The organism is Enterococcus sp. DIV1315a, assembly GCF_051712325.1.
GTDB lineage: Bacteria > Bacillota > Bacilli > Lactobacillales > Enterococcaceae > Enterococcus > Enterococcus faecalis.
Window position 1 is genome coordinate 1,163,529 of the sequence record NZ_JBIOOS010000001.1, and the last position, 57,671, is coordinate 1,221,199.

The window sequence follows — 57,671 nt, forward strand, 5'->3', positions numbered from 1 at the left end:
ACAACCGAATATTGGTGAACCAACTTTACGATGCTGGTTAATGGCAAATGACTACAGTATTGTTGATGAAACAATCGTGGAAGAAAACCGTAAATTGTATGAAATTATCGTAGCTGAAAAAACAGAGCAATCCGTTTCTTATACGGACCAAGAATTACTATTTGGGCCAGTTTTAATTAAAAAACAAGGACCGGTTTTTACTAAAAAATGGCAACGAGAATTAAAACAGCGCAAAACTGTTCTTGCACAACTAGCAAAAGCAAGTGGAGAACATATTGAAAAACAAGCGAAACTACAGCAAGACCAACAATTAATTGAGGAGGTGCTGGCCAATGGCTGTGAACGGTAAGACATTGATTCGACGCTTCAATGACTATTGTCCCGAGTGGTTAGCTGAAACGGGAGATCCTGTGGGCTTGCACATTGGTACGTTAGATAAACCAATTGAAAATGTGATGGTTACCTTAGATGTTCGTCCTGAGGTCGTTGCAGAAGCAATTGAGAAGCAGGTTGATTTAATTATTGCGAAACACCCACCTATTTTCCGCCCAGTTAAGCGATTAACCACAGATAATTTTCAAGAAAAAATGTACGCTGATTTATTAAAACACGATATTGCTGTTTACGCAGCGCATACTAATATGGATATTATTGACAATGGCTTAAACGATTGGTTTTGTGAATTATTGGGAATTAAACAAACCACCTTTTTAACTAAAACACATACTGTTCCTTATAAAAAATTAGCCGTTTTTGTGCCAATTGATGAAGCTCCGCAAATGAGAGAAGCTTTAGGTCTAGCTGGCGCTGGAGCTCAAGGTGATTATTCTAAAACAAGTTACTCTTTAATTGGAACAGGACGTTTTACACCAACACAAGGAGCAAATCCCACGATTGGCGAAATTGGTCAAGAAAGTGTCGTCCAAGAAGCAAAAATCGAAGTGATTTTCCCTGAAACTAAGCAGGAACAAGTTCTTGCAGCTATGTTACAAGCGCATCCTTATGAAGAACCTGCGTATGATGTTTATACCATTGAAAATCAATCAAAAGAATTTGGTTTAGGTCGGGTTGGAGTATTAGACAAGCCTGTGAGACTCTCTGATTTTGTACAGCAAGTCAAGGAAGCTTTCCAATTGGACGGCTTGCGGGTCATTGCAAAAGATGATACTAAAATGATTCAACGGGTAGCCATTTGTGGTGGAAGTGGTGAAAAGTTCTATCATGATGCATTACGTAAACAAGCCGATGTCTATATTACTGGTGATGTGTATTATCATACGGCACATGACATGATTGCTGAAGATTTACCAGTCATCGATCCTGGTCATTACATTGAAGCGCTTTGTAAGCCAAAACTTGTGGAATTAATGAATCAATGGAAACAAGAAAATGAGTGGGCTGTATCCATTTTTGAATCAGAAGCGAATACCAACCCATTTCGTTTTAAATAAAAAAATGAAGATTAAAGGAGTGTTCTTTTATGTATGAAAATTTATTACCTCGTTTTTTACGCTATGTGAAAACAGAAACACGCTCAGATGCAACAAGCACAACGACACCATCAACACAAACACAAGTAGCCTTTGCACAAACCTTAAAAAAAGAATTAGAAGAATTAGGGATGAGCGATGTTATTTATAACGAAACAAATGGTTTTGTGATTGCTACGTTACCTAGTAACGTGGAGAAAGACGTTCGTTCAATCGGCTTTATTGCCCATATGGATACGGCTGATTTTAATGCAGTGAATGTTTCTCCGCAAATTGTTGAGAACTATGACGGAGAATCAACGATTCCTTTAGATAAAGAAGGCAAATTCACTTTAAATACGAAAGACTTTCCTAACTTAAAAAATTATCGTGGTGAAACACTTATCACAACCGATGGTACCACTTTATTAGGAGCTGATGATAAATCAGGTATTGCGGAAATAATGACAGCCATGGAATATTTAATTAATCACCCAGAAATTAAACATGGTACCATTCGTGTGGCTTTCGGTCCTGACGAAGAAATTGGTGTAGGTGCCGACAAATTTGATGTCGCTCAATTTAACGTGGATTTTGCTTATACAATGGATGGCGGACCAGTAGGTGAATTACAATTTGAAACGTTTAATGCGGCGCAAGCAGAAATTACAATTCAAGGGAAAAACGTTCATCCAGGAACAGCAAAAAATACAATGATTAATGCGTTACAATTAGGAATTGATTTCCATAATGCCTTACCTGCTGACGAAGTTCCAGAAAAAACAGAAGGTGAAGAAGGCTTTTATCATTTAGCAGCGTTTGCTGGAACGCCAGAAGAAGCTACAATGACGTATATTATTCGCGATCACAATCGCGAGATTTTTGAAGCACGTAAAGCTAAAATTAAAGAAATTCAGCAAACATTGAATGCACCATTTGATGAAGAACGAATCAAAGTTGATTTATTTGATCAATACTATAATATGCGAGAAGTGATTGAAAAAGATATGTCCATTGTCGAAATTGCTAAACAAGCAATGGAAGAATTGTCAATTCAACCAATTATTGAACCTGTTCGCGGTGGAACGGATGGCTCAAAAATTTCTTATTTAGGGATTCCAACACCAAATATCTTTGCTGGTGGCGAAAATATGCATGGCCGTTTTGAATTTGTTTCATTACAAGCCATGGAAAAAGCGACCAATGTGATTATTAAAATTGCTGAATTAAATGCAAAATAAATGAGGTACTCAATAGGAAAGTAAGAAAACGGGCAACCGAGAGCTTACTTTCCTGTTGTAGTTTCATGAGTCATTGAAAATTTTTTTGCAATTAGAATCAGAACAAGGTATCCTAGTACAGTAACTAGTTAGGAGGCCAGAAAGAATGCTTCAGTGGATAGTAATCATTTATTTCCTCGTCATTAATTTAGTATTGTTTAGTATGATGGGTTATGATAAAAAACAAGCAAAACGTGGGAACTGGCGTATTCCGGAACGCCGCTTATTGATGATAGGACTTGTCGGTGGCGGTCTAGGTGGGCTAATGGGACAAAAGAAATTTCATCATAAAACCCAAAAACCAGTTTTTGCATTGTGTTATTCAATTGGCGTAATCGCGATGATTAGTTGCATCTATCTAACATTTAAGTAAGAACAAAAAAGGAGAAGCGATGAAAGGAAAAGTAAAAATTGGCTTAAATATGTTGTTAATGATTATCGTTTTAGGCGTAATCTTTTATGTCATGGATAATTCATTAAGTGATATTTTTGCTCAACTGATGGAAACGAGTTGGCTGGTGCTGATTGCTGTTATTTTTTTTGGTGTAGTTTATCAATTTGCAGAAGGGCGCTCAATCAAGGAAATAGCTCGTTATTTTAACAAAGACTTTACAACAGTGGATGGTTTTTTTACTTCTTGTTATGTAGCATTTTATCGGATTATTTCATTTGGCACGGGAACCTTGCTTTCAGAAATTTATTTTTATAAGAAAAAGGGAATTCCTGTTTCTAAAAGTGTGGGGATAACGGCATTACATATGATTATGTACAAAGCAGCCGTGATTTTTTTAGCAATTATTGGTTTGATTATTCAATTTTCCCTGTTTTATGAAAATGCGCCTAAGATGATTCCATTCATTTTAGCAGGTGTTATTTTAACATTAGTAATAATTGCAGCATTACTTATTTTATCTAGTAGCTTAAAGTTGCAAGTTTTATTGGTTAAGTTTGCCAATCGTTGGTTTAAACGACCAAAACTAAGAGATTGGGTGGATAATTGTAATTTACAAATCTATTCCTTGCGGGCAGCTGTCCAAACAATTACACAAGATCGCTCAGCGTTGCTTCGAATCTTTTCATGGAATGTATTTAAATTATTATTTTGGTACATTATTCCTTACATTGTTTTAGTAGAAAATCACCCGAATATTGATTTATTATTAGTGATGTCCTTTACCAGTTTTGCTGTTATTCTTTCAGGAGTTATTCCGACACCTGCTGGCATTGGTCCATTTGAATTTGTTTACTTATTGTTGTTTAAACCATTGGTCGGCAATGTTGATGCTGTAGCATCTGTTTTACTGTATCGATTTGGTAGCTTTGTGTTACCCTTTTTGATTGGCTTGGTTTATGTCGCCATTGAGAAACGAAAATCATTACGCATTGAGATTGAAGAAATAAAACGTCAAACAGATGAATAAGGTAGAACGAGAAAAAGAGCGACTCTTTTTCTCGTTCTTTTTTTTAAAAGGAATTGACTTGTACGAGGGATGTCTTATAATAGACTTAATACATGACTAAAAAATATTTTTTTGAACTAATAAAAATTATGGTAAAGGGGTGGCGAAAATTATTGCTGATTGTACAGCAGTGCTGTTATGCGGCGGGAAAAGTTCACGGATGGGATTTGATAAAGCATTATTGAAAATTCAAGGCCAATACGTGATCTTGCAAACAGCTGAAAAGTTAATGGAACTGTTCGAAGAGGTTATTTTAGTAACGAATGATAGTCAAAAATTTCCTAAGGCGTTTAGAAAATGCACAATCATTCAAGATATGTATCTTGGAAAGGGGCCATTAGGTGGGATTGTGACAGCAATGAACTATACTCAGAAAGCTGAAGTGTTTGTAATTGCCTGTGATATACCAACTTTTTCTCCTAAACTTGTGTATCAGTTAGCCTCTAAGCGTGGACAAAATCAAGTAACAATCTTTGATTTTGAAGGTCGTCAAGAACCATTATTTGGCTTTTATCGATGTTCTTGTTTACCAACATTTCAAAAACAGCTTGCGCAAAATAACTATCAGATTCGGCAAGAATTTGAGCATCTATCTGTAAAAACGGTGCAACTATCAAAAGAGAATCAACTTAAAAATGTCAATCGAAAAGAAGAATTGTCTCAGTGGTATCGATAAAAAGGAGGAATCGTAATGGATTTTTTCAGTAGTGAAGAAATAGTTGCAAGCTTAGGCGATAAGGCAAAAATGAAAGGGAAATTATCGTTTGTTCGACTCTGTATTTTAGGTATCATGGCTGGTTTTTGTATTGCACTAGGTTACTTGGCGTTTATTCGTATCACTGGAACTGCCCCCACAGAATGGGGAAGTTTTAACAACTTTCTGGGTGGAGCTTTATTTCCAGTTGGATTGATAGCGCTTACTTTTGTTGGTGGTGAGTTAGCAACAGGCAATATGATGGTAATGACATTAGGCGTATTACAGAAAAAGATTCGAGTGGGCGCTCTTTGTTATAACTGGCTAGTTGTTTTATTGACCAATTGTCTAGGCGGATTTCTTGTGGCGTATTTATTTGGCCATATTGTTGGGTTAACTGAAGGTGCGTTTCTGGATAAAACAGTCGCAGTTGCTCAGGCGAAAATTGCTGATCCACCGCTAGTTGCTTTTGTTTCAGGGATTGGCTGTAATATTTTTGTTTGTTTAGCGGTTTATCTCGGAGCGTTGGCAAAATCATATTTAGGTAAAATGTTTGGCTTATGGTTTCCTGTCATGGTTTTCGTTGTTTGTGGGTTTCAACACGTGGTCGCCAATGCATTTATTATTCCAGCGGCAATTTTTTCACAAAGCACCACAATCAGTTGGTGGGATTATTTGCAAAATACACTATGGGTATTTTTAGGCAATGCGGTAGGGGGCAGTCTTTTTATGGCCGTACCATTGATCTTTATGACAAAACCAGCAACTGTCAAACCAAGAGTTGAGAAAACGATTCAGACGGAGGAGCTCTATGGCAATTGAGGTACCAAACATGATTCAAATTGGATCTACTGGTCGGAATAGTGGCAAAACGACATTAGCCGAAGCCCTTATTAAACAGTACCAAGAAGTCTATCCAATTTATGGCTTGAAGATTATTACGATTAGTGGTCAACGAGGGGTGTGTCAACGAGGCACAAAAGGATGCGGAATTTGTACCAGTATTACAGCTGGTTATGAATTAGTAGAAGAGAAAGAGACGATTGGCAATAAAGATACCATGAAATTATTAGCTGCAGGTTGTCAAAAAGTTTTTCTATTGAAAGTTTTTCAAGAAAATTTGGCGGAAGCCATTCAGCAATTTCTGAAAGCTGTGCCGGCCCAAGCATTAATCATTTGTGAATCAAATTCATTACGTAATGTTGTGCAGCCAGGACTATTTCTTATGATGAATAACCAGAATCGCCAAAAAGAATCAGCAAAAAAAGTTATAGATAAAGCCGATTTTTGTTTACTATCTGCTGAAATACCAAAAGAATTGCGTATCTATTATCAAGGAGAACAACTTCAAGTTTCACTAAAAAGGGGGAATAAAAAGGAATGTGTGCATTAAGCTTAATTGAAAAAGAAGCGATTATTCTAGAAAACGATGCTGATCCACAACGAATTTTAAATATTTTAATTGAATTACAATTTGCTTCAGAAGAAGGGTATATCGATCAGGAGACAGCTCAATTAGTTGCAGAGCATCTACATTTAACGGAAGCGCGAGTCTATGAAATCGTCAGTTTTTATGCCATTTTAAAGACGGAACCGCAAGCGAAGTATGTCTTGAAGATTTGTAACAGCACACCGTGTCATTATACTGGTGGGGCGATGGTTGCCGAAGTTTTAGAAACTATTTTAGAAGTGCCAGAGAATCAGCCGACCCCAGATGGCTTATTTATGTATCACAGTATTCCTTGTATCGGGGCTTGTGATTTGGGTCCAGTAATTAAAATTAAGGACACCGTTTTTAGTCAACTAACAGAAGAGAAAATTTATCAATTAATTCAACATTTACAAAATGATTGCTATGAAGGATTGTAGGAGGTGAGTCAATGCTTAAGAGAAACCAACCAATGTTATTAGAGAGAATGGGAAAAATGCAATCTGCGACCGATGTTGCTGAATATTGTAAATACGATGGATTTGATGGTTTAAAAAGAGCAATTTCACTATCGGATGAAGAAATTTTAAACGAACTGGATGTTGCTCACTTAAGAGGTCGCGGTGGAGCAGCCTATCCTTTAGGAAAAAAATGGCGCCATCTTTATCATGCAAAAGGAACCACAAAGTACATTGTTTGTAATGCTGATGAAGGCGAACCAGGGACCTTTAAGGATAAAGTACTTTTATCTGAAGATCCATTGAGTGTGATTGAAGGAATGATCATTGCTGGCTATTTATTTTCAGCAAAAGCAGGTTATATTTATATGCGAGGAGAATATCGCAGAATCCAAAAAACATTTCAAGAAGCACTCGATAATGCACGACAAGCTGGCTTTTTAGGGGAAAACATTTTAGGAATTGAAGGATTCAATTATGATATTACGATTATTTCTGGTGCTGGCGCCTATATTTGTGGGGAAAATTCAGCACTTTTAAATTCAATTGAAGGAAAAACGGGGCGGCCGCGTGTCAAACCACCACACTTAGCAGATGTTGGTTTATATTTGCAACCAACATTAGTGAATAATGTTGAATCATTTGCAAGTGTTCCCGTAATTTTACGAGAAGGTGGACAAGCCTTTTTAGAGATGGGTACTGCCGATGGTGGCGGAACAAAGCTAATTTGTTTGTCTGGACATATTAAAAATCGGGGCTTATACGAGGTCAACCTTGGAACACCATTAGAAGAAATAATTTATGGCGAGCAATACGGCGGAGGCTCTGCAACTGGTCGATCATTAAAATTTATTCACTTCGGTGGACAATCCGGTCCAATTGGTGCTGTCGCAACGTTAAGGGATTGTTTGTATTCCTACGAAGATTTATGGGCCCATGACTTATCTGTCGGCTCTGGTGCAATTGTAGTAATGGATGATTCAGTTAATGTTGTGGACTATTTAGTACACGTGGCGGCCTTTTTTGCTCATGAGTCCTGTGGTAAATGCACCCCTTGTCGATTGGGAACAACTAGGATTTTGGAATTATTGAGTAAATTCAATCGGAACGAGGCAACAGCTAGTGATTTGCCGCGATTGGAAAAGATGCTCACGCATGTCACGCGATTATCAGCTTGTGGTTTGGGACAATCCGTCGCAAATCCAATGAAGAGTGCATTGGCTTTGTTTCCAGAAGAATTTGAAACGACTGCTGAAACAGAAATCTATGCCACCAGCAAAGGAGGTTGGTAAAAATGAAAACAAAGTTGCATACGCAAACAGTTACGTTGTCTATTGATAACCAAGAAGTAACTGTGCCTAAAGGGACTACCATTCTCGAAGCAGCGAAAGGGCTAGGTGTTGAAATCCCAACGCTCTGTCATTTAAAGGAATTAGCGCCTGATGGTTCTTGTCGGATGTGCGTGGTTGAGGTGGAAGGTGGCCGACGTGGTGGCTTAACAACTGCTTGTACGGCACATTGTCAAGAGGACATGGTTGTGTCAACACATTCTGAAAAAGTTGCTGATTCCAGACGTTTTATTCTTGATTTATTATTGAGTAATCATAAATTAGAATGTTTTTCTTGTGGAAAAAACGGGGATTGTCAATTACAACAGTATGCGCTAGATTATGGGATTGATGCCACTAGCTTTACCGAGGGAAAAAGAATGCCTTGCCATCAAGAAGATACCAGTAATCCATTTTTCTCTTATGATCCAGAAAAGTGTATCATGTGTCGTCGTTGTGCTCGTGTCTGTCAATTGCGGCAGGGAAGAGATGTACTTAGTATTGCTAATCGTGGCTTTGAAACAAAAATGATGCCGAGTTATGGGCAGGCGTTTGATCAATCTATCTGTGAATCATGTGGCAATTGTGTCTCTTCCTGTCCTACAGGTGCGTTAACAGCAAAAGATACAAAAGAGTACCGCAAATGGGAAACCCAGAAAATTCCTACAACTTGTCCGCATTGTGGGACAGGCTGTCAGATGAATTTACTCGTTAAAAACAATCGTTTGGTGGGTGTTGAACCCCTAGATGGACCAGCTAATAAAAATTTACTTTGTGTGAAAGGAAAATTTGCTTCATATAAATTTGTTGGGTCAGGAGATCGCTTAACGGAGCCATTAATTAAACGGAATGGCATTTTTGAACCTGCTTCTTGGGAAGAAGCCTTAACGCTTGTTTCGTCAAAATTTAACGAAATTAAAGCAGAAAACGGCGCGGATGCTCTTGCTGGTTTTTCGTGCTCTAGAGCAACAAATGAAGATAATTATGTTTTTCAAAAAATGGTGCGTGCTGCTTTTGGTACCAATAATGTTGATAACTGTGCCCGTGTTTGTCATTCGGCTTCGGTCCATGGTTTAGCCCAAACCTTAGGCTCTGGTGCGATGACCAATCCTATTGCTGATATCACTGAAGATGTCGATATGATTTTATTAGTAGGGTCCAATCCAGAAGAAGCTCATCCAGTTATTGGTGCGCAAATTCGCCAAGCCATCCAAAGAGGAACACAAGTTGTTGTTGTTGACCCGCGGAAAATTAACTTAGTGAAGGATAGTGCACTGCATTTACAAGTTCAGGCGGGAACGAATGTCGCATTTGCTAATGGCATGATGCATGTGATTTTGAAAGAAGGTTTAGCAGATCGCCACTTTATTGAAGAACGGACAGAAGGATTTTCAGATTTAGAAAAAATGGTGGCTGATTATACGCCGGAAAAAGTCGCAGAAATTTGTCATATTCATCCAGAAGATCTAATTCAAGCAGCACGCATGTATGCAAAAGCAGAGAAAGCACCAATCATTTATTGTTTAGGCGTAACGGAACACTCGACAGGAACTGAGGGTGTTATGAGTATGTCTAATTTGGCAATGTTGGTTGGTAAAGTTGGAAAACCAGGCTGTGGTGTCAATCCTTTGCGAGGTCAAAATAATGTTCAAGGTGCTTGCGATATGGGCTGTATGCCTTATGATTTCCCAGGCTATCAAAAAGTCAATAATCCAGAAGTAATCGACAAATTTGAAAAAGCTTGGCATGTGCCGTTAAATCGAAACACAGGTTTAACTTCTACTAAAGTCTTGCCAGCAGCAGCGGCAGGAAACGTCAAAGGCCTTTATATTTTTGGAGAAGATCCAATTGTTACGGATCCAGACACAGGACATGTTCGTCAAGCTTTAGAAAGTTTAGACTTTTTAGTTGTTCAAGAATTATTTATGACAGAAACGGCTGCTTATGCAGATGTCGTTTTACCAGGTATCAGTTATGCAGAAAAAGACGGGACATTTACAAATACAGAACGGCGCGTGCAAAGAGTTCGTAAAGCTGTTGAACCAAGAGGACAAGCGCGAGAAGACTATGAAATTTTTTGTGAAGTCATGACACGAATGGGCTATCCTTGTGCGTATGAATCTGCAAAAGAAATTATGAAAGAAATTTCAGCTGTGACGCCTTCGTTTGGTGGAATTAATTATGAACGATTAGAGAAGGAGAGCTTACAATGGCCTTGTCGGAGCTTGACAGATCCAGGTACGCCGATTATGCATGTGGGCAGTTTTGCTCGTGGGAAAGGTTTATTTAAAGCAATTCCGTATAAGCAAGCACAAGAATTACCAGATGAAGAGTACCCGTATTTAATGTCGACAGGCCGAATGCTTTACCATTACAATACCCGAGCAATGACAGGACGAACGGAAGGGATTAACCAAATAGCGAATCACTCTTATATTGAGATAAATGCAGTCGATGCACAAGCTCTGGGAATCCAAGAAGGTGACAAAGTTGAAGTTCATTCTCGACGTGGCAAAATTGAAACCTATGCGGCTGTCGGAAATCGAGTATTTCCGCAAGAAGTCTTTATGACATTCCATTTTCCAGATGGGAATGTTAACGAAATCACCAATGCTGTATTTGATGATATCGCCACAATTCCTGAATATAAAGTTTGTGCCGTTGCGATTAAACCAGTGAATAAATAAAAAAGGATGGTTAAAACATGATCGAGTTGGAAGAAGCACGAGAGAAAATGACCCAACATATGAAGAGTCAATGTGAAACAGAAGAAGTGGCGCTGCTTGATTCCTTGGGACGGATTAGCGGAGAAACCATTTTTGCAGAGACAGCGATTCCTCATTTTCCTCGTGCCGGGATGGATGGGTATGCCGTTCGTGCAGTAGAAACACGAGGTGCGACTGCTGAAAGCCCAAGTTGTTTAAAAGTCGTCGGTTCTTTAGTGGCAGGGGATTCCATGTTTTATTGTAATCAGACGAATAACTGTGCGATTAAAATAACAACAGGTGCTTTTATTCCAACCGATTTTGATGCAGTAGTGCCACAAGAATGGACGGATTTTGGGCAAGACCATGTTAAAATTTTTCGCTCTGTCACTGCGGGCCAAAACTATGCGGAAATTGGAGAAGATATTGCTTTTCAGCAAAAAATTTTAGCAAAACATCAACAGATTAATAGTCGTATGATTGGTTTGTTGGCAATGCAAGGGATTGATAAAGTTGTTGTTTTGAAGCGCATGAAAGTGGGGATTTTAGCGACGGGTAGTGAGTTAGTTTCTTTGGAAGAACCGCTGTCAGTTGGGAAAATTTATAATAGTAATCTCTACATGTTAGCAGCTTTTGTCAAAGCGAGTGGCAATGAAGTAATGCACCTAGATCATTGTTCAGATGATCCTGAAGAATTAGCGAATAGGCTGATTGAGATTTCACCAAAACTTGATTTATTAATTACTTGTGGTGGTGTTTCGGTAGGTGAAAAGGACAATTTACCTTTAGCGATTAAACGTATCGGAGGAACAGAGTTGTTTCATTTTGTAAATATGAAACCTGGAACCCCAGTTATGGGAAGTAAATTTCAAGAAACACTCATTTTAAGTGTTTCAGGCAATCCGTTTGCGGCAATGGTTAATTTACATCTTTTTTACTGGACATTATTAGCTACTTTTTTTAATTGTGTCGAGTTAAATCTCAAGGAACGAACAGTAATTTTAGCGCATGAATTAGCACCAAGTAGACTACGTCGATTTTACCGAGCGAAAGAAATAGATGGCACAGTAAATTTAGTGACAAAAAGTCATCTTTCATCCAATTTATCAAATACTTTAGAAACAAATTGTCTGCTAGAACAACCAGCTGGTGTACTACTCAAAAAAGGCGCGCTTGTAAAAGTCTATTATTGGCAAACTTGATGACAACCTGACCTAAGATTAGTATGAAAGTAAGCCATCAGTCGAGTCGACTGGTGGCTTATTGCTTATCAAGTTTTAAGACTAAGACAAAAGTCTGGTCAGGCTAAGCAAAGCACGTAATTTTTGTCGCTTAACTTTTTTAACTTCGACTTCTCGCTAAAAAAAATTATGGATGCCAGATTGTTTTTTTGATACAAGAGTGATACACTTAAAAAAGAAGTATTGTGTAAACGTTAACAAATGTCAAATGTGAGGTGGAGAAATGGTTCAAAGTAAGGAATTTACGCACTTGAATACACAAGGAGAAGTGCATATGGTTGATATTTCGGAAAAAAATGATACTCAAAGAACAGCCCTCGCTTATGGAGAAATTCACATGTTGGAAGCGACAGCAGAAGCGATTCAGACCCAAATGATTAAAAAAGGTGAAGTATTACAGGTAGCAAGAGTCGCTGGGATTACCGCCGCAAAACGAACGTTTGAATGGATTCCTTTGTGTCATTTGGTTGCTTTGACAAAGTGTGAAATTCAGTTTGATTGGCGCAATCAAACTTGTTTAGAAGTACGTTGCTTTACAAAAACAGTGGGTTCAACTGGCGTTGAAATGGAAGCGCTAACAGGTGTACAGGCAGCACTCTTAACAATTTATGACATGTGTAAAGCAATTGATCGAGGAATGACAATGACAAACATTGGTTTATTAGAGAAAAATGGTGGACGTAGTGGTCATTTCATTCGTTCTTCAATTAAATCAAAGGAAAGTGATGAGTGAACAGCATGAAAGATGCATTTAACCGTGAAATTGATTATGTTCGTTTGTCTTTAACAGATCGTTGTGACTTACGTTGCACGTATTGCATGCCAGCAACAGGTCTTTGCTTTTTAAAAAAAGAGCAGCTTCTAACAGATGATGAGATTATTTTTTTATTGAGGATACTAGCGAAAGAAGGCATCAAAAAAGTTAAATTAACAGGTGGTGAACCGCTTGTTAGACCGAATTTACTCTCTTTAATTAAAAGGATAAAGCAAATCTCAGGCATCGAAAAAGTAACCCTAACGACTAATGGCATGAAGTTAGCTCGTGAGGCTCAAGGGTTAAAAGAGGCGGGCTTGGACGGCATTAATATTAGCTTAGACACTTTGGATCCAGAAGAATTTCGAGAAATAACAAGAGTTGGTCAGTTAAGGGATGTTCTGGCGGGCTTAGAACAAGCGATTGATGTGGGATTACCTAATATCAAAATTAATACTGTAGCTAGGAAAGAGCTAAGTGAAGCAACAATTGTAGAACTGGCTGAAATCGCTAAGAAAGAGACTGTGCATCTTCGTTTCATTGAAATGATGCCAATTGGATTAGGGAAGGAGCATCCAGGTAAGCAACAAGAAGAAGTAGAAGACATTTTAACCCAACATTATGGAACGTTACAACCATACCAAAAACCATTGGGCAATGGCCCTGCTAGTTATTACGCCTTAAAAGATTTTAAAGGAAAAATAGGTTTTATTAGTGCATTAGGGCATTGTTTTTGCGAGACGTGCAATCGGATTCGAATTACTGCAGACGGTCATTTAAAAACGTGCCTGCATTCTGCAGACGGCTACTCGTTAAAGGAAGCTTTAGCTATGGAACAAACAGCAGAATTGTTAGGGATTATCAAGAGTGGCATTGCCTGTAAGCCTGAAAAACATCTTTTCTTGGAACAACAAGGAGAACAACGATTTATGTCACAAATAGGAGGGTAAGTATGAAAACAGGAGAAATTATTGCAATAAATATTAGCCCGCGAAGAGGCACACAGAAAAAGGAAATTCCTGAAGTCAACTTAATTAAAGGTTTCGGATTAGAAAATGATGCGCACGGCGGTAATTGGCATCGACAAGTCAGTTTGTTATCTTTTGAAGAAATAACGGCTTTCAATGAAAAAGGAGCTCGGGTTGGCAATGGTGCTTTTGGGGAAAATATAATCGTATCAGGGATTGATTTACGTCAATTACCTGTTGGAACGAAAATGAAAATAGGCGATTCCGAATTGGTGGTTACTCAAATTGGGAAAGAGTGCCATAAACACTGTCAGATATACGCGCGAGTGGGCGATTGCATCATGCCTAGAGAAGGAATCTTTGCAGTCGTTGTGACAGAAGGTCATATTAAAAAAGGAGACCAGTTAGACGTTGTTTAAAGTGGGCATTGTAACATTAAGTGATCGTTGCTTTCAAGGGCTTGCTGTCGACCAATCGGGTCCCTTGATTCGTGAACAGTTACCTGCGCTCTACCAGGTAACCAAACAAACCATTTTACCAGATGAAGAAAATCAATTAGTAGAGCTATTGCAAGAGTGGTCTAAGACCTGTGATTTGATTTTAACGACAGGCGGCACAGGATTGAGTGAACGGGATCGGACCCCAGAAGCAACCTTACGTGTAGCAGAACGAATCATTCCTGGGATCAGTGAGGGCTTGCGTCAACTTAGCTTGGAAAAAACACCATTTGCTATGTTAAGTCGAGGCGTTTCTGTTCAAAGAGGACGCACGCTCATTGTTAATTTGCCTGGTAGCCCGAAAAGTGTAACAGAACATTTGCATTTTTTGTTGCCTGTTTTGCCCCACGCTTTGGATTTAATCACAAATAAAAAAATCATACATGATGAGGAATAAACCATGAAAACAATTCGAACAGAAGAGGCAGTTGGCCTTCCATTGAGTCATGATATTACGCGAATTGACTATGGGAAGACCAAGAAAGTGTGTTTTAAAAAAGGACATATAGTTGTTCAAGAAGATATTCCAATTCTTTTATCATTAGGGAAAAAACATCTGTTTATTTCCTTGGATCCAGCAGAAATACATGAAGAAGAGGCAGCGACATTTTTGTATAACCTGTTAACAGATGACTCATGTCAGCCGAGTGAAGTCCATGAAGGAAAAATTGTTGCTAAAGCTAGCACGAGAGGTCTTTTAAAAGTCAATCGAGAAAAATTAATTGCTTTAAATGAAATTGAAGGTCTCGCCTTGTCAACTAAAGTTACCAATATAGAAGTTCAGAAAGATGAAAAAGTTGCAGCCTTTCGAGTGATTTCACTAACAATTTCTAAAAGCCAATTAGAAAAGGCACGCCAGTTCAGCACGTCTGAGCCACTAATCTCTGTGAAACCTTTCAAAAAAATACGGGTCGGGATTGTAACTACTGGCAGTGAAGTTTACACAGGATTGGTTGAGGATGCTTTTTACCCTGTTTTAAAAGCCAAGTTCTCCGCGTATCCTTTAGTTACGATTGTCAAGCAAGAAATTGTCGATGATCAGCCGCAAAAAATTACTGTTGCGATCAAAAAGATGTTAGCACAAGGGCTTGATCTGATTGTTTGTACAGGTGGTATGAGTGTAGATCCTGATGATTTGACACCGTTAGCAATTAAGCAGACAGGTGCTGAAATCGTAACCCATGGGACACCAGTCTTACCAGGCTCAATGTTTTTGCTAGCTTATAAAGGAGAGCAAACGATCATTGGCTTACCAGGTGGTGTTTTATTTTCAGAAAAAACGGTTTTTGATTTGTTGTTACCAAGATTAATGTCCAAAGAAGTGATTAAAAAATCTGAAATTATTGACTTGAGTTATGGTGGGTATTTATAAAAGAAAAGAGGCGTTCAAATGTCTAAACAAAAAAAGGCTGTGTTCCTGCTTAGTTTATTCAGTTTAGTTGCCCTAATTGCTGCATGTACAAATCAGCCGCAAAAAGAAACAGTTTCAACAAAAAAAGAAGAAATAACCCTTGCGGCAGCAGCTAGCTTAGAATCAGTCATGGAGAAGAAAATTATTCCAGCCTTTGAAAAAGAGCATCCAGATATTCAGGTAACTGGAACCTATGATAGTTCTGGAAAATTACAGATGCAAATTGAAAAAGGCCTAAAAGCCGATGTATTTTTCTCAGCTTCGACAAAACAAATGAATGCATTGGTTGCAGAAAAACTAATTAATAAGAAAAGTGTCGTTCCTTTATTGGAAAACCAGCTCGTTCTTATTGTGCCTAACCAAGATCAAGCAAAGTGGCACGATTTTTCTGATTTAAAAAAGGCCCAAATGATAGCAATTGGTGATCCTGCGAGTGTTCCAGCTGGTCAATATGCCGAAGAAGGCTTAAAAGCTTTAGGCGCTTGGTCTTATGTAGAAAAACACGCAAGCTTTGGCACGAATGTAACAGAAGTCCTTGAATGGGTGGCTAATGCAAGTGCAGAAGCTGGCTTGGTTTATGCGACAGATGCAGCAACCAATTCAAAAGTAGCGATTGTTGCGGCCATGCCTGAAGCTGCTTTGAAAAAGCCAATCATCTATCCAGTTGGTAAAGTTGCCGCCTCTAAGAAACAAAAATCAGCGGATGCTTTTTTTAATTTTTTACAGAGTCAACAATGCAGAAAATATTTTGAAAATATTGGCTTTAAGTTAACAAAGTAGGTGGGAAAATGGATGTTCGACCAATTCTTTTATCTTTTCAGACAGCAATAATCGCCATTTTATTTACTTTTATTTTAGGAACAGGCGTTGCATATATTGTTTTTCGTTTGAAAAATCGTAAATTAAAAATTCTTTTGAATAGTTTATTTACGTTGCCATTAGTTTTACCGCCGACTGTTTTTGGTTTTTTTCTCTTAACTATTTTTGGTGTTCAGCAACCAGTGGGCCAGTTTTTACTTGATTTTTTTGCCATTCAAGTTGTTTTTTCGTGGCCAGCTACGGTTATTGCTGCCGTTGCTGTTTCATTTCCTTTAATGTATCGTTCAGCCTTAACGGCGTTTGAACAAATGGATAGTGAATTGTTGGCGGTGGCCCAGACACTCGGGTTTTCGGAAAGTCGATATTTTAGAAAAATTGCGTTACCTTTGTCGATGAACGGTCTCTTGGCCGGTGGCGTGTTAGCCTTTGCCCGTGGGTTAGGTGAATTTGGAGCGACGACAATGTTAGCAGGGAATATTGCTGGCAAAACAAGAACGCTTCCTTTAGCTATCTACTCTGCTGTAGCAAGTGGGGATTGGCGCTTAGCCAATCAATATGTTGTAATTATGTTATTACTTTGCCTGATTATTTTATTTTTTACGGAATTTTTTAGTCAGCGCGCTTGGAGAAGATCGGAATGAGATTAATTGTTGATATTCAAAAAGAATTGAAAAGTCATACTTTGCAAATTCAGTTTGAAACAAAGACTCAAACAACAGGAATTTTAGGAGCTTCTGGTTGTGGCAAGAGTATGTTATTAAAATGTATTGCAGGTGTTGAGACTGCGGATAAAGGTCAGATTGTTTTAAATGATCAAGTCTTATTCGATGCTGAACAAAAGATCAATTTGTCGCCGCAACAACGAAAAATTGGTCTTTTGTTTCAACAGTATGCGTTGTTTCCTCATTTATCGGTAGTAGAAAATCTGACGTGCGTGACAAAAGATTTACAATTGGTCACTCAATTGCTTGCGTCTTTTCACTTAACTAAAGTCCAACAACAATATCCTAGTCAACTTTCTGGAGGACAAAGACAGCGAGTGGCTTTTGCGCGAATGCTAGCGGCTCAGCCGGCTTACCTATTATTAGATGAGCCATTTTCCGCATTAGATGCACCCTTAAAGGAAGAGCTGCAAATTGAACTTCAACAGCGATTAAGTAATTTAAATCAACATGCCTTAATTGTGAGTCATAGTTTAGATGAACTGTATAAGTTATGTCAGAGTTTAGTGATAATCACAAAAAACCAAACACTTTTTGGTGCAACAAATCAATTATTTAACCAACCTCAAACGATTGAAGCAGCTAAACTCACTGGTTGTAAAAATATTTGGCCTGTCAAACGCATAGATGCGCACAGAGTCCAAGTGATTGGTTGGCAACAAACACTAACGGTTACACAAGAAGTTCCTATTTCTTGTCATTCTATTGGTATTCGGGCCCATGATTTCACAACAGAACCGCAGGCAACCAATCAGATCGAAGTGCATCACTTACAAACATTGTCAGCACCTTTTGAACAAAGTGCTTGGTTTCAACACCAACAAACCAAAATTTGGTGGAAAGGGAGCAATAGACTCAATCCGAAAGTTATTACTCAGTTATCCATACCACCTACAGCAATTATGCCATTATGTCTATAAAATAGAAAAAGATTACGTGAAGCGGTTGACATATGATTGCATCTTCATTTATAATAGATTCATGAAAGGTTATTCATGTAAACGGAATAATCGCTATTATATAGGGAGTGAAGGTGTTTAAATGCAAAAGAGTTATAAACTAGAAGGACTTGATTGTGCAAGTTGTGCAGACAAAATTGAAAAATCTGTCCAAAAAATTCACGGAGTAGAAAAAGCGCGTGTGGACTTCATGGCTGAAAAGATGACACTGGAAGTTGAATCAGGACATGATTTAGAAGTCGAAAATGAAGCGCGTGCAGTGATTGGTAAGTTAGAGCCAGATGTCAAAGTTATTTCTTTAAAAGATGTCAAAGAAGAAGAGGGACGTAATCCAAATAAGAATCGCTTAATTCGTATCATTATTGCATTTGTTTTATTTTTAGCACTTATTATCATTAAGCCAAGTAATAATTGGGTTGCTTTGACGTCTTATTTAGTCGTTTATGTCTTAATTGGTGGCGACATTGTCAAACGAGCGGTAACGAATATTTTTCGCGGGGAAGTGTTTGATGAAAATTTCTTAATGTCTGTGGCAACGATTGGGGCATTCTTTATTGGGGAATATCCCGAAGCTGTGGCAGTAATGTTATTCTACCAAGTCGGCGAATGGTTCCAAAGTGCTGCGGTTGATCAATCCAGAAAATCAATTGCCAAATTAATGGATATTCGTCCAGATTCAGCAAATCTTTTAGTAAATGGACAAATAAAAGCGGTCGCTCCAGATACAATTGAAATTGGGCAACAAATATTAGTGAAACCAGGTGAAAAAGTTCCATTAGATGGTCAAATTATTGATGGATCAAGCATGGTAGATACCTCTGCGTTAACTGGTGAATCCGTTCCAAGAACGGTCAAAGTCGGCGATGAAATCTTAGGTGGTTTTATCAATAAAAATGGGGCCTTGACCATTAATGTTACGAAAAAATTTGGGGATTCAACAGTTAGCAAAATTTTAGATTTAGTTGAAAATGCTAGCAGTAAAAAAGCCCCTGCAGAAAACTTTATTTCTAAATTTGCTCGTTACTATACACCAGTTGTCGTTGTTTTAGCTGTCTTATTGGCAGTGATTCCACCATTTATTTTCCCTGATACTTCTATTAATGAATGGGTTTATCGGGCATTAACGTTCTTGGTTATTTCTTGTCCATGTGCCTTAGTCATTTCTGTTCCTTTAAGTTTCTTCGGTGGAATTGGCGGAGCCAGCAAACTAGGTGTTTTAATTAAAGGAAGCAACTATTTAGAAATTTTAGCGAATACGGAAACGATTGTTTTTGATAAAACTGGTACGCTAACAAAAGGAAATTTTGTGGTTCAAAACATAACTAGTGTTGTTTTACCTGAAGAAGAGTTGTTGCGTTTAACAGCAACAGCAGAACAATTATCCACTCATCCTATTGCTATTTCTATTAAAGAAAGCTATGGCAAAGAAACTGTTCCAGCAACAGCAATTGAAGAGGTTGCCGGACACGGTATCAAAGCCACAATTGAAGGCAAAACAGTTTTAGTCGGTAATGCGAAGTTAATGAAACAATTTGGTATCGAAGCACCAGAAGTGAAGGAAGCGGGAACTTTAATTTTTGTCGCTATTGATAATCAATTTGCAGGCTACTTAGTGATTGCGGATCAATTGAAACCAGATGCCATTTCAGCAATAAAAGAATTAAAAGCTGAAGGGGTCAAACAAACTGTTATGCTGACTGGAGACAATCAACAAGTTGCAGAAGCTATTGCAAAAGAAGTTGGTGTTGACAAAGTTTATGCAGAACTTTTACCAGATGGCAAAGTGGATCGTTTAGAAGAGTTGTTAAAAGCATCTTCACCTAAAAACAAAGTTGCCTTTGTTGGTGACGGTATGAATGATGCACCTGTTTTAGCCCGGGCTGATGTTGGGATTGCCATGGGTGGTTTAGGAAGTGACGCGGCAATTGAAGCAGCTGATGTGGTGATTATGAATGATGAACCAAGTCGTATCGCCTCTGCGATTAAATTATCAAGAAAAACATTGAGAATTGTTAAACAAAACATTATCTTTGCGATTGCTGTTAAAATCATTGTCTTGGTACTAGGTGCATTAGGCTTGGCTTCAATGCAAGCAGCAGTGTTTGCTGATGTTGGTGTAACTATTATCGCTGTTTTAAATGCTATGCGTTGTTTACGTGTAGAAAAGATGAAAGATAATAACTAAGCCTTAAAAAGTACAGCTGAGACGAACGTTTTTAGCTGATTATCAGGTTTTGAGCGTGGGACAAAAATCACTTTGACTTTTTGTTCCACGCTTTTTCTCCTACACAATTTCTATTCGTTCTTAAATTGCCAGAGTTCTTGTAAAGAAATCTTTAAATTTTTCGCTTTGTGGCATATAATAAGAGAGAATTTGTACGAAAATTGCGCTTCGCTTTTTTTTCATGGTACAATAAGCAAGAATGGATTGATTTACAGGAGGGAACCTCAACATGGCATCAAATGAAAAAACACGATATAAAGCAATCATTGCAGACCATACGTATACAATTATTGGCCAAGAGTCAAAACAACATATGGATTTAGTCACAAAAATTGTCAACGAACAACTGGCGGAAATTAAACATCTTTCTCCGCAAACTGATACGGAACAAGCTTCTGTTTTATTAGCAATTAATGCAATTTCAGATCAACTAAAAAAACAAGAATATGCTTTAAAATTGGAAAAACAAGTAGCAGACTTAAAACAGAAAACCATTCGTTTGGCTGAATTAGAGAATCGTGTGCGCCGAATGGAAATTATCGAAGAAGAAGCACGAGATGTTTTGAAAAAGAATGGACAAGAAGATGTAGAAATTCATAATCATGTGGAAGCCCAACAAATTTTGAATGAAAATCGAAAACAGCAGATTCAAAATAAAGGTGTTTCGGAGTAGTTCCTGAAAGGATGACAAGATGTTAACAATACTTATTTTATTACTTTTAGCCTTTGGATTTTATACAGGAGCTAAACGAGGCTTGATTTTACAAGTGCTCTATTCGGTGGGTTACTTAATTTCATATTTTGTTGCTCGAACCTATTACAAAGAGGTCGCTTCTCATTTAGAATTGTATATTCCATATCCATCGGTTACGCCAACGTCAAAGCTTGTCTTTTTTAATCAAGAGATTTCTTTAGACTTGGACAAAGCCTTTTATTCAGCGGTTGCGTTTCTATTATTGCTGTTTGCAGGCTGGTTAGTCGTTCGTTTTTTAGCTATCTTTTTACATGGATTAACATTTATTCCAGTTTTGAAACAGGTAAATGGACTATTAGGTGGCGTATTAAGTGTTCTTGTATTATACGTGGGTCTTTTTCTAGTGTTAGCTACGGCGTCAATGATTCCGTCAGATATTGTCCAAAATCAGTTTCGGTCAAGTGGCTTGGCACGAGGCATTGTAAAAAATACCCCAATTCTAACAAAACAAGCATATGAATTATGGGTTGAACCAATTACGAAATAAAGCTGAATGGGACTGAGATAGAGATAAGAAGTAAGTGAGCAAAGCGAAACTTCTTATGTTATGTCTCAGTCTTTTCAACAAATGAAAAAGTTAGAAAAGTAGGTGGAAAAATGAATCAGCGTATTCTATCAACATTAGGGTTTGATAAAGTAAAACAACAGTTGTTGCAATTTATTGTGACAGCTCAGGGGACAAACGAAGTTTCGGAATTATTACCGATTGCTGATGAAAATAAAATTCAAGCATGGTTAAATGAAACACAGGATGGTTTAAAAGTTCAACGATTACGTGGTGGAATCCCCATTCCTAAATTAGAAAATATCCAACCACACATGAAACGGATTGAAATTGGTGCGGATTTAAATGGTGTAGAATTAGCACAAGTAGGCCGTGTCTTGTCGACTACTTCAGAACTGACTCGTTTTTTTGATGAGTTAAGTGAAAATGAAGTGGATTTTGAACGTTTATATATGTGGCGAGAGCAACTAGAAGTTTTGCCTGAATTAAATCGCCAACTCAAACAAGCCATTGATGATGATGGCTACGTCACAGATGAAGCTTCGCCAGCCTTAAAGGCAATTCGGCAAAATATTCGTCGTAGTGAGCAGACCATTCGAGAAGAACTAGATAGTATTATTCGTGGGAAAAACGCACGTTACCTAAGTGATGCCCTTGTTACTATGCGAAATGAACGCTACGTGATTCCAGTCAAACAAGAATATAAAAATATTTTTGGTGGCGTGGTTCACGACCAAAGTGCTTCAGGTCAAACCTTATTTATTGAACCTAAACAAATTTTAGAAATGAATAATCGTTTGCGACAACAACAAATTGCCGAAAGAAATGAGATTACTCGCATCTTGGCAGAACTGTCGGCTGAGTTGGTTCCTTATCGCCGTGAAATTACGCATAATGCTTATGTCATCGGTAAACTTGATTTTATTAATGCTAAGGCGCGACTAGGAAAAGAACTAAAAGCAGTTGTTCCAGAAATTAGTCAAGCAAATCATGTAGTTTTTAAACAAGCCCGGCACCCACTATTGGATCCAGAAAAAGCTGTAGCCAATGACATTGTGATTGGAGAAGAATATCAAGCAATTGTGATTACGGGGCCTAATACCGGCGGGAAAACCATTACTCTGAAAACGTTAGGTCTTTTACAATTAATGGGCCAAGCTGGATTACCTATTCCAGTGGAAGAAGAGAGTAAAATGGGTATTTTTACAGAAGTATTTGCGGATATCGGGGATGAACAATCGATTGAACAAAGTCTAAGTACTTTCTCTTCACATATGACGAATATCGTGTCTGTCTTAAAAAAAGTCGATCATCAAAGTTTAGTACTATTTGATGAATTAGGTGCTGGGACAGATCCGCAAGAAGGAGCCGCTTTAGCGATTGCCATTTTAGATTCATTGGGTGCTAAAGGAGCCTATGTGATGGCAACAACCCATTATCCTGAATTAAAAGTGTATGGCTATAATCGAGCTGGAACAATCAATGCCAGTATGGAATTTGATGTAGATACTTTGAGTCCAACCTATCGTTTATTAATTGGCGTGCCTGGCCGAAGTAATGCTTTTGAAATTTCGAAACGTCTTGGATTAGACAACAGTATTATTGAAGCTGCAAAACAAATAATGGACGGTGAAAGTCAAGATTTAAACGAAATGATTGAAGACCTGGAAAACCGTCGCAAAATGGCCGAAACTGAATATTTAGAAGCTCGCCACTATGTCGATGAATCGGCCGCTTTGCATAAAGAACTGAAAGAAGCCTATCAAGTATTTTTTGAAGAACGAGAAAAAGAATTACAAAAAGCGCGGAAAGAAGCGAATAAAATTATTGCAGAAGCGGAAGAAAATGCGGAAACCATTATTTCTGATATTCGCAAAATGCAATTGGAAAGTGGCCAACAAGGTGGTGTCAAAGAACATCAGTTAATTGATGCGAAAACACAACTTTCTCAATTACACCATGAAGAAACCAAGCTTGCTAAAAACAAAGTGTTGAAGAAGGCCAAAGAACAGAAAAAATTAAAAGCTGGCGATGAAGTAATTGTCAATACTTACGGCCAACGAGGGACATTATTAAAAGACAACGGCAAAGGACAATGGCAAGTCCAATTGGGCATTTTAAAAATGAACGTCTCTGAAGAGGATATGACGCCTGTCGCTCCACAAAAAGAAGCAAAACCAAGAGTTACAACGGTTCGTTCTGCAGAAAGCAGTCATGTTGGCACACAACTAGACTTACGTGGCAAACGCTACGAAGAAGCATTGGCAGAAGTTGACCAATACATTGATGCTGCGATTCTAGCGGGCTATCCACAAGTAACCATTGTTCACGGCAAAGGAACAGGTGCATTAAGAACCGGAATAACGGAATTTTTAAAAAATCACCGCAGTGTGAAAAGCTATGAATTTGCGCCACAAAACCAAGGTGGTAATGGTGCGACTGTCGTAAAATTCCAATAAATAAGGACTTACAATAAGTAAGCAGAACACTCGCTATCTTAGAGATGACGTGTTATACTAAGCATGTAATAAGAGTAAAGAGTAGGAGGTTTGTGAAATGACACAAGCAATTACCGATAAAGATTTTGCAACAGAAACAGATGAAGGATTAGTCTTAATCGACTTTTGGGCAACTTGGTGTGGCCCTTGTCGTATGCAAGCACCCATCTTAGAACAATTATCTGAAGAATATGATGAAGACGAAGTGAAAATCGTCAAAATGGATGTGGATGAAAATCCTGCAACACCAGCAAGTTTTGGAATCATGAGCATCCCAACATTGCTATTGAAAAAAGATGGCGAAGTTGTTGAAAAAGCAGTCGGTGTTCATACAAAAGACCAATTGCAAGCAATGATTGCCAAACACTTATAAACGTTGATTAGTCATTACGAATAGTCTGATTCAGTCTGAAGAGAAATCATTAGCGATTGTCTTTTCAGGCTGTTTCTTTCGTACATAAAGTAGCGGCTTTTTTTGTTTAATTACAAAAAGAGGTGTATAATAGACGAAGCATTTTGTTAGAAAGGAAGTATCGTATGAACGAACGAATAAAAAATAAATTAGCACTGCTTCCTGATCAACCTGGTTGTTATTTAATGAAAGATAAAAACGGCACGATTATCTATGTTGGGAAAGCCAAAATTTTGAAAAACCGTGTCCGATCTTATTTTCGTGGTAGCCATGATACTAAGACAGAACGATTAGTCAGTGAAATCGATGATTTTGAATATATTGTGACAGAATCGAATATTGAAGCACTTTTATTAGAAATTAATTTAATCCATAAAAATAATCCCAAATATAACATCATGTTAAAAGACGATAAAACCTATCCTTTTATCAAAATCACAAACGAAAAATATCCTCGTTTAATGATTACTCGAAAGGTTTTAAAAGACAAAGCGTTATATTTTGGCCCATATCCAGATGTAAATGCAGCGAATGAAACAAAGAAACTGTTAGATCGGCTTTTTCCTTTGCGAAAATGTAATCCGTCGCAAAAAACACCTTGTTTGTATTATCATTTAGGACAATGTCTGTGTCCCTATGCTTTTGATGTGGATCCGCAAGTCTACAAAGATATGGTGGAAGAGATTAAAGGGTTTCTCTCTGGTGGACATACAGAAATTCAGGACCGCTTACAAGAAAAAATGGCTTATGCAGCTGCACATATGGAATTTGAAAAAGCTGCAGAATTTCGCGATCAAATTAAAGCGATTGAAACAGTTATGACCCGCCAAAAAATGACGAATGTAGATTTAATTGATCGTGATGTGTTTGGTTATGCTGTTGATAAAGGCTGGATGTGTGTCCAAGTATTCTTTGTCAGACAAGGAAAATTAATCGAACGTGATGTATCGATTTTTCCATTTTATGATGATGCCAGTGAAGCATTTTTAACTTTTATTGGACAATTTTATCAAGAGAATGAGCATTTTGTGCCAAAAGAAGTCTTGATTCCTGATGACATTGATAAAGAAAGCGTTGAAGCTTTATTAGCTACGAAAATCTTGCAGCCGCAACGGGGAGAAAAGAAAAAACTGGTTAAATTAGCCAGTAAAAATGCTGCAGTTGCTTTAAATGAAAAATTTGATTTGATTGTACGGAAACAAGAACGAACAATTGGCGCAGTTGAAAAATTAGGCAATGCGATGAACATACCTGCGCCCATTCGAATTGAAGCATTTGATAATTCAAATATTATGGGAACAAACCCTGTTTCTGCGATGGTTGTGTTTATTGACGGACGGCCAGCTAAAAATGAGTATCGAAAATATAAAATAAAAACTGTGCAAGGTCCTGATGATTACGCTTCTATGAGAGAAGTCATTTATCGCAGATATTCACGAGTTTTAAAAGAAGGCTTGCCTTTTCCTGATTTAATTTTAATCGATGGTGGTAAAGGCCAAGTCGATGTTGCTAAAGATGTGTTAGCCAATCAACTAGGAGTCGATATTCCTGTAGCTGGATTAGCCAAGAACGACAAGCACAAAACGAGTGAACTTTTATTTGGTCCAAACTTAGAAGTTGTACCATTGGAAAGAAACTCACAAGAATTTTTCTTGTTGCAACGAATCCAAGATGAAGTCCATCGTTTCGCCATCACATTCCATCGTCAATTACGTAGTAAAAATAGTTTTGCTTCCAAATTAGATAACATTGAAGGCTTGGGACCGAAACGCAAAAAAAATCTTTTAAAAGAATTTAAATCGCTTAAAAATATTACGGCAGCCAGTGTTGAAGAATTAAGAAAAGCTGGGTTACCTGAAACTGTCGCAAAGAATGTGTATCGTCATTTACACCAAGAAACAACCTCTGAGATAGAAAAATAAATGAAAATGAACCAGACCAATTAGGTGCTTTTCCTAATTTGTCTGGTTTTTTTATTCAATTTTTTCATGAAAAGTTGAACTCTCAAGAAAATATGATAACGATTTCTTTCGTGATATACTAAAACTAACTTAAAAGAGAGGACGTCTGATCATGAAAATACTAACACCCGTTTATCAAATAAAATTTAAAAAAGTACCAAATCAATTACTGATTGATGAGCGTTTGATGAATGAATTGGGTACGTGGTTGAATCGTACAGGTCGAATTTGGGCCTGTCAATCATCAAAATCGGCAAAGGAATTTAAAAATACATTTTATGAAAGCACAGGCTTGACCGCAAATGAAGTGCATATTTCTGCCGAGACGGATGGCCTTTTTCGCTTAGCAGAAAATAAAGCGTCTGATTAAAGTGCAACATCTTTCCATAACAATTGTCATTGACAAGCCAACACAGGAAAGATACGATATGAGTAACTAAACAGCGGTTTAGAAAAAGTGAAGGGGGCGTTTATGTGTTAGAGGTAAAAGAGTTAGTCAAAACCTTTGGGGATTTTAAAGCAGTTGATCATGTATCCTTTACGATACCGGACGGGAAAATTTTAGGATTAATTGGCCAAAATGGTGCCGGGAAAACAACTACGTTTCGCTTGATTTTAAATTTTTTAACACAAGATAGCGGGTCGGTTTTATGGAATGGTCAACCATTAAATGAAAAAGAGTACAATATTATTGGTTATTTACCAGAAGAACGGGGTTTATATCCTAAAATTACGATTGAAGACCAACTAATTTATTTCGCTTCGTTGCGGGGAAAAACTAAAAAAGAAATTGAACCTAAAATTGACTTTTGGATGGAAAAATTTCAAGTTAAAGGCAAAAAAACGGATAAAGTTAAATCTTTATCAAAAGGCAATCAACAAAAAGTTCAATTGATTGCGACACTTATTCATGAACCGAAGTTAATTATTTTAGACGAACCATTCAGTGGCTTGGATCCAGTTAATGCAGAATTATTAAAAGACGGCATTATTGAATTGAAAAATCAAGGTTCTTGTGTCATTTTTTCCAGTCATAATATGGACAATGTGGAAAAAATCTGTGACCATTTAGTCATGTTAAAAAATGGACGCATGGTTTTAGATGGTCAGGTTCATGAAATTCGACAACAATTTGGTCGAACAAAATTATTTTTAGAATCACCGTTATCTGTTGAGGAAGTTGCTGCTACAGCAGGTGTGAAAGAAGCGCACTTGCGACAAGATGGCGTCTTAGAAGCGACATTAGAAAACGCTGAAGTGGGCAAAGTGTTGTTTGATAAAGCGACAGCCAACGGCTACATTCCAATGTTTAATCAACAACCACCAACATTGGAAGAAATTTTCAAAATGAAAGTAGGTGGGCAAGATGAGTAAATTTTGGATTATTGCGACTGATGTCTATAAGAAAAATGTGAAGTCGCTGTCTTTCTTAATCATGATTTTAGCGCCATTTCTTCTTGTAGGAATTGTTTACTTAGCGGGCTCTCTAGCTAGCGGTTTTTCAGGAGATACTACCATTGGTCTGGTTTCGGAAAATCAAGCGCTCGTTAAAGAGTTGACAAAGAATAAAACAGAGGACTTTTCTTTCAAAGCTGTTTCTTCTGAGAAAAAGGCCCAAGAACAATTAAAAGACGAAAAAATTGATGCCTATTTACTTTTGGACACTACAGATAATCAGATTTCTGGTCAGCTTTACTCTGAACGCTCTTTAGGAAATGCAACCGAAATGCTAATTCCTCAAATGTTAAACCAATTACAAACAATGGCGAATGCCAATCGTTTAAACCTAACAGCTGAGCAAGTTGCCATGTTGAATCAACAAGCAACATTTAAAAAAGCCAAAATTAGTTTTGATGAAAATGGCAAAATAAAAACAGGAGAAGATAACACAGGGATTCAAATGGCGTTAGCAATGGGGATAACAATTTTGTTATTTGTCTTCATCAGCAGTTATTCTTCAATTATTGCCCAAGAGATTGCTTCTGAAAAAGGCACTAGAATCATGGAAGTTATTCTCTCTAGTACAAAAGCGCAAACCCATTTTTATGGCAAATTAACTGGGGTTATTCTAGTAGCTTTAACACAAATTTTTATTTACGGAGTGGCGTTTGTTCTCGGCTATTCTCAATTGAAAAATCTTGATTTTATGAAAAGTCTATTAAGTGGTATTTCACCACAAAGTATTTTTTCATCAACCTTTATTTTTACATTAGGCTTTTTCATTATTGGTATTCTCGTTTTTGCTGTTTTGGCAGCACTTTGTGGTTCTCTTGTTTCCAAACCAGAGGATACAGCAAAAGCAGTTCAGCCCATCATGTATATTGGTTTAATCGGTTATATGATTGGCATTACGTTTGGGACGAATGATCCACAAAATATAGTGGTGAAAGTGACTTCCTTTATTCCGCTGATTTCGTCATACATTATGCCAGTACGCTTGGCGACCGAAACGGCATCAACAATGGAAGCAATTGTCTCATTAGTGATTTTGGCAGTCTTTGGAATTATTTTAACAATCTTCTCTGCTCGTTTATACAAATCAAACGTTCTTGTATACAGCGAAGGCGGCATGATTCAATCCTTAAAACAGTCAATTTCTATTTTAAAAAATGAACAAAAGCATAAATAATTTTTGTTTAACTCTAAAAGCACCCGGTAAATCAGTCAAAGTGACTGATCTGCCGGGTCTTTTTTAGGCACCGTTCGTCGTTCAACTAGACGAACGGTTAATTTTTTTTCAGGAATGTTCGTCTGATTTAATTGGTTGTATAGGTAAATAAATGAGTTTTCGGCTTGATACTGAATGGCATAATCAACAGTCGTAATATGCATCAACTCACTGACATAACTATTATCAAAGCCAATGACAGCGACATCGCGAGGAACGGCATAATTTAGATTTTCAAGTTCTGAAATAAACTCAGCTGCTACGTGATCATTATAAAAGGCCAAAGCTTCTGGCTTGTCGGTTAATTGTTGCCAGTAATGGGCAATTTTGCGACCAGAATGGTTAGTATACTGATCATTAATCAGCCACTCAGCTTGCCAAGGTGCCTGAGTGTTTTCATAAAAATCTTTCATTGCACGTTTTCGTGCGTGCGTGTTTAAATTTTCGGGATTACCGAGGACATGACCAATTTTTTGGTATCCTTGTTGTTGTAAATATTCTAAGGAACGATAATAACCAGAGTAATGATCAATGTAGGAAGAATATATATTGGGTGAATCGATACGATGCCAGGTTGCTAAAGGGCCATACGCGCTGTAAGGCTCAATCACCGACCATTCATTTGTTCGTGTCAATAAAAACAAGCCATCTAATTGTTTGTATTTTAATTGGTTCAAGGCATCAATTTCTTTCTGCTGATCGCCATCTGTAAAAAATAAGGTTACGGAATAATTGTATTTTTTGGCAATTGAAATAAAGCGATTCAAGAAAATGCCTAAGGAACCTAAATAGCTAGGGGCTAAAAAGCCAATGGTTTTTGTGGCACCTGCTCGTAAATTCCGCGCCACATAATTCGGGGTATAATTTAATTCTTTCATTGCTTTGAGAATTTTTTCTTGACTATCGGCACTCACATATCCTTTTCCAGAAATTAAGCGAGAAACAGTCGATTTCGAGACACCGGCAACTTTTGCTACATCAATGATAGACGTCATTTTTTACCTCCAAAGTGGAATGTATTCTTATAAGAAGTATAGCATACATTTTTTTGAAAATAGTGCTTGACATGGGAACATTCCCATAATTTATCCTAAAGATGTAAACGATAACAATTTAATCAAGGAGGAAGAAGACGGATGACAAGAGGAGCATTAAAAATTGCAACAATTGGTGGCGGTTCTAGTTATACACCTGAATTAATTGAAGGATACATTAAAAGAAAAGATGAACTGCCAATTAAGGAAATTTGGTTAGTCGATATTGAAGCTGGTAAAGAAAAATTGGAAATCGTTGGTGCAATGGCGAAGCGCATGATTAAAGCTGCTGGTTTAGATTGGGAAGTTCATTTAACATTGGACCGTGAAGCAGCCTTAAAAGGGGCGGATTTTGTTTCAACACAGTTTCGTGTAGGATTATTAGATGCTCGCATTAAAGATGAACGGATTCCTTTGTCCCATGGGGTATTAGGCCAAGAAACAAATGGCGCGGGAGGAATGTTTAAAGCATTTCGAACAATTCCTGTCATTTTAGCTATTATTGACGATATGAAACGTCTTTGCCCAGATGCTTGGTTAGTGAATTTTACCAATCCAGCTGGAATGGTTACGGAAGCCGCAATTAAACATGGCGGTTGGAAAAAAACAGTTGGCTTATGTAATGTGCCGATTGGTCATAGAAAACAAGCGGCCGAAATGCTGGGAATTCCAGAAGAAGACTTATTCTTTAAATTTGCTGGAATTAATCATTTCCATTGGCACCGCGTTTGGGACAAAGAAGGACAAGAGCGAACACAAGAACTCATTGATTTAATTTACGGGCCTAAGCAAGAGCAAGAAAGTCATTTGAAAAATATTTTTGATGCGCCGTTCCATTATGAACAGTTAAAAGATTTAGGAATGTTACCATGTGGTTATCATCGCTATTATTATATTGAAGATGAGATGTTGAAGCATTCTATCGAAGAGTATGAACGGGGCGAAACAAGAGCACAAGTGGTTAAAGAAACGGAAGGTCGTCTGTTTGAATTGTATAAAGATCCCAAACTAGATTACAAACCAAAAGAATTAGAAGAACGGGGCGGCACACACTATAGCGATGCAGCTTGTGAAATGATCGCATCAATTTATAATGATAAACGAACGGATATGGTTGTTTCTACTGAAAATAATGGGACAATTACTGATTTACCGTATGATTGTGTTGTAGAAGTGTCTGGTCCTGTGACAGCACATGGCCATGAACCTTACAACTGGGGGGCCTTTCCGCCAGCAGCACGAGGAATTATTCAAAATATGAAAGCTATGGAAGAAACGGTTATTCGAGCAGCCATCAATGGTGATTACGGCGCAGCATTGCATGCTTTCACTATTAATCCATTAGTTCCTGGCGGCGTCATGGCGAAGACCTTGTTGGACGAATTATTAATTGCCCACAAAGCACATTTACCGAATTTTGCAGATGCGATTAATAAAATTGAAGAAACACAACCAGAAACAGTCATATATGTGGCCGAATTAATGAAAAGTAATTAAAAAATATCGCACGCTAAAGATTCGTTTAGTGTGCGATACTTTTTTTAGAATAGGAAGCAAAGGATTCCGTTTTTTTCTTGACAGTAAAATGATAGGTTTGTTGGCGGAACAGCCACTGAATACCAGAGTAAATTAAAATTTCAGCAATAATAAATGTCGAAAGTTTCTGTGCGGAAAGGAATAATAGCGTTAAAATTAAAAATAAGACGACACAGGTATAAAAAACGTGTTGCAATTTTTTAGAATTGATAATCGTGATTTCTTTGGTATCTTCAGTAACTTCAATGCGCCGATAAAACTGGAACCAGCCTTCATAGAACGTTAAAACATCCCCAGGATCAGCCTCAATTTCAATAGGTACATTAGTAAAAAGTTTCCCTTGATGCACACCATTTTTATAAAATGTAAAATAGCGTAACGCGCCCCAAGCTGATGTTTTTCGTGTCAATGTAATCTTCATGGTTTTCACCTCCGTCTTTATTTTGCCATAGTTTCGGTAAAATTGTATCCTACTAAAGTCCGATTCTCTCATTTTAGGGGCAGAATTGACAGATTACCCGATGTTGCGCAAGCAAAACAAGAGCGAAAAATTATTTTTCCTACTAATAATCAGTTCTCTTTATACAATCCATATCCAATTAGAATTGAAAATTTAACTTTCGCTTATGAGAATCGAACAATTCTTAACCAAGTGAACGTTCAAATTCCTTTAAACGAAAAAATAGCACTTTGTGGAAAAAATGGTGCTGGGAAGAGTACTTTCCTTCAACAAATTGAAGCCCGTCACCCGGCCATTTACTTTTCTCCCAAAGTCAGGTTAGGAACGTATCATCAATTAGATTATCGATTAAAAAATGATGAACCACTGTTGACTTATTTATTGAAGCGGACAAATTATTCTGAAAAGATTGTGCGTTCACTTTTATATCGACTAGGTTTTCAACAAGAAAATTTACAGACAAAGATATCTTCTCTAAGTGGTGGCGAAGCCATAAAAATTACTTTGGCTCAATTATTTATAGAACCAAATAATATCATCTTATTGGATGAACCCACCAATTTTCTTGATTTAGAGACAATCCAAGCACTTGAAGAATTTATAAGTGCCTATCAAGGAACAGTAATTTTCACTTCGCATGATGAAACGTTTGTGGAAAAAGTAGCCACCCGCACTATTTATTTAGAAAACGGGAAAATTATTGATAAATAAAAAAAGTAAACAAAAAGTCGCTATTTTAGCGACTTTTTGTTTAGACTTCTTCAATTGGTAAATAGGTGTATTCTGCAATTTCTGCGGCATGGGAGCCAGCAACATGTCCAGTGACAAATGCAGCTGTAACATTGTAGCCTCCAGTATAGCCATTAATATCTAAAAGTTCACCAGCAAAAAATAAACCATTGACTAATTTGCTCTCCATTGTTTTAGGGGTCACTTCTTTGAGGGAAATCCCACCGCCTGTGACAAAAGATTTTTCCAAAGGCAATGTTTTCGTAACAGTGAACTGAAAGTCTTTCAGTAGTTCCACAAAGGAAAGACGTTGCTTTTCTGTTAGTTGTTTGGCAGGCACTTCTTCAATTGCTAGTTTCTCTAGATAAAAAGTGAGCAGACGTTCTGGTATTAAAGAATGAAAGGCATTTTTTGCCACTTTATTTGGCTGTTCCTCAATCATGCAATCAACATTTTTCAGCACTTCTTCAAAAGATTTTGTCGGAAACACATCCAAGGCTACCGTGACAGGCTGATTGCCGTTGCGAGTTAATTCTTGGTTAATAAAACTAGAACAGCGGAGCGCGGCAGGTCCTGAAATGCCAAAATGTGTAAACAGCATATCCATTTGATGATTAACTAAAGGTTTTCCTTTTTGGTTCAAAACAGTTAAATTAACATCTTGTAAAGAGAGACCTTGCAACGTTTTATCAAGGATAAAACGTTCTTCAGAAATAATAGGTGATTCGGTAGGGTATAGTGGGCTGATGGTATGCCCCATTTTTTTGGCTAGTTTATAGCCATCACCAGTTGCTCCTGTGGAAGGATAAGTGCGGCCGCCAGTTGTTAATACAACACACGGTGCATAAATTTTTTCCAGTTCGGTTTCAACGCCAATTATTTGATCGTCTTTTCGTAGTAATTTTGTGACCTGTGTTTTTGTAAAAACAGTGACTCCTAATTCGTTAATGCGGTTAAATAGCGCATCAACAATTGACTTCGATTTATCTGTAACAGGGAACATGCGTCCGTGATCTTCTTCTTTTAAGTGAATACTATTGGATTCAAAAAAGTTCATGATATCATAGTTATCAAATTGTGAAAATGCGCTGTATAAAAATTTTCCATTCCCAGGAATAAATGAAATGATTTCTTCTGCGGGCCGATTATTAGTTACATTACAGCGGCCGCCACCAGTCATTAATAATTTTTTCCCAACACGGCGATTTTTTTCAATCAATAATACTTGAGCGCCTGCTTCTGCAGCCGCAATCGTGGCCATCATACCACTCGTCCCAGCGCCGACAATAATTACATCAAATTTCTTCATAGTTCTCCTCCAATTCAATAGGTAGTGTACCATAATTACGGGATTTTTTCTGGATTTAAGGAAAAAATAAATAAAACTAAGGAACCAGCTAATTGAAAATTTACTAACTGGCTCCTTAGTTTTATACGAACTCGTTTACAATTTTTATTATTTTTTCTGAATGATTAGACACATCTAATGGTGATTCGATTGAAATTAATTCTTTTAATCCGTTGTTTAGTTCTATTTTCATACCATTATTATTCATGTAAAATCTTAAAATCCATTTTCTGATATTATTATCAAGGAGTACATTAAAGTAACTTTTATTATCTCGGTAAAATATCCTATCCAACACTACTGTATCTTTTAAAATGAGTTTAGAAATTGTGTAAACTTCTAATTCTTCAGGAGTAGTAACTATATTATTCTCGATTTCATCTTCAGGCTGTTCAGACAAATCATCTTCTTTGTCCGAAACAGAAGTATTTAATGCAGCACTTAACTTTTCATTTACTTTTTCATTGATAAATTGATTTATTCCTTTTTTTATTATAGGTGTAAACTTATCTAATGTTTGTTTAGTTTTTACTCCGCCATAAATTTCTCCAACAAAATATTTTACAAAATCTTCTGAAGGGTCTAAAAGCTGATCTGATAAGAAAGCTTTAAATTTATTTAAATATTTCAATTCAGAAGCGCTACTTGTAATTTTATCAATATCAAATGTGTCTTTATGGAATTTAGCAATTTCTGGTATTTGTGTATCCTTCAAATTAGTTATATCAATAGTTAAAAATGGAGAGACGTCCATTTTGTTGGGTTCTTCCAAATCGGTAAAAAATTTATATTCTTTACCATTTGTTAATATTCCAAATTTTGATGTCGTAGTCCCAAAATATCTAAATAATTGAGAATCATGTTTTGTTAATTGCTCGTTGACAGATTTTGCTTCAATTAACATAGTAGGAATACTATCAATTACTATCGCATAATCTACTTTTTCCCCTTTCTTAATCCCTACATCAGCAGTAAATTCTGGAACGAATTCCAAAGGATTAAAAATGTCATAACCCAGTATTTGAAAGAAGGGCATAATTAAAGAAGTTTTGGTTGCTTCTTCGGTAGCAATATTTTCCTTTAATTTTGTTACTCTTTTACCTAACGATTTTAAATCATCTTTAAATTTTTCCATTTCCATAAATATTCCTCTTTTCTTTAAATACATCTTGATGTATAAGAGTGTATTTAATGCAAAATATCAACAAATTTTTATCTTTGCTTACTAATTTTATATTACATACTTTACAAAAATATGTCAACGCTTTCATTAGCGCAATAAAAATGCAAAAAAGAAATAAATAAAAAAATAAACGTTTGACTATGGTAATTTTTGAATTTTCAGTTAAAATAAACCTATAACAATGAGAGGATGATTAAATGGACGCAAAACAATATGTTAAAAATATTCAAGAAAAGATTCACCAATTAGACCAAGGTCAAACAGAATATTTACAAGCAGTCGATGAGTTTTTACCAACCGTAGAAGGTTTTTTAGAAAAAAATCCTCAATACATTGAAGCAAATGTTTTAGGTGTCTTGATTGAACCTGAACGTATTTTTCAATTTCGTGTGCCGTGGCAAGATGACCAGGGCAATTGGCATGTGAACAGAGGCTATCGTGTCCAATATAATTCAGCGATTGGACCATACAAAGGTGGTTTGCGGTTTCATCCAAGTGTGAATTTAAGTGTGATGAAGTTTTTGGCCTTTGAACAAATTTTTAAAAATAGTTTAACTGGTTTGCCAATCGGTGGCGGCAAAGGCGGTAGTGATTTTGATCCAAAAGGTAAGTCAGATGCTGAAGTGATGCGCTTTTGTCAAAGTTTCATGACCGAGCTTCAAAAACATATTGGTCCAAGTACAGATGTTCCAGCAGGCGATATTGGCGTAGGCGCTCGTGAAATTGGTTATTTGTTTGGCATGTATAAACGCTTGCGCAACTATGATGCAGGAGTGTTGACTGGAAAACCTTTAGGATACTGGGGAAGCCAAGCAAGAACAGAAGCGACGGGTTATGGAACGGTTTATTTTGTTAAACATTTATTAGCAGATAAAAACGATACGTTTGAAGGCAAAAAAGTCGCTGTTTCTGGTAGCGGGAATGTCGCAATTTATGCCATGGAAAAAGCAACTGAGCTAGGCGCCACAGTAATCACATGTTCCGATTCGTCTGGTTTTGTTTATGATCCAGAAGGAATTGATGTGGCGTTAGTAAAAGAACTAAAAGAAAAAAATCGTGAACGCATTTCAAAATATGTTGAAACACGTAAAGGCGCAACTTATTATGATAAAGAATCTGTTTGGGATTTCGAAACAGCGTATGACATTGCGTTACCATGTGCAACACAAAATGAAATCAACGAAAAGCAAGCCGCTATTTTAGTGAAAAACGGAGTGAAAGTCGTGGCAGAAGGCGCAAATATGCCTTGTACACTAGAAGCAGTCGCCGTTTTTGCTAAATCAGCTGTAATTTATTGTCCAGGCAAAGCCGCTAATGCAGGTGGTGTTGCGGTTTCTGCATTAGAGATGAGCCAAAATGCTGAACGTTTAGCTTGGTCCTTTGAAAAAGTTGACGGTATGCTAGATCAAATTATGCAAAACATTTATGAGACTTGTCGTGATACAGCTAACGAATATCAGGCACGAGATAACTTTGTTTTAGGTGCGAATATTGCTGGCTTCGAAAAAGTAGCGGCAGCGATGCTAAGTCAAGGACTCGTTTAATAACAAAAAATGCTAGGATTTCCTAGCATTTTTTATTGGTTTGTTTGATTAAGAGAATAAATATCTCTAATTAAATAGTTAAAATTAAACAATTGGTCTATCCAAAAGAATTTGCTTGAAAAAATGTCTAAAAACACGTAAAGTATACATGTAGTAAGTTTACTTTCGAGGAGGAAAAGGAATGTCACACATTCAATTAGATTATTCCAAATTAGCACCATTTGTTGCTGACCATGAATTGGAATACATGCAAACACAAGTCACTGCAGTGGACAAAGCATTACGTGAAGGTACAGGAGCTGGTAATGATTTTACTGGCTGGATTGATTTACCAGAAAACTATGACAAAGAAGAATTCGCGCGCATTAAAAAAGCAGCAGCAAAAATTCAATCTGACTCTGAGGTATTAGTAGTCATTGGTATCGGTGGTTCATATTTAGGTGCCCGTGCAGCAATTGAATTTTTGACACATTCATTTAATAATCTATTATCAAAAGAAGAACGGAAAGCGCCACAAATCTTCTTTGCTGGAAATAGCATCAGCTCAACTTATTTAGCTGATTTAATCAATGTGATTGGTGATCGTGATTTTTCTGTCAACGTTATTTCAAAATCTGGAACGACGACAGAACCAGCGATTGCTTTCCGCGTCTTTAAAGAGTTATTAATTAATAAATATGGCAAAGAAGAAGCCAATAAACGTATTTATGCGACAACTGACCGTGCTAAAGGAGCAGTAAAAGTTGAAGCTGATGCGGAAGGTTGGGAAACATTTGTGATTCCTGATGATGTGGGCGGCCGTTTCACTGTTTTAACGCCAGTAGGTCTTTTACCAATTGCTGTTAGCGGTGCGGATATTGATCGTTTAATGGAAGGTGCAAATGATGCACGTAAAGAATACGGCGCAACGAGCGACTTAAAAGAAAACCAAGCCTATCAATATGCTGCGTTACGTAACATTTTATATCGTAAAGGCAAAACAACTGAAATGTTAATTAACTATGAGCCTGGCATGCACTATTTCTCTGAATGGTGGAAACAATTATACGGTGAATCAGAAGGAAAAGATGGCAAAGGTATTTTCCCAGCAGCCGCAGACTTTTCAACTGACTTACATTCCATGGGTCAATATGTTCAAGAAGGTATGCGTAACTTATTTGAAACAGTAGTTAAAATTGAAAATCCACGCCATAGCATTTCAATTCCAGAACAAAATGAAGACTTAGATGGCCTAGGCTATTTACAAGGAAAAGAAATTGACTTCGTCAATACAAAAGCGTTCGAAGGTACGTTGCTTGCTCACACAGATGGTGGTGTGCCAAACATGATCGTTAAAGTGCCAACAATGGATGCTTATTCATTAGGTTATGTTATGTACTTCTTCGAAATTGCGGTGGGTATCTCAGGTTACTTAAATGGGGTTAATCCATTTGATCAACCAGGTGTTGAAGCTTACAAACGCAACATGTTCGCTTTATTAGGTAAACCAGGATTTGAAGAATTAGCAAAAGATTTAAATGCACGTCTATAATTTGTAAATAACAGAAGAAAAGAGCCAGAAACGTAAGTGTTTCTGGCTCTTTTCTTCTGTTTAAATTATTTTTCCAAAGGTTCGTTCCATTTTTTAGGACTCCAAATGGTTCCTTCCAATGCAACTTGAAGACTTTCATTATCATCTTCTAATTGTTCAATATATTTGATGGTTTCCTCGATAATAAAAGAATTGGGTTCTTCGCTGATTGACTGAAGTTGTTCTACTAACCATGTATTTCTCATTTTTCTTCACCTCAAAATGTAGTCTATCATAGGTGAGCTTTTTAGTAATGAAACTTGCTTATTGGTTTTCCTTTAAAATAGCATAAATTCGTTCAATATCCGCTTGAGTACCTCTTAATTCATAGTCAGCTAAGAAGGGAAAGTTAAATTGTTCCGCATACTGTTTAGCTGTCAGGCAGTATTGGTGGTTAAAGTTTTTATTGCCGCTGCCCACCACGCCAGAGCAATAACGATAATTATTTTCAAAAGCAAGATATTCTCGCATGACTTCTGTTAAAATTTCGGTATTGCCGTTGTTGATGCCATCGCCACCATCTAAATAGGTAGGCACAAAAGTAAAAAATGGTTCTGTTTCTACTTCTAACGGAGAATTTTCCGAAATTTCTTTGAAAGTAATCGTAGGATTTTTTTCGTTGTGCTGATGTTGCTCTTCGGCATAAGCTGTTAAATGTTGAACAAATGAGCGTGTATTACCAGAGATTGAAATATATCGTATATTCATCAGAGATCCCTCCAAATAAATTTAATTGTTTACGTAAGTATAGCACATCTATGTGAAAAAAATTCAAGATCAATAATTATAAAGCGAAAAAAATAATGCCTTTTTATTACCTATTATAAAAGTGAAAATTTGTTATTTTAATTCATTTGGGTAAGTATTGAATTTTGCGAAAAACTTTGCTAAGATGGTAGAGTATTGAATAAAGAATGGTTGGGCGAAAGCTTCAAGGATTCAGTTCTTCAAGGGGTGAGAAGAACAATTTTTGAGTTTGCGCCTTTTTGCATACCTAAAACAAAAGGGCTGAGCGTATCTCTATTTCGCTAGTCCTTTTTCTTATATGCTAAAGGTGTAAAAAATAAGGAGGTGGAGACAATGGTACAAGAAGTACTAGAGCAAATCAAGGCAGCGGAGGATGCGGTGGAAGAGCATCGGCAACAAGCTAAGATGAATTGTCGTTTATATGAAGAACAGAAGCAAGAACGTTTAGCTGAACTACGTCAAGAGAGTGAAGAAGCTGTTGAAAAAGTGCTGACGGATTCACTAGCAACGCAAGAAAAGATGTTACAACTTGAAAAAGAACAACTTTTAGATGAAACAAAGCGCACTGAACAAGCGCTTCACGAACGTTACGAAGCGAACAAAGAACAAGTCATTGATTCAATTATTGAGAGGGTGAAAGACGTTTATGGCAGTTAGTAAAATGGAAAAAATGACAATAATTGCCGCTGCCGAAAAAGAAGCAGCAATTCTACAAGCCATTCAAGGCCTGCAAATTGTCGAAGTAAAACGGATTTTTCATTCGCCTGAAGAAGAACAAGCCTTAAAGAGTCAATATTCTTTTTTACAAGCAGAACAGTCAACTGAACAGCTACGTAAATATGAAACGATGCTACAACAATTACAAGAGCTTCTTTTATTTTTGACACGCTCTTCAGGAAAAGGCTTAAAGATAAAAAGAAAAGTCTACACCTTAGAAGAGTTGGAACAAACCTTTGATGAAGAAACATTACAAAGCTATTTGACGGAATTAAAGAATATTCAAGAATCTTTGAAACAAATTCAAACGGATCGTCAAGGGTTAGAAGCAGAAGAAGAATTATTAGGCCGCTGGCAATATCTGGATGTTCTACCACACAAACAGCAGTTAAAAAGTAGTCATGTCGTTCATGGTTCGATAAATCTAGCCAATAAAGCCAGTTTCTTGAGCGCTTTGTCTCAATGGCCAACGGTTTATTTTGAAGAAATTTATCAAAGTATGCATCATAGTTACTTTACACTCGTTTACCTGAAGGAACATCAGCAGAGTGTAACCGAGTTATTAAACCAATATAGTTTTGAACCACTCCAATACCGTTATGATGTTCCGCCTAAAGAGGCATATCAACAAGTCAAAGAACGATATGAAATTTTACAAAAAGAAGAAAAAGCCTTAAAGCAACAACTGGCTTCTTATCATGATTTCTATGAAACGTTTTGTTTGGCTGAAGAAGTCTTGTTGGCGGTTATCCAAAGAGAACAAGCACGTCAACATTTGTTAAATGCTTCATCATTTTTCATCTTGCAAACGTGGATTCCAGTCGAAGAAAAAGCCGATATTTTGACAGCGATTGAAGAAAAAGTTCCTAAGGACGAAATAGCTCTTACTTTTGAAAATCCTACGAAGGCGGAAATTGAGACGGATATACCAGTTAAACTAGCGAATAATAAATTGGTGCAGCCGTTTGAAATGTTAACAGAGATGTATAGCTTACCAAAATATGAAGAAGTTGATCCGACACCCGCGATGATGCCGTTTTATCTAGTCTTTTTTGGCATGATGGTAGCGGATATTGGCTATGGCTTACTGATGCTACTCTTGTCTATTATTGCGTTGAAAGCATTTGTGTTACCGAGAGGCATGAAACGTTTTGCCGACTTTTTCTTGATTTTATCATTTCCAACAATTATTTGGGGCTTCATTTACGGTTCGTTTTTCGGTGCGGCATTACCGCCAACAATGTTTGGAATCAAATCACCATTTCCGATTTTATCAACGACCGAAGATGTAAATACGATTCTTATTTTATCGGTTATTTTTGGGTTTATCCAATTGGTTGTCGGTTTAATGATTAATGGGATTCAGTTATCAAAACAAAAGCGCTATTTAGATAGTATTAACGAAAGTTACGCTTGGTTAGGGATTTTGTTTGGTTTAGCATTGTTAGTCGTTGGTAAATTAGTGGTTAAAAATGAAGGCTTATTTACAGCAGGTGCGATTTTAGCTAGCCTTTCTGCCATTGCAATTATTGTGATTCCAATGATTCAATCGAAGGCCAAATTAAAAGGCTTAGCCAAAGGACTGTATGGACTATACGGTGTGACAGGTTATGTCGGTGATTTAGTTAGTTATACACGTTTGATGGCGTTAGGAATTGCTGGGGGAAGTATTGCTTCAGCGTTTAATATGCTCGTAGAGTTCATGCCGCCAGTTGCCCGTTTTAGCGTGGGCATCTTGCTGTTAATTGTTTTACATGCGTTAAACATATTCTTATCGTTATTAGGTGCTTATGTTCATGGCGCACGTTTGCAATATGTTGAGTTCTTTGGAAAATTTTACACAGGCGGTGGCCGGGCGTTTAATCCGCTAAAAACAAAAGAAAAGTATGTCAATGTTGAGAAAAAATAGAAAATTATTTATTGGAGGAAAATAGAGATGATGGATTACTTAATTAATAATAATGGTGGAATTGTTTTTGCAGTATTAGGAATGGCAATGGCGACAATTTTTGCTGGGATTGGATCAGCCAAAGGGGTTGGCTTTACTGGGGAAGCAGCAGCAGCTTTAACGACGGAGCAGCCAGAAAAATTTGGTCAAGCGTTAATTTTACAGTTATTACCAGGTACACAAGGACTATACGGTTTCGTTATTGCTTTCTTAATTTATATTAACTTAGGAAACGATATGAGTATGGTTCAAGGATTGAACTATTTTGTAGCAGCTTTACCAATTGCTTTTGCAGGATTGTTCTCTGGGATTGCCCAAGGTCGTGTAGCCGCTGCGGGGATCCAAATTTTAGCGAAGAAACCAGAACATGCAACAAAAGGAATTATCTATGCTGCCATGGTTGAAACTTATGCCATCTTAGGGTTCGTAATTTCCTTCTTACTTGTATTGAACGTCAAATAATTGAGGAGGCAGATGGATGGATGCCATTGAAAAAATCATCAGTGAAATTAAGCAACAAGGAAAGCAAGAAGTCGAAGCCTATGTCACCAGTGAACAAACGCGCATCGATCAAGAATTCCAAGCAGCACAACAAGAAATTTTGCTGAAGCAAGAACATGAAATAGAAAAACGACAACAACAATTATTAAAAGAATTTAAACAACGCCAACAACGGCAAACACTAGAAATTCGTCAGGATGCATTAAATAAAAAACAAGCATATCTTAACCAATTATTTGACGAAGTGGTCTTAAAGATGAGTGAATGGTCAGCGGAAGAATTTCAACAATTCATGAAAGCACAATTAGGTTCACTTGAATTAACAGGAAAAGCAACCATTCTTTTAGGCGAGTATTCTCAAACGAAGGTGACGCAAGAATGGCTGACCGCCCTTTCTGATGCTACTGTTCAATGGGAGCTTTCAGAGGAAGTTGTTCCAAAAGAAAGTGGCTTTATCGTTGCAAAAGACGGTTTGGATTATAATTTTCTCTTTTCAGCATTAGTTGAAGAGATTCAAAAAACAGAAGGCTTTAAAGTAGCAGAAAAACTTTTCAGTTAAGAAGGGAGGACGTAGCATGAGAAAACCAACGTATCATCAAATTAATCCGCTGATTCGTTTAAAAGAAACGGAGCTGCTTTCTGAGCAACAGTTTCAACAACTTTTAGAAGCGGAAACAGTTGAAGACGTTAAAAATATGTTAAAAAGTACGGTTTATCAACCTTATTTAACCGAAACTTTTGAAGAAAAATTTGACTACCATTCTTCTGAAGCGCTGGGAAGTCTTTATCGCTGGTTATATGAAATGGCTCCAGAACCAGCTGTAGTAACGTTGTATACGATGCGTTTTACCTTCCATAACTTGAAAATTTTGACGAAAGCTGAGCGAACAGGTAAAGATTTTGATTATCTTTATTTAGAAGATGGTCGTTATTCTCTAAACACAGTCAAAAGTGCCATTCATACAAAAAACTCTTCCGAACTTGAACCAGCATTATTAGAAGTGATCCGTGATGTTTTTGCCTATCTGGAAGAAGGCGGTTTGCCGCAAGCAATTGATATCCTTTATGATCGAGCATTTTTACAGCAACAGCGAAAATTAGCGGATGAATTGGGGTATGAAGAGTTAACGAAGGAAGTCATCGCTTTTATTGATTTAACCAATCTATCAACGATGGCTAGAGGGATTGTTCAACATCAAAACAGTAACTTTTTATCAACCGTGCTTTCTAGCGCTGGCAGTCTCTCAAAGAAAGAACTGTTGACCTATGCGGAAAAGTCACTTGTAGAATTTACAGCATTTGTCAGAACAACGAATTACGGACAACTATTAGAAAAGATTATCAATAAAGAAACCAATGAATTAAATTTATTGGCTTTTGAAAAACTCAAAGATGATTACCTGACCTCAATGTATGAAAACGGTCGAACGGTTGCTTTTGGGCCGCTCCCATTACTAGCCTTTTTGAATGCGAAAGAAGTTGAATGGAAAAATTTGCGTTTAATTTTGGTCGGAAAACATAGTGGGTTTTCAAATGAAAAAATTCGAGAAAGGATGCGAAAAGTCAATGGGGTATAAAATTGGTGTCATTGGAGACAAAAATTCAATCTTACCATTTAAACTGTTTGGCTTTGAGGTCCATCATGCCATTTCAGAAATGCAAGTTAGAGAAGCCATTGAAACTATGGCAAAAAATAAGTTTGGGGTCATTTTCATAACGGAAGAAGCCTCTACTTTAGCAGAAGAAACGATTGAACGATACAAAGAACAAGTGACACCAGCGATTATTTTAATCCCAAGTCATAATGGTACAATCGGAATCGGTTTAAGTGAGATTGAAAAAAATGTTGAAAAAGCAATTGGACAAAATATTTTATAATGCAAAGGAGAATGAGCGTGCAAATTGGAAAAATTGTCAAAGTTTCAGGTCCTTTGATTTTAGCTGAAAACATGTCAGATGCTAGTATCCAAGACATTTGTCATGTGGGAGATTTAGGCGTTATCGGAGAGATTATTGAAATGCGAGGCGACGTCGCTTCGATTCAAGTATATGAAGAAACAACAGGCATTGGACCAGGAGAACCAGTTATTTCAACAGGAGAACCATTATCTGTTGAATTAGCCCCAGGTTTAATTGCCGAAATGTTTGATGGTATTCAACGACCATTGGATACATTTCAAGAAGTAACCCACAGTAACTTTTTAGGCCGTGGCGTTAAAATTGATGCATTAGATCGTGAGAAAAAATGGACGTTTGAACCGACTGTGGCAGTTGGTGAAGAAGTGTCGGCAGGTGACATCGTCGGTGTGGTTCAAGAAACACCGATTATTCAACATAAAATTATGGTGCCTTTCGGCGTTTCAGGAACGATTGTCGAAATTAAAGCAGGTGACTTTGCCATTGATGAAACAGTTTACTCAGTGAAAACGGCTAAAGGAACGGAAAGTTTTAGCATGATGCAAAAATGGCCCGTTCGGCGGGGACGTCCCATTTTAGAAAAACTAAGTCCCAAAGTACCGATGGTGACCGGACAACGCGTAATTGATACCTTTTTCCCAATTACGAAAGGCGGAGCGGCAGCAGTTCCAGGACCATTTGGCGCTGGAAAAACAGTCGTTCAGCACCAAATTGCTAAGTGGGCCGATGTCGACTTAGTCGTTTACGTTGGTTGTGGGGAACGCGGGAATGAAATGACAGATGTTTTAAATGAATTTCCAGAATTAATTGATCCAACAACTGGTGAGTCTTTGATGAATCGGACGATTTTAATTGCGAATACGTCAAATATGCCGGTGGCGGCACGGGAAGCCTCGATTTATACAGGGATTACCATTGCAGAATATTTCCGTGATATGGGTTACTCAGTCGCAATTATGGCGGATTCTACTTCTCGTTGGGCAGAAGCGTTACGAGAAATGAGTGGCCGATTAGAAGAAATGCCTGGTGATGAAGGCTATCCAGCCTATTTAGGTAGCCGCTTAGCTGAATATTATGAACGAGCAGGACAAGTCATCGCGTTAGGAAAAGATCATCGTGAAGGAAGCATTACAGCGATTAGTGCGGTTTCGCCATCTGGTGGGGACATATCAGAACCTGTCACCCAAAATACGTTACGCGTTGTTAAAGTATTCTGGGGCTTAGATTCTCAATTAGCACAAAAACGTCATTTTCCTTCTATTAACTGGTTGCAAAGTTATTCTCTTTACTCCACAGAAGTAGGGCAATATTTAGACTTGGAATTGCAAGGAAACTGGGCCGCTATGGTAGCTGAAGGGATGCGGATTTTACAAGAGGAATCTCAACTGGAAGAAATTGTTCGCTTGGTTGGGATTGATTCCTTGTCGGATAAAGACCGTTTAACGTTGGAAACAGCCAAATCATTACGGGAAGACTATTTGCAACAAAATGCTTTTGATGACGTGGATACGTTCACTTCTCGAACCAAACAAGCGAAAATGTTGCAATTGATTCTAACTTTTGGTGAAGAAGGTCAAAAAGCCTTAAGTTTAGGCACTTATTTCTCTGAGTTAATGGCGGGAACAGTTGAAATCCGTGATCGCATTGCTCGTAGCAAGTATTTACCAGAAGAAGAATTAGAAAAATTGGATCGTTTACAAGCAGAAATTAAAACAACGATAAAAGAAATCATTGCTGAAGGAGGAATGACGAATGATTAAAGAATATCGCACAATCAATGAAGTCGTTGGTCCTCTGATGATTGTTGAAAAAGTGGCAGGCGTAAAGTACGAAGAATTAATTGAAGTACGCATGCAAAATGGCGAAATTCGCCAAGGGCAAGTTTTAGAAATCAATGGAGATAAAGCGATGGTCCAAATTTTTGAAGGAACGAGTAACATCAATATTCGTGATTCAAAAGTTCGCTTTCTGGGACATCCTTTAGAATTAGGGGTTTCACCAGATATGATGGGGCGCGTTTTTGACGGCTTAGGTCGCTTAAAAGATAATGGACCAGAATTATTACCTGAGAAAAAATTAGATATTAACGGCGAAGTTATCAATCCAGTCGCTCGTGATTATCCCGATGAGTTCATCCAAACAGGGATTTCAGCGATTGACCATTTAAATACCTTAGTTCGTGGTCAAAAATTACCTGTTTTTTCAGCATCTGGCTTACCTCATAAAGAATTAGCGGCGCAAATTGCCAGACAAGCCAACGTGTTAAATAGTGAAGAAGAATTTGCCGTAGTTTTTGCGGCCATTGGGATTACCTTTGAAGAAGCGGAATATTTTATGGAAGATTTCCGTCAAACAGGCGCAATTGATCGTTCAGTCTTGTTTATGAACTTAGCGAATGATCCAGCCATTGAACGGATTGCAACGCCTAGAATGGCTTTGACAGCCGCTGAATATTTAGCTTATGAAAAGGGCATGCATGTCTTAGTTATCATGACGGATATGACCAATTATTGCGAAGCGTTGCGAGAAATTTCAGCAGCACGCCGTGAAGTTCCAGGACGTCGTGGTTACCCAGGTTATCTTTACACGAACTTAGCAACGTTGTATGAACGGGCAGGACGAATTCGTGGCTCAAAAGGTTCCGTAACACAGATTCCTATTTTAACAATGCCAGAGGAGGATAAAACACATCCAATTCCCGATTTAACTGGCTATATTACAGAAGGGCAAATTATCTTGTCCCGGGAACTATATAAGAGCGGTATCCAACCACCAATTGATGTCTTGCCATCACTTTCCCGTCTTAAAGACAAAGGAACTGGTGAAGGCAAAACGCGCGGGGATCATGCAGCGACGATGAATCAATTGTTCTCAGCCTATGCACAAGGGAAACAAGCCAAAGAATTAGCTGTCATTTTAGGAGAATCAGCTCTTTCCGATGTCGATAAAATTTACGCAGCTTTTGCCCAACGTTTTGAAGAAGAATATGTCAATCAAGGATTCGATACAAACCGTTCGATTGAAGAAACGTTAGATCTTGGGTGGGAACTATTAAGTATGCTACCGAGAACAGAACTAAAACGAATTAAAGAGGATATGCTCGATCAATATTTAACTGAAGGGAAGTAGAAAAATGGCTCGATTAAATGTTAATCCAACCCGTATGGAACTTTCCCGATTGAAAAAACAGTTAACTACGGCCACGAGAGGTCATAAGTTGCTGAAAGACAAACAAGATGAATTGATGCGACGGTTTATTGCGCTAGTCAAAGAAAACAATGAGTTACGTATTCAGGTTGAACAAGAAGTGACGGATGCGTTATCAAATTTTGTATTGGCAAACGCAACGTTGAACGAAGCCTTTATTGAAGAGTTAGTGGCAATTCCAGCCGAAAAAGTTGAATTAGAAATTATTGAACAGAACATCTTAAGTGTGCCAGTTCCTAAAATGATTTTTGATTACGATGAATCGGTTCAAGAAGCACCCTTAGATTATGGCTACGTGAATTCAAACAGCGAGCTTGATCAAGCTTTTGCTAAAATTTCAAGCATTTTACCGAAATTATTAGCACTTGCAAATGTTGAAAAGACGTGCCAATTATTATCAAAAGAAATTGAAAAAACGCGTCGTCGTGTCAACGCCTTAGAGTACATGACGATTCCACAATTAGAAGAAACAATTTACTACATTCAAATGAAATTAGAAGAAAATGAACGTGGCGAAATTACGCGTCTAATTAAAATTAAAAGCATGAACAAAGAAAATTAGTGGTTAGAAAGAACGAGTGCGAAGCCAGTTGGTAGCTTTCGTGCTCGTTTTTAATAAAAAAGGGAGTGGAAAAAATGAAAAATGAAGAACGCCGCAAAGCGATTGCACTGAATTGTCAAAAGTACGAAAGTGACTATGCTCGCTTGGTGGAACCAATCAATGAGCTACTGTTAAACTTGGGAGCGGCTATTTCAGAAGAAGCCGCGAAGCAAATCATTCTGAATGTAAAACGATATCATCACGGCGTGAAATATCTTCCTGAGTGTCATTTAGATGAAAGTAACCAATTTATCGAAGATGGGCTTGAAGCTCTTAAAAAGGGAGATTTAGGCAACGGTGCGTTACAACTATTTGGGGCCGGCTTAAACTTTGCTAGTTTTGCAGCAAAAGCACAAGGAACCAAAAAAATTGATGCCCACCAAATGTTGGCAGAACGTTTTACGAAGTTGTTGTCTGTAAAGTAGCCAGCTACTCATTGTGGATTTTAGTATCTGGGACAGTAGTCAAAATGACTTTTGTCCCAGATATTTTTTTTATAAAAATATGAAACCTTTTACAGATACTTAACGTCTAATAGTTAGTTAAATGAAAAGAGGTGTTTTATGGATAAAATTTCAACAAAAAAATTAGTTCAGAAAGCAAAAAAAGGAGATGGACAAGCATTTGTTCACCTTTGTCAAAAATATGAAACAGTTTTATACAATGCTGCATATAAAATGCTATTAAACGAAGTCGACGTTGCTGATTGTTTACAAGAAACTGAACTATGTGCATGGGAAAAAATAACAACATTAAAAAATGAACATGCGTTTAATTCATGGATTTTTAAAATAATGTTAAACCAAGTTCAAAATATTTTTAGAGAAAAGCAGAGAACAACTCACTGGATGGATACTTATTCTTCTGTTCCTGCTTTTGATGATTTATATGATTTGGATAAAGGATTACATAAATTACCTGATAATTATCGCGTTCCGCTAGTTATGTACTATTATGTTGGCTTTAGTATAAAAGAAATCGCTCAGCAACTTGATGTTTCAACAAATACCATCAAAATTCGTCTTTCTCGTGGTCGAAAAAAATTAAGGACATATTTAAAGGAGACATGGTAAATGGATAGAAAACGAAGTGATATATTAAAATATGAAAAAAAGATGCCTTTAGAAACAGTGGAACGTTTAAACATTCAAAGAACTAAGATATTAATGGGAGAAATAAAACAATACAGACAGCCAAAGAAAAAGATATCGCGTAAACATTTAATTATAGGGCTAATTAGTATTGCTACCACTTTTACTTTGATAGTAAAAACACCCATTGGACGTGCCATAGAAGAGGTATTGGGGATTAGTCAAGATACAGGTGTTCAAACAGTAGAATCTTCTGGTGTTCCAACAAAACTAGAATTGCGGAGTGTACAAAATGAGCGAGAAATCGTATTAACAAAATTTGTATCGACAAAAAATAAAATGGCGTTTGATTATCAATTTAAGATTAAAGATCAAAAATTAAAAGAGTTATTACAGAAAAAAATCGCTAGAAATAATTATTCTCAAGATATTCAACTAGGGTTATTTAGAGAAGGAAGCAAAGAAGATTTATTTGGGGGTGTAAGTTCAACATCGTTATATAGAATCGAGAAGGATGTTTTTTATGGTTCAGTGATTTCAACTTTCAATAAGCAAAAACTTGTTAGTCAAGATCAATTAACGCTCCATATCTACCGATTAGCTTGGGAAGATCAAGAACAGCATGATAATGAATTAAAAGAAGCAATCAAAGCAAGTAGCCGATCTTTTAGTGTTGAGAATGCATTAGAGTATCAAGGCGATTGGACGTTTAAAATTCCTTACCAATCCATTATGAAAGAAACGATACCTAGCATTAAAAACGTGAAAAAAATTAAAAATATTAAGGCCCAAAGTGATGCGCTTCAAACTACGCTGATTATGGATGTTCCAAATCCAGAAAAAAATAAAAAAAGTCGTGATATTCTAATTTCAGTTTATAAAAACGGTCTTGAGATACCTATTGCACGTCAAATTGGTAGTGGCTTTAATAAAGGGGAAGATGCTACAATTAACATTTCTTTTGACTTAAGTAGTTTGGATCATAAGTCATTGTATAAAGTAATCGTTAGAAATTCTTATGAAGATGATGCAGCAGGAAAAGAATTAGGTTCGTTGGAGTTAAAAAATACTCAGAAATAATTGCTAAAAAGGTTATGGGAAATACAAATATTTTAATTAATATAACTACTAATAAAAGCATCTTTTTTATTGAGCGTTGTCATTAAAAAAAGATGCTTTTATTTTCATTATCAATGGTTATCATTAGGATATTCAGACACCTGTAATTGCCATAGCTTATCTGTCACTGAAGCAATAAACGCAGCACTCTTAGCATTATCAGGTCCTTTAGTAAAAATTGCTAAAGCAAAGGGATGAGGTGTTTCTAAAATCCCCATATCATGAATAAATTCATCATAGGAACCAATTTTATGAGCAACTTTTCCTTGAGTTGTGGGAGTTTCCATTCTTTCATGGAAAACACTTTGTTTCATAGAATCATAAATCGTTTGGTAATCTGGTTTTGTTGCTTTTTCAGTATATAATTTTTGTAGAATAACAAGCGCATCTTCAGAAGAAAATTGTGGCTCTTCAATCGAAGGTGTCTTGTGCAAATAACGCTGATACATTTCTCGTTTTGCTTTTGCATCACCACCCAATGTATCATAGAGCATATTTTTAGCGATATTATCAGAATAGGTGATGGCATATTCTTGTAACGTTTTTAATGGATATTCTGGTTGGATATTATAGGCAATGATCCCAGTTCCTTCTTCATAATCTTCTTCAGCGTTATAAGGAATCAGGTCTGTCCATTTTTTTTGACCAGAAGCAACCGTGTCGGCGACTAGCATCGTCAGTGGTACTTTAATAGTACTAGCTGTATAAAATTCATGTTGGCCATTCACGGAACGTTGTTCGCCAGTTTCCAAATCCAAATAACTAATCCCGACCATTCCTTCAAATTCTTTGACAGAAGCGACGAGCAGGTCATTTATTTTATCAAAAAATACTGTATTTGCTGAATTATTTTCTTCCTTGTCTTTCGTATGCTTCTCATGTTTGGCGGAATCAATTGTAACTTTTTGTTCAGATTCTTTGGCATAATCTTCGCCACGACTTGAGAAGAAGAAGCCCACAATTAGGAAAAAGCAAAGAAAGAAAATGGTGCCGTAAAGTGAGAGTTGCTGTTTCTTCAATGTAAAACCCTTTCCGTTTCTCTAATAGATATTTTTCTCAACTCCTCCATTTAATCATTTTTCGGATAAGAGCGCAAGCGTCTTTTTAACGGCACTACTGGTTTTGTTTCATTTGTTTTTGGAGTGCTTGCGATTGCTTTAATAGCTCTTTGCCGATAGTGGTATCTTTCACCAATAGCCGCTGTAAGGGGCGATCGATGACTTGTTTGATGGAATGAATGTCTTGATTATTTAAAATGGCTGTTTCTTTACTAGAAAAAGATTTATGCGCGGTCAGTTGTAAACCAAACGAGTTGTACAACAATGTATAACCAGCAATTCCAGTAATTGTCTGATAAGATTTTGAAAAGCCGCCGTCAATTACGAGAAGCGTGCCATTTGCTTTGATTGGCGATTCGCCTTTTGTTCGTTTAACTGGTGTATGGCCATTAATGATATGTCGATTTTCACCAGTCACTTCAAATTCATCTAGGATTCTTTCACAAACTTCAACCGTATCACGCAAAGAGTAATAAGGATTCTTTTCTTCGTAATGTGTTTCTTTTTCAGCGAGAAAATAACGCTCAAAGGTTTTCATAGCTCGTTTGCCAAATAATGAGGAACCTTCGCCACACCAAAGATACCATAAACAATCTGTTGCATAGTCATCTGTACTAGCAGGCTGAGCATAAGCTTCTTCTAACATTTTCTGAAAGAAGTCTACTAAAGCTTTTCCTGAATAGGAGTGGCCTTTAAATGTGTAAGCTTGAAAAGTACCGTCCGCATTCAGAGGCAGACAGCCATGAATCAATAAATTTTGATTATACACAAGGTAAAGAGAAGCTTTTTCCATTAGAAAGCGCATGTGTTTTGTTAACCGCGGTGAAGACTGAAATTGCGTTAATAAATCATCAATTATCTGTTTTTCCTCACGTGTTAATTGGTAAGGCTGCTCTTCAGAAACGGTTTGGAAACAGCTGTTAATTAATGTATAACGACATTCGTCAAAAGTAATAGTTTCCCCTTGAATCTTATCTAAGCGTAGCCGATGTGCCAAGTTAAAATCAGGGCGTCGACCAATAATTTGGCCTTCTAGTTTTTCTTGAATAATGGCAATGGCTTGTTGCACACGCATCGCTACTTGTTTTTCAGCTTCAGTTAACGCACGATAGGGATTTTTCTTGGGTGCAAAAGCAGGATTTTCTTTATACGTTTCTAAACTAAATTTTTTTAAGGCGGTTAAATCGATAGCATAACGTTCTTCTAACAAATCTAAATTTCCATAGCGAGCACAAATACGTACTACATTGGCTAAACAAGCCAGTGAACCACTATAAGCAGCCAGCCAAATCATATCATGATTGCCTAGTTGAATATCCAAGGAGTGATAGGACATTAATCGGTCCATAATTTTATCTGGTGCTGGCCCCCGGTCATAGATATCCCCAATAACATGTAGGTGATCGATAATCAGACGTTGGATTAGATAAGCTAATTCTGTCACGAAACGTTTGGCTTCACCTAGTAAAATAATTTTTTCAATAATTTGTTGATAGTAACCGTTTTTGGTTGTTGTTTCATCATATTGATAAATCAATTCTTCGAGAATATACCCATAGGTTTCAGGAAGGGCTTTGCGAACTTTAGAACGTGTGTACTTCATCGAAGAAGAACGGACGATTTCAACCAGACGGCGAATCGTTAATAGCCACCATTCATAAGAGAGGGCGCTTTCATTTTCTAAAAGGGTTAATTTTTCTTCTGGATAGTAGATAATAAAACAAAGCTCGTCCATCTGATGGGCATTTAATTCTTGTTTAAATAAAAATTGAACTTTTTCTCGAATTCGCCCAGAACCATTTCTTAAAATATGGTCAAAAGCTTCAAATTCACCATGTAAATCACTGACAAAATGTTCTGTTCCTTTCGGTAAATTCAAAATTGCTTCCAAATTAATAATTTCTTCAATTTGTTGATCGCGGTTCAGTGTAGCCAAGTCATCTGCCTTCTTTCTTTTTCGTATATACCAATTTTTATTTAAAAGATTAAAGTCTTGATAATAAAGGTTTTTTATTCGTATGCCAATTATTGTAGGCTATTTGGCGAAAAAAAGCAACAGGAGAAAGTCAGAGAAAAATGTGGAAAATTATAGGAAGCTACTGGGTTTTATGCTATGATTTTTAATAAAACAAAATGAAGGGGCGGGAAAACATGTTATTTGGTACAGCAAAAATGAATCGGGAAAATCATTTAGAAATCGGTGGTTGTGACACCGTAAAGTTGGCGCAAAAATTCGGGACGCCGTTATTTGTCTATGATGTCGCTCATATTCGCGCGCAGGCACGTGGTTTTAAACAAACGTTAAATCAATTAGGTATCAAAAATAAAGTGGTTTATGCAAGTAAAGCATTTAGTTGTTTAGCTATTTATCAAGTGTTAAAGGAAGAAGATATTGCTTGTGATGTTGTCTCTGGTGGAGAACTATTCACAGCTTTAAAAGGGGGCATGGAGCCAGCGGAAATTGAGTTCCATGGAAATAATAAAACCCCTGAAGAATTACGTTATGCTTTGGATAACAAAATAGGTACAATTGTCATTGATAATTTTTACGAAATTGACTTGTTGGAAGAATTATTAGCTACACGAAACCAAACACAAAAAGTTCTTTTTCGGGTGAGTCCTGGCGTGGATGCAGAAACACATGATTACATTTTGACAGGCCAAGAAGATTCAAAATTTGGTTTTGATGTTGCAAGTGGCCAGGCAACAGAAGCACTCGTTCGTCTTTTATCAAACCCCTCTTTTGATGTACAAGGGGTCCATTGCCATATTGGCTCGCAAATTTTTGCTGTGGAAGGCTTTTTAGCTGCTGTTGAAAAAATGTTCACTATTTTAGAAGACTGGCGGCAAGTCCATCAATTTACAGCACGTGTTTTAAATATGGGTGGTGGTTTTGGTGTGCAGTACACGCAGCAAGATGAGCCATTAGCACCAGCAACATTTGTTGAAAAAATTGTTTATTCCTTGAAAGGTCATTGTGAACAATTAGGGTATCCACTGCCTGAGCTTTGGATTGAACCAGGCCGCAGTTTAATTGCCGAAGCGGGCACAACGATATATACAGTTGGCGCGCAAAAAGAGGTTCCTGGTGTTCGTCATTTTGTTTCCGTAGATGGTGGCATGGGTGATAATATACGGCCTGCTTTGTATCAAGCGGTTTATGATGGATTTCTAGCGAATCGTGAGGGGCATGATTCAGTCAAGAAAGTCACAGTGGTTGGTAAATATTGCGAATCAGGAGATGTCTTACTTCGAGATATTTTATTGCCAGAAGTTAAAGCAGGGGATTTATTGGCCATTAGTAGTACGGGGGCTTACGGTTATTCAATGGCAAGTAATTACAACCGAAATCCTCGACCAGCGGTGGTTTTTGTCGAAGATGGACAAGCAAAATTAGTTGCTCGCCGTGAGACATATGAAGATATGACAACGTTGGATTGTTGATAGATTAAAAGTAGCCGCCTCTTTTTGAGACGGCTGCTTTTTTTCAAAAAATAACAAAATGTAAGGGTGATTTCTTTCAGAAATGAAAAATCCATAGTATATTAAATGAAGAAGGAAATACTTTAGAAGAGGGTGTGATTTGCAGATGAAATGGCTCCTCGGGTTACTGATCATTTTTGCAATGATTGGCGTTGTTTTTTCTGTTTACATTGCCAATTATTTTTTGAAAATCGCGTTGCTTAAAGACAATCCTTGGTATCATAAAAAAGGGCATCGGTTATTAAATCCTGATAATTTTCAAGAACGAGAAACAAGATATACTAAAATAGAAGAACAACAAAAACAAGAAGGCGAAGCTTTTTGGACAGAGTCTTTTGCTGAAGATCGTTGGTTGAAAATTAAAGATGAAACATTGTATGCACGGTGCTTTATTCCTTATCCAGATAACCATCGTTGGGCGATTTGTGTGCATGGTTATCGTTCAAACGGAAAACGCGATATGGCATATACTGCATTACGTTTTGCAGAAGAAGGCTACAATGTTTTAGTTCCCGATTTGCGTGCGCACGGGAAAAGTTCAGGGAATAAAATTGGGATGGGATGGCTGGATCGGTTAGATTTATTAAGTTGGATTAGTGAAGTTCTTGCCATTGATATGGAAGCAGAAATTATTTTAGTGGGCGGTTCCATGGGAGCGGCTACTGTCATGATGGCAAGTGGTGAAAAGTTACCAACGAATGTCCGCGGATTAATAGTGGATTGTGGCTACACTTCTGTTTATGATGAATTTAAATACGTCCTACATGAATCTTTTCATTTACCCGCTTTTCCTATTTTAACAATTGCTAATCAATTAGCATTAAATAACTATGGCTTTCAATTGAAAACCGCTTCTTCCGTGAGACAATTACACAAAAATACGTTGCCCACATTCTTTATTCACGGTACAGGTGATCGCTTTGTTCCAATGACAATGTTTGAAGAAAATTTAGCGGCAACTCAGGGGATACAAAAAGGTCTCATTGTTGCTAAAGCACCACATTTATCTTCAAGTGTCTACGAACCTGAAAATTATTACAGTAGTATTTTTGAATTTTTGGAAGAAAACTGTCCTGCAGTAAAAACAACATCCGACTAAAAAAGACATGGATTTTCATGATTCCATGTCTTTTTTTTGTCTGACTCGTTTAGCTAAATTTAAAGTGCTTAAAAAGAAAAATAACGGCGCCAAACTACCAAGGCAAAGAAACCATTTCATTGAATAAGTTAACTCTTGCTGTAAAAGAGATTCTCGTATATAGCTGAAACCTTCGCCATGGACCCGCAAATAAATATAAATGTAAGCATAAAGAATCACTAAAGGCAAAATACAGACTTCTAATATTTCCAAAAGATAAGGAAATGTTTTATTTAATAATTTGAGGCGTGTCTTATTCAATAGATAAGCAAAAATGAAAATTGACCATAAAAAACCAAAAAAACTAATCAAATAAAAAATCAGATTCGCACTTCCTGCATTCATAAAAGCTTTCGGGAAAAGTAGTCTGCCGATGAACGTATTTTTAATTGTAAAAGGAACATCAAAAATGGAAATATAAAGACAAAAAAGTACTAATGTTAACAAGGCATGCCAAATCTTTTTCTCCATTTCATTTAAAAAATATCTAATTACTTGGTACATTTCCATAAACTGTCGCTCCGTGTTTGAAATAATCGTAGTTTTGACTATACCATAGCTGTTCTCAATTTTCTTGAAAAAAATACACGCAACCAGCCTCGACTATACGAAACACACAGAGTGTCTAAAAATAAGTTGCCGATCGCATTTTTTCGCATGCTAGTGTTGCACTTCTGTTTCGCTGGTGTTTTCTAATTGCTGATTTGTTGATTAAAAAAGGGCAGGAGGGAGCGTTTTTCTAGTATAATAATATAAAAGAATATAGAGAAAATCGTAGGATGGGAGTTATTCAAAGTGGCGGAGATTACAGTTAAGACAATTTCAGCGAAAGATGATTTAAAGAAGTTGCTTTTGGGTCAAGAGTATGACCACCAGCAGCCGGTTAAAAATATTTTAAAAGCTAGAACATCGAATGTCCATATTGAAAAGTACGAGGTTGTGGAGGATGTTTTTTTAAAGTTAACTGGGAAGGCGACCATGCACAAAGATATTATGAACTCATTTTGGACAACGTATAAAATTATGTTACAACTTGTTTATCCCGATTTCTTTAGACCAGCGGAAGTAATTGGGGAAAATCAAGAAAGCTATTTAGAAAAACCTTCTGAACAGAATTTGCTTGCAGTAAATAGCAAGTATCCGCCTCATGATTCCGGGACATCGGCTGTGATTTCGGACCGATATTTAACTTATTTTGACCAAGTTTTTCCTGACTATTTACCAAATCCTGTACCCAAAAAATATACATGGAATGAATTCCTTCTCGACAATTTTACTAAATTTGATCGAGTCCATCAGGACCCACAATTAAAGCGTTTTGCCGAACTTACCCATTCAATTGGAAACATTACAGTAGTTCCACTAGGATTTAACAGCGGAAGAAGTTTATCGTTTAAAGATTATTGGGATTATTCTTTAGAACAACTTTCGATATTTTTAGCTTCATTTCATTCATGGGAAAGCTACGTTCATACGTATGAGATGCAACCATTTTTAAATGAACAGTATCAACCAGTAGCGCTA

Annotated in this window: 56 protein-coding genes, 1 pseudogene and 1 other annotated feature (2 of these 58 cut by a window edge); of the genes and pseudogenes, 48 read left to right on the forward strand and 9 right to left on the reverse strand. The window is 37.2% G+C overall.

What is annotated here, in order from left to right:
- From IGJ03_RS05610 to IGJ03_RS05750, 29 genes are all read left to right on the forward strand, one after another.
- A protein-coding gene (locus IGJ03_RS05610) for a tRNA (adenine(22)-N(1))-methyltransferase (RefSeq protein ID WP_425135834.1) crosses the window boundary here: on the forward strand, positions 1-349 show its end. Its footprint begins 368 nt before the window's first position; 349 of the gene's 717 nt are visible here — the last part of the coding sequence; its start codon lies beyond the left edge, outside the window; it ends in the stop codon at positions 347-349.
- Entirely contained in the window at positions 333-1,451 is a 1,119-nt protein-coding gene (locus IGJ03_RS05615) for a Nif3-like dinuclear metal center hexameric protein (protein ID WP_002357732.1), read from the forward strand. The genes IGJ03_RS05610 and IGJ03_RS05615 overlap by 17 nt, the downstream gene beginning before the upstream one ends.
- A gap of 29 nt (positions 1,452-1,480) precedes the next feature.
- Positions 1,481-2,710: a peptidase T gene (pepT, locus tag IGJ03_RS05620; protein WP_002384579.1), complete on the forward strand. Its 1,230-nt coding sequence runs from the start codon at positions 1,481-1,483 to the stop codon at positions 2,708-2,710.
- A gap of 145 nt (positions 2,711-2,855) precedes the next feature.
- Entirely contained in the window at positions 2,856-3,122 is a 267-nt protein-coding gene (locus IGJ03_RS05625; protein ID WP_002377631.1) for a DUF1294 domain-containing protein, read from the forward strand.
- Between the two features lie 19 nt (positions 3,123-3,141).
- Complete coding sequence (locus tag IGJ03_RS05630; RefSeq protein WP_002360426.1) at positions 3,142-4,170, forward strand: lysylphosphatidylglycerol synthase transmembrane domain-containing protein; 1,029 nt, start codon at positions 3,142-3,144, stop codon at positions 4,168-4,170.
- Positions 4,171-4,309: 139 nt separating this feature from the next.
- Positions 4,310-4,885: a molybdenum cofactor guanylyltransferase gene (mobA, locus tag IGJ03_RS05635; protein WP_002361748.1), complete on the forward strand. Its 576-nt coding sequence runs from the start codon at positions 4,310-4,312 to the stop codon at positions 4,883-4,885.
- Positions 4,886-4,900: 15 nt separating this feature from the next.
- The gene (locus IGJ03_RS05640; RefSeq protein WP_375804712.1) at positions 4,901-5,725 is read left to right on the forward strand and encodes a formate/nitrite transporter family protein; all 825 of its coding nucleotides are present in this window, start codon (positions 4,901-4,903) and stop codon (positions 5,723-5,725) included.
- A complete protein-coding gene (locus tag IGJ03_RS05645; protein ID WP_202522513.1) occupies positions 5,715-6,296 on the forward strand; it encodes a hypothetical protein in 582 nt (193 codons plus the stop codon). The genes IGJ03_RS05640 and IGJ03_RS05645 overlap by 11 nt, the downstream gene beginning before the upstream one ends.
- Positions 6,284-6,772 (forward strand): NADH-quinone oxidoreductase subunit NuoE family protein, encoded by a 489-nt coding sequence (locus IGJ03_RS05650; protein ID WP_002357722.1) that lies wholly within the window; start codon positions 6,284-6,286, stop codon positions 6,770-6,772. Before IGJ03_RS05645 ends, IGJ03_RS05650 begins: the two co-directional genes overlap by 13 nt.
- Positions 6,773-6,783: 11 nt before the next feature.
- On the forward strand, positions 6,784-8,082 hold the full coding sequence (locus tag IGJ03_RS05655) for a complex I 51 kDa subunit family protein (protein WP_002394421.1): 1,299 nt from the start codon (positions 6,784-6,786) through the stop codon (positions 8,080-8,082).
- 2 nt (positions 8,083-8,084) lie between these two features.
- Entirely contained in the window at positions 8,085-10,805 is a 2,721-nt protein-coding gene (gene fdhF / locus IGJ03_RS05660) for a formate dehydrogenase subunit alpha (RefSeq protein WP_375804713.1), read from the forward strand.
- A 17-nt stretch (positions 10,806-10,822) separates the two neighbouring features.
- Positions 10,823-12,025, forward strand: a complete 1,203-nt coding sequence (locus IGJ03_RS05665; RefSeq protein WP_104845183.1) for a molybdopterin molybdotransferase MoeA — start codon at positions 10,823-10,825, stop codon at positions 12,023-12,025.
- 262 nt (positions 12,026-12,287) lie between these two features.
- Positions 12,288-12,797 (forward strand): cyclic pyranopterin monophosphate synthase MoaC, encoded by a 510-nt coding sequence (gene moaC / locus IGJ03_RS05670; RefSeq protein ID WP_002369470.1) that lies wholly within the window; start codon positions 12,288-12,290, stop codon positions 12,795-12,797.
- The gene (moaA, locus tag IGJ03_RS05675) at positions 12,794-13,768 is read left to right on the forward strand and encodes a GTP 3',8-cyclase MoaA (RefSeq protein ID WP_284955389.1); all 975 of its coding nucleotides are present in this window, start codon (positions 12,794-12,796) and stop codon (positions 13,766-13,768) included. Before moaC ends, moaA begins: the two co-directional genes overlap by 4 nt.
- Positions 13,769-13,770: 2 nt before the next feature.
- Entirely contained in the window at positions 13,771-14,205 is a 435-nt protein-coding gene (locus tag IGJ03_RS05680) for an MOSC domain-containing protein (RefSeq protein ID WP_002357714.1), read from the forward strand.
- Positions 14,198-14,680, forward strand: a complete 483-nt coding sequence (locus IGJ03_RS05685; RefSeq protein ID WP_002361756.1) for a MogA/MoaB family molybdenum cofactor biosynthesis protein — start codon at positions 14,198-14,200, stop codon at positions 14,678-14,680. Before IGJ03_RS05680 ends, IGJ03_RS05685 begins: the two co-directional genes overlap by 8 nt.
- A 3-nt stretch (positions 14,681-14,683) precedes the next feature.
- Entirely contained in the window at positions 14,684-15,655 is a 972-nt protein-coding gene (locus IGJ03_RS05690; RefSeq protein ID WP_438711090.1) for a molybdopterin-binding protein, read from the forward strand.
- Positions 15,656-15,673: 18 nt separating this feature from the next.
- Positions 15,674-16,474 (forward strand): molybdate ABC transporter substrate-binding protein, encoded by an 801-nt coding sequence (gene modA, locus IGJ03_RS05695; protein ID WP_375804715.1) that lies wholly within the window; start codon positions 15,674-15,676, stop codon positions 16,472-16,474.
- 8 nt (positions 16,475-16,482) lie between these two features.
- Entirely contained in the window at positions 16,483-17,154 is a 672-nt protein-coding gene (gene modB / locus IGJ03_RS05700; protein WP_002360415.1) for a molybdate ABC transporter permease subunit, read from the forward strand.
- A complete protein-coding gene (locus tag IGJ03_RS05705; RefSeq protein ID WP_010709397.1) occupies positions 17,151-18,155 on the forward strand; it encodes an ATP-binding cassette domain-containing protein in 1,005 nt (334 codons plus the stop codon). The genes modB and IGJ03_RS05705 overlap by 4 nt, the downstream gene beginning before the upstream one ends.
- Positions 18,156-18,276: 121 nt before the next feature.
- Positions 18,277-20,379 carry a heavy metal translocating P-type ATPase gene (locus tag IGJ03_RS05710; protein WP_375804716.1) on the forward strand — a complete coding sequence of 701 codons (2,103 nt, stop codon included), beginning with the start codon at positions 18,277-18,279 and terminating at the stop codon, positions 20,377-20,379.
- 268 nt (positions 20,380-20,647) lie between these two features.
- Positions 20,648-21,091, forward strand: coding sequence for a cell division protein ZapA (gene zapA, locus IGJ03_RS05715; RefSeq protein ID WP_002357706.1), 444 nt, complete (start codon positions 20,648-20,650; stop codon positions 21,089-21,091).
- A 19-nt stretch (positions 21,092-21,110) separates the two neighbouring features.
- Positions 21,111-21,659: a CvpA family protein gene (locus IGJ03_RS05720; protein WP_002357705.1), complete on the forward strand. Its 549-nt coding sequence runs from the start codon at positions 21,111-21,113 to the stop codon at positions 21,657-21,659.
- Between the two features lie 110 nt (positions 21,660-21,769).
- A complete protein-coding gene (locus IGJ03_RS05725) occupies positions 21,770-24,136 on the forward strand; it encodes an endonuclease MutS2 (RefSeq protein ID WP_002361764.1) in 2,367 nt (788 codons plus the stop codon).
- A gap of 97 nt (positions 24,137-24,233) precedes the next feature.
- A complete protein-coding gene (trxA, locus tag IGJ03_RS05730) occupies positions 24,234-24,548 on the forward strand; it encodes a thioredoxin (RefSeq protein ID WP_002357703.1) in 315 nt (104 codons plus the stop codon).
- Between the two features lie 164 nt (positions 24,549-24,712).
- On the forward strand, positions 24,713-26,509 hold the full coding sequence (gene uvrC / locus IGJ03_RS05735) for an excinuclease ABC subunit UvrC (protein WP_002366633.1): 1,797 nt from the start codon (positions 24,713-24,715) through the stop codon (positions 26,507-26,509).
- A gap of 151 nt (positions 26,510-26,660) precedes the next feature.
- Positions 26,661-26,918, forward strand: coding sequence for a DUF3884 family protein (locus tag IGJ03_RS05740; RefSeq protein ID WP_002369461.1), 258 nt, complete (start codon positions 26,661-26,663; stop codon positions 26,916-26,918).
- Between the two features lie 104 nt (positions 26,919-27,022).
- Positions 27,023-27,922, forward strand: a complete 900-nt coding sequence (locus tag IGJ03_RS05745) for an ABC transporter ATP-binding protein (protein ID WP_002357699.1) — start codon at positions 27,023-27,025, stop codon at positions 27,920-27,922.
- Positions 27,915-29,177: an ABC transporter permease gene (locus IGJ03_RS05750; protein WP_002357698.1), complete on the forward strand. Its 1,263-nt coding sequence runs from the start codon at positions 27,915-27,917 to the stop codon at positions 29,175-29,177. The genes IGJ03_RS05745 and IGJ03_RS05750 overlap by 8 nt, the downstream gene beginning before the upstream one ends.
- 35 nt (positions 29,178-29,212) lie before the next feature.
- Here IGJ03_RS05750 and IGJ03_RS05755 read toward each other — a convergent pair whose 3' ends face one another.
- Complete coding sequence (locus IGJ03_RS05755; protein WP_002363900.1) at positions 29,213-30,211, reverse strand: LacI family DNA-binding transcriptional regulator; 999 nt, start codon at positions 30,209-30,211, stop codon at positions 29,213-29,215.
- Between the two features lie 141 nt (positions 30,212-30,352).
- On the opposite strand from IGJ03_RS05755, the gene IGJ03_RS05760 reads away from it, so the two are divergent.
- On the forward strand, positions 30,353-31,747 hold the full coding sequence (locus IGJ03_RS05760) for a 6-phospho-beta-glucosidase (RefSeq protein ID WP_375804717.1): 1,395 nt from the start codon (positions 30,353-30,355) through the stop codon (positions 31,745-31,747).
- Between the two features lie 25 nt (positions 31,748-31,772).
- On the opposite strand, the gene IGJ03_RS05765 is transcribed toward IGJ03_RS05760, so the two are convergent.
- Positions 31,773-32,279, reverse strand: coding sequence for a hypothetical protein (locus tag IGJ03_RS05765; protein ID WP_002357693.1), 507 nt, complete (start codon positions 32,277-32,279; stop codon positions 31,773-31,775).
- A gap of 9 nt (positions 32,280-32,288) precedes the next feature.
- Between IGJ03_RS05765 and IGJ03_RS05770 the strand changes: the two are divergent.
- A pseudogene (locus IGJ03_RS05770) lies at positions 32,289-32,957 on the forward strand (ATP-binding cassette domain-containing protein); the annotation flags it as partial.
- Positions 32,958-32,997: 40 nt separating this feature from the next.
- On the opposite strand, the gene IGJ03_RS05775 reads toward IGJ03_RS05770, so the two are convergent.
- Both IGJ03_RS05775 and IGJ03_RS05780 read right to left on the reverse strand, forming a co-directional pair.
- On the reverse strand, positions 32,998-34,284 hold the full coding sequence (locus IGJ03_RS05775; protein ID WP_438711093.1) for an NAD(P)/FAD-dependent oxidoreductase: 1,287 nt from the start codon (positions 34,282-34,284) through the stop codon (positions 32,998-33,000).
- A gap of 121 nt (positions 34,285-34,405) precedes the next feature.
- Positions 34,406-35,464, reverse strand: coding sequence for a type I restriction endonuclease (locus IGJ03_RS05780; RefSeq protein ID WP_375804718.1), 1,059 nt, complete (start codon positions 35,462-35,464; stop codon positions 34,406-34,408).
- A 239-nt stretch (positions 35,465-35,703) separates the two neighbouring features.
- On the opposite strand from IGJ03_RS05780, the gene gdhA reads away from it, so the two are divergent.
- A complete protein-coding gene (gdhA, locus tag IGJ03_RS05785) occupies positions 35,704-37,050 on the forward strand; it encodes an NADP-specific glutamate dehydrogenase (protein ID WP_002360402.1) in 1,347 nt (448 codons plus the stop codon).
- A 181-nt stretch (positions 37,051-37,231) separates the two neighbouring features.
- Entirely contained in the window at positions 37,232-38,581 is a 1,350-nt protein-coding gene (locus tag IGJ03_RS05790) for a glucose-6-phosphate isomerase (RefSeq protein ID WP_002357685.1), read from the forward strand.
- 65 nt (positions 38,582-38,646) lie between these two features.
- Here the strand turns inward: IGJ03_RS05790 and IGJ03_RS05795 are convergent, their stop codons facing one another.
- Both IGJ03_RS05795 and nrdI read right to left on the reverse strand, forming a co-directional pair.
- A complete protein-coding gene (locus IGJ03_RS05795; protein ID WP_438711095.1) occupies positions 38,647-38,826 on the reverse strand; it encodes a hypothetical protein in 180 nt (59 codons plus the stop codon).
- A gap of 58 nt (positions 38,827-38,884) precedes the next feature.
- On the reverse strand, positions 38,885-39,328 hold the full coding sequence (nrdI, locus tag IGJ03_RS05800) for a class Ib ribonucleoside-diphosphate reductase assembly flavoprotein NrdI (protein WP_375804719.1): 444 nt from the start codon (positions 39,326-39,328) through the stop codon (positions 38,885-38,887).
- A gap of 208 nt (positions 39,329-39,536) precedes the next feature.
- Positions 39,537-39,584: a sequence feature (sodium ion sensor (DUF1646 type); this cis-regulatory element may regulate processes involved in with the transportation of sodium ions), on the forward strand.
- 116 nt (positions 39,585-39,700) lie between these two features.
- Between nrdI and IGJ03_RS05805 the strand changes: the two genes are divergently transcribed.
- The 12 genes from IGJ03_RS05805 (at position 39,701) to IGJ03_RS05860 (ending at position 50,429) form a co-directional block, all read left to right on the forward strand.
- A complete protein-coding gene (locus tag IGJ03_RS05805) occupies positions 39,701-40,024 on the forward strand; it encodes a V-type ATPase subunit F (RefSeq protein WP_002381927.1) in 324 nt (107 codons plus the stop codon).
- Positions 40,014-41,993 carry a V-type ATP synthase subunit I gene (locus IGJ03_RS05810; protein WP_375804720.1) on the forward strand — a complete coding sequence of 660 codons (1,980 nt, stop codon included), beginning with the start codon at positions 40,014-40,016 and terminating at the stop codon, positions 41,991-41,993. The genes IGJ03_RS05805 and IGJ03_RS05810 overlap by 11 nt, the downstream gene beginning before the upstream one ends.
- 27 nt (positions 41,994-42,020) lie before the next feature.
- The gene (locus IGJ03_RS05815) at positions 42,021-42,494 is read left to right on the forward strand and encodes a V-type ATP synthase subunit K (protein ID WP_002363905.1); all 474 of its coding nucleotides are present in this window, start codon (positions 42,021-42,023) and stop codon (positions 42,492-42,494) included.
- A gap of 16 nt (positions 42,495-42,510) precedes the next feature.
- On the forward strand, positions 42,511-43,092 hold the full coding sequence (locus IGJ03_RS05820) for a V-type ATP synthase subunit E (RefSeq protein WP_002365627.1): 582 nt from the start codon (positions 42,511-42,513) through the stop codon (positions 43,090-43,092).
- A 16-nt stretch (positions 43,093-43,108) separates the two neighbouring features.
- The gene (locus IGJ03_RS05825) at positions 43,109-44,110 is read left to right on the forward strand and encodes a V-type ATPase subunit (RefSeq protein ID WP_002363908.1); all 1,002 of its coding nucleotides are present in this window, start codon (positions 43,109-43,111) and stop codon (positions 44,108-44,110) included.
- Positions 44,100-44,411: a V-type ATP synthase subunit F gene (locus tag IGJ03_RS05830; RefSeq protein WP_002357676.1), complete on the forward strand. Its 312-nt coding sequence runs from the start codon at positions 44,100-44,102 to the stop codon at positions 44,409-44,411. The genes IGJ03_RS05825 and IGJ03_RS05830 overlap by 11 nt, the downstream gene beginning before the upstream one ends.
- Positions 44,412-44,428: 17 nt before the next feature.
- Positions 44,429-46,210: a V-type ATP synthase subunit A gene (locus tag IGJ03_RS05835; protein ID WP_002377495.1), complete on the forward strand. Its 1,782-nt coding sequence runs from the start codon at positions 44,429-44,431 to the stop codon at positions 46,208-46,210.
- Positions 46,203-47,579 (forward strand): V-type ATP synthase subunit B, encoded by a 1,377-nt coding sequence (locus tag IGJ03_RS05840; RefSeq protein ID WP_002357674.1) that lies wholly within the window; start codon positions 46,203-46,205, stop codon positions 47,577-47,579. Before IGJ03_RS05835 ends, IGJ03_RS05840 begins: the two co-directional genes overlap by 8 nt.
- 4 nt (positions 47,580-47,583) lie before the next feature.
- A complete protein-coding gene (locus IGJ03_RS05845; protein WP_002357673.1) occupies positions 47,584-48,219 on the forward strand; it encodes a V-type ATP synthase subunit D in 636 nt (211 codons plus the stop codon).
- A 74-nt stretch (positions 48,220-48,293) separates the two neighbouring features.
- On the forward strand, positions 48,294-48,683 hold the full coding sequence (locus IGJ03_RS05850; RefSeq protein WP_002357671.1) for a hypothetical protein: 390 nt from the start codon (positions 48,294-48,296) through the stop codon (positions 48,681-48,683).
- Between the two features lie 138 nt (positions 48,684-48,821).
- Positions 48,822-49,331, forward strand: coding sequence for an RNA polymerase sigma factor (locus tag IGJ03_RS05855; protein ID WP_002378304.1), 510 nt, complete (start codon positions 48,822-48,824; stop codon positions 49,329-49,331).
- Complete coding sequence (locus IGJ03_RS05860) at positions 49,332-50,429, forward strand: hypothetical protein (RefSeq protein ID WP_375804663.1); 1,098 nt, start codon at positions 49,332-49,334, stop codon at positions 50,427-50,429. It begins immediately after the preceding gene.
- Between the two features lie 110 nt (positions 50,430-50,539).
- Here the strand turns inward: IGJ03_RS05860 and IGJ03_RS05865 are convergent, their stop codons facing one another.
- Both IGJ03_RS05865 and IGJ03_RS05870 read right to left on the reverse strand, forming a co-directional pair.
- Positions 50,540-51,427, reverse strand: a complete 888-nt coding sequence (locus IGJ03_RS05865) for a serine hydrolase (RefSeq protein ID WP_375804664.1) — start codon at positions 51,425-51,427, stop codon at positions 50,540-50,542.
- A gap of 154 nt (positions 51,428-51,581) precedes the next feature.
- Positions 51,582-53,462 carry a fructose-1,6-bisphosphatase gene (locus tag IGJ03_RS05870; RefSeq protein WP_086280626.1) on the reverse strand — a complete coding sequence of 627 codons (1,881 nt, stop codon included), beginning with the start codon at positions 53,460-53,462 and terminating at the stop codon, positions 51,582-51,584.
- Between the two features lie 197 nt (positions 53,463-53,659).
- Here IGJ03_RS05870 and lysA point away from each other — a divergent pair, with 197 nt between their 5' ends.
- Positions 53,660-54,970: a diaminopimelate decarboxylase gene (lysA, locus tag IGJ03_RS05875; protein WP_002360386.1), complete on the forward strand. Its 1,311-nt coding sequence runs from the start codon at positions 53,660-53,662 to the stop codon at positions 54,968-54,970.
- A 145-nt stretch (positions 54,971-55,115) separates the two neighbouring features.
- Positions 55,116-56,108 (forward strand): alpha/beta hydrolase, encoded by a 993-nt coding sequence (locus IGJ03_RS05880; RefSeq protein ID WP_002390614.1) that lies wholly within the window; start codon positions 55,116-55,118, stop codon positions 56,106-56,108.
- Between the two features lie 15 nt (positions 56,109-56,123).
- Here IGJ03_RS05880 and IGJ03_RS05885 read toward each other — a convergent pair whose 3' ends face one another.
- Complete coding sequence (locus tag IGJ03_RS05885; RefSeq protein ID WP_016615870.1) at positions 56,124-56,657, reverse strand: hypothetical protein; 534 nt, start codon at positions 56,655-56,657, stop codon at positions 56,124-56,126.
- 285 nt (positions 56,658-56,942) lie between these two features.
- Between IGJ03_RS05885 and IGJ03_RS05890 the strand changes: the two genes are divergently transcribed.
- Positions 56,943-57,671: the 5' portion of a hypothetical protein gene (locus IGJ03_RS05890; RefSeq protein WP_179189117.1), read on the forward strand. The gene runs 126 nt beyond the window's last position; only the first 729 of its 855 coding nucleotides appear in the window; its start codon is at positions 56,943-56,945; its stop codon lies beyond the right edge, outside the window.

Coding starts and splice junctions, on each gene's coding strand:
- IGJ03_RS05615 (WP_002357732.1), top strand. CDS start 333: ATGGCTGTGAACGGTAAGACATTGATTCGACGCTTCAATGACTATTGT.
- pepT (WP_002384579.1), top strand. CDS start 1,481: ATGTATGAAAATTTATTACCTCGTTTTTTACGCTATGTGAAAACAGAA.
- IGJ03_RS05625 (WP_002377631.1), top strand. CDS start 2,856: ATGCTTCAGTGGATAGTAATCATTTATTTCCTCGTCATTAATTTAGTA.
- IGJ03_RS05630 (WP_002360426.1), top strand. CDS start 3,142: ATGAAAGGAAAAGTAAAAATTGGCTTAAATATGTTGTTAATGATTATC.
- IGJ03_RS05640 (WP_375804712.1), top strand. CDS start 4,901: ATGGATTTTTTCAGTAGTGAAGAAATAGTTGCAAGCTTAGGCGATAAG.
- IGJ03_RS05645 (WP_202522513.1), top strand. CDS start 5,715: ATGGCAATTGAGGTACCAAACATGATTCAAATTGGATCTACTGGTCGG.
- IGJ03_RS05650 (WP_002357722.1), top strand. CDS start 6,284: ATGTGTGCATTAAGCTTAATTGAAAAAGAAGCGATTATTCTAGAAAAC.
- IGJ03_RS05655 (WP_002394421.1), top strand. CDS start 6,784: ATGCTTAAGAGAAACCAACCAATGTTATTAGAGAGAATGGGAAAAATG.
- fdhF (WP_375804713.1), top strand. CDS start 8,085: ATGAAAACAAAGTTGCATACGCAAACAGTTACGTTGTCTATTGATAAC.
- IGJ03_RS05665 (WP_104845183.1), top strand. CDS start 10,823: ATGATCGAGTTGGAAGAAGCACGAGAGAAAATGACCCAACATATGAAG.
- moaC (WP_002369470.1), top strand. CDS start 12,288: ATGGTTCAAAGTAAGGAATTTACGCACTTGAATACACAAGGAGAAGTG.
- IGJ03_RS05680 (WP_002357714.1), top strand. CDS start 13,771: ATGAAAACAGGAGAAATTATTGCAATAAATATTAGCCCGCGAAGAGGC.
- IGJ03_RS05690 (WP_438711090.1), top strand. CDS start 14,684: ATGAAAACAATTCGAACAGAAGAGGCAGTTGGCCTTCCATTGAGTCAT.
- modA (WP_375804715.1), top strand. CDS start 15,674: ATGTCTAAACAAAAAAAGGCTGTGTTCCTGCTTAGTTTATTCAGTTTA.
- modB (WP_002360415.1), top strand. CDS start 16,483: ATGGATGTTCGACCAATTCTTTTATCTTTTCAGACAGCAATAATCGCC.
- IGJ03_RS05705 (WP_010709397.1), top strand. CDS start 17,151: ATGAGATTAATTGTTGATATTCAAAAAGAATTGAAAAGTCATACTTTG.
- IGJ03_RS05710 (WP_375804716.1), top strand. CDS start 18,277: ATGCAAAAGAGTTATAAACTAGAAGGACTTGATTGTGCAAGTTGTGCA.
- zapA (WP_002357706.1), top strand. CDS start 20,648: ATGGCATCAAATGAAAAAACACGATATAAAGCAATCATTGCAGACCAT.
- IGJ03_RS05720 (WP_002357705.1), top strand. CDS start 21,111: ATGTTAACAATACTTATTTTATTACTTTTAGCCTTTGGATTTTATACA.
- IGJ03_RS05725 (WP_002361764.1), top strand. CDS start 21,770: ATGAATCAGCGTATTCTATCAACATTAGGGTTTGATAAAGTAAAACAA.
- trxA (WP_002357703.1), top strand. CDS start 24,234: ATGACACAAGCAATTACCGATAAAGATTTTGCAACAGAAACAGATGAA.
- uvrC (WP_002366633.1), top strand. CDS start 24,713: ATGAACGAACGAATAAAAAATAAATTAGCACTGCTTCCTGATCAACCT.
- IGJ03_RS05740 (WP_002369461.1), top strand. CDS start 26,661: ATGAAAATACTAACACCCGTTTATCAAATAAAATTTAAAAAAGTACCA.
- IGJ03_RS05750 (WP_002357698.1), top strand. CDS start 27,915: ATGAGTAAATTTTGGATTATTGCGACTGATGTCTATAAGAAAAATGTG.
- IGJ03_RS05755 (WP_002363900.1), bottom strand. CDS start 30,211: ATGACGTCTATCATTGATGTAGCAAAAGTTGCCGGTGTCTCGAAATCG.
- IGJ03_RS05760 (WP_375804717.1), top strand. CDS start 30,353: ATGACAAGAGGAGCATTAAAAATTGCAACAATTGGTGGCGGTTCTAGT.
- IGJ03_RS05765 (WP_002357693.1), bottom strand. CDS start 32,279: ATGAGAGAATCGGACTTTAGTAGGATACAATTTTACCGAAACTATGGC.
- IGJ03_RS05775 (WP_438711093.1), bottom strand. CDS start 34,284: ATGAAGAAATTTGATGTAATTATTGTCGGCGCTGGGACGAGTGGTATG.
- IGJ03_RS05780 (WP_375804718.1), bottom strand. CDS start 35,464: ATGGAAATGGAAAAATTTAAAGATGATTTAAAATCGTTAGGTAAAAGA.
- gdhA (WP_002360402.1), top strand. CDS start 35,704: ATGGACGCAAAACAATATGTTAAAAATATTCAAGAAAAGATTCACCAA.
- IGJ03_RS05790 (WP_002357685.1), top strand. CDS start 37,232: ATGTCACACATTCAATTAGATTATTCCAAATTAGCACCATTTGTTGCT.
- IGJ03_RS05795 (WP_438711095.1), bottom strand. CDS start 38,826: ATGAGAAATACATGGTTAGTAGAACAACTTCAGTCAATCAGCGAAGAA.
- nrdI (WP_375804719.1), bottom strand. CDS start 39,328: ATGAATATACGATATATTTCAATCTCTGGTAATACACGCTCATTTGTT.
- IGJ03_RS05805 (WP_002381927.1), top strand. CDS start 39,701: ATGGTACAAGAAGTACTAGAGCAAATCAAGGCAGCGGAGGATGCGGTG.
- IGJ03_RS05810 (WP_375804720.1), top strand. CDS start 40,014: ATGGCAGTTAGTAAAATGGAAAAAATGACAATAATTGCCGCTGCCGAA.
- IGJ03_RS05815 (WP_002363905.1), top strand. CDS start 42,021: ATGATGGATTACTTAATTAATAATAATGGTGGAATTGTTTTTGCAGTA.
- IGJ03_RS05820 (WP_002365627.1), top strand. CDS start 42,511: ATGGATGCCATTGAAAAAATCATCAGTGAAATTAAGCAACAAGGAAAG.
- IGJ03_RS05825 (WP_002363908.1), top strand. CDS start 43,109: ATGAGAAAACCAACGTATCATCAAATTAATCCGCTGATTCGTTTAAAA.
- IGJ03_RS05830 (WP_002357676.1), top strand. CDS start 44,100: ATGGGGTATAAAATTGGTGTCATTGGAGACAAAAATTCAATCTTACCA.
- IGJ03_RS05840 (WP_002357674.1), top strand. CDS start 46,203: ATGATTAAAGAATATCGCACAATCAATGAAGTCGTTGGTCCTCTGATG.
- IGJ03_RS05845 (WP_002357673.1), top strand. CDS start 47,584: ATGGCTCGATTAAATGTTAATCCAACCCGTATGGAACTTTCCCGATTG.
- IGJ03_RS05850 (WP_002357671.1), top strand. CDS start 48,294: ATGAAAAATGAAGAACGCCGCAAAGCGATTGCACTGAATTGTCAAAAG.
- IGJ03_RS05855 (WP_002378304.1), top strand. CDS start 48,822: ATGGATAAAATTTCAACAAAAAAATTAGTTCAGAAAGCAAAAAAAGGA.
- IGJ03_RS05860 (WP_375804663.1), top strand. CDS start 49,332: ATGGATAGAAAACGAAGTGATATATTAAAATATGAAAAAAAGATGCCT.
- lysA (WP_002360386.1), top strand. CDS start 53,660: ATGAAGGGGCGGGAAAACATGTTATTTGGTACAGCAAAAATGAATCGG.
- IGJ03_RS05880 (WP_002390614.1), top strand. CDS start 55,116: ATGAAATGGCTCCTCGGGTTACTGATCATTTTTGCAATGATTGGCGTT.
- IGJ03_RS05885 (WP_016615870.1), bottom strand. CDS start 56,657: ATGGAAATGTACCAAGTAATTAGATATTTTTTAAATGAAATGGAGAAA.